General features: G+C 72.0%; 51 protein-coding genes (1 of these 51 only partly in view). 15 read left to right on the forward strand and 36 right to left on the reverse strand.

Going from position 1 to position 57671, the window contains the following annotated elements:
- Window positions 1–2366: the 3' portion of a hypothetical protein gene (locus ACIA47_RS01390; RefSeq protein WP_396704471.1), read on the forward strand. 880 nt of this gene lie to the left of the window's left edge; only the last 2366 of its 3246 coding nucleotides appear in the window; its start codon lies beyond the left edge, outside the window; the stop codon is at window positions 2364–2366.
- Window positions 2367–2522: 156 nt separating this feature from the next.
- Here ACIA47_RS01390 and ACIA47_RS01395 read toward each other — a convergent pair whose 3' ends face one another.
- Together ACIA47_RS01395 and ACIA47_RS01400 are read right to left on the reverse strand one after the other, a co-directional pair.
- A complete protein-coding gene (locus ACIA47_RS01395) occupies window positions 2523–5588 on the reverse strand; it encodes a S8 family serine peptidase (protein ID WP_396704473.1) in 3066 nt (1021 codons plus the stop codon).
- A gap of 394 nt (window positions 5589–5982) precedes the next feature.
- Entirely contained in the window at window positions 5983–6258 is a 276-nt protein-coding gene (locus tag ACIA47_RS01400; protein WP_396704475.1) for a hypothetical protein, read from the reverse strand.
- Between the two features lie 172 nt (window positions 6259–6430).
- Here ACIA47_RS01400 and ACIA47_RS01405 point away from each other — a divergent pair, with 172 nt between their 5' ends.
- The gene (locus ACIA47_RS01405; RefSeq protein ID WP_396705323.1) at window positions 6431–7231 is read left to right on the forward strand and encodes a GntR family transcriptional regulator; all 801 of its coding nucleotides are present in this window, start codon (window positions 6431–6433) and stop codon (window positions 7229–7231) included.
- Entirely contained in the window at window positions 7228–7953 is a 726-nt protein-coding gene (locus ACIA47_RS01410) for a protein phosphatase 2C domain-containing protein (RefSeq protein WP_203122053.1), read from the forward strand. Before ACIA47_RS01405 ends, ACIA47_RS01410 begins: the two co-directional genes overlap by 4 nt.
- Window positions 7954–7996: 43 nt before the next feature.
- Here the strand turns inward: ACIA47_RS01410 and ACIA47_RS01415 are convergent, their stop codons facing one another.
- The 9 genes from ACIA47_RS01415 to ACIA47_RS01455 form a co-directional block, all read right to left on the reverse strand.
- Window positions 7997–9160, reverse strand: a complete 1164-nt coding sequence (locus tag ACIA47_RS01415; protein ID WP_396704477.1) for a hypothetical protein — start codon at window positions 9158–9160, stop codon at window positions 7997–7999.
- Window positions 9153–9956: a sugar phosphate isomerase/epimerase family protein gene (locus tag ACIA47_RS01420; protein ID WP_396704479.1), complete on the reverse strand. Its 804-nt coding sequence runs from the start codon at window positions 9954–9956 to the stop codon at window positions 9153–9155. Before ACIA47_RS01420 ends, ACIA47_RS01415 begins: the two co-directional genes overlap by 8 nt.
- The gene (locus ACIA47_RS01425) at window positions 9953–11104 is read right to left on the reverse strand and encodes a dihydrodipicolinate synthase family protein (RefSeq protein ID WP_396704481.1); all 1152 of its coding nucleotides are present in this window, start codon (window positions 11102–11104) and stop codon (window positions 9953–9955) included. The genes ACIA47_RS01420 and ACIA47_RS01425 overlap by 4 nt, the downstream gene beginning before the upstream one ends.
- The gene (locus tag ACIA47_RS01430) at window positions 11101–12252 is read right to left on the reverse strand and encodes a Gfo/Idh/MocA family protein (RefSeq protein WP_396704483.1); all 1152 of its coding nucleotides are present in this window, start codon (window positions 12250–12252) and stop codon (window positions 11101–11103) included. The genes ACIA47_RS01425 and ACIA47_RS01430 overlap by 4 nt, the downstream gene beginning before the upstream one ends.
- A 38-nt stretch (window positions 12253–12290) precedes the next feature.
- Window positions 12291–13046, reverse strand: a complete 756-nt coding sequence (locus ACIA47_RS01435; protein ID WP_231394252.1) for an ABC transporter ATP-binding protein — start codon at window positions 13044–13046, stop codon at window positions 12291–12293.
- Between the two features lie 43 nt (window positions 13047–13089).
- A complete protein-coding gene (locus ACIA47_RS01440) occupies window positions 13090–14094 on the reverse strand; it encodes an ABC transporter substrate-binding protein (protein ID WP_396704485.1) in 1005 nt (334 codons plus the stop codon).
- A gap of 23 nt (window positions 14095–14117) precedes the next feature.
- Window positions 14118–15089 (reverse strand): ABC transporter permease, encoded by a 972-nt coding sequence (locus tag ACIA47_RS01445; protein ID WP_396704487.1) that lies wholly within the window; start codon window positions 15087–15089, stop codon window positions 14118–14120.
- 165 nt (window positions 15090–15254) lie between these two features.
- The gene (locus ACIA47_RS01450) at window positions 15255–15971 is read right to left on the reverse strand and encodes a cupin domain-containing protein (RefSeq protein WP_396704489.1); all 717 of its coding nucleotides are present in this window, start codon (window positions 15969–15971) and stop codon (window positions 15255–15257) included.
- The gene (locus tag ACIA47_RS01455; RefSeq protein ID WP_091398731.1) at window positions 15964–16308 is read right to left on the reverse strand and encodes a cupin domain-containing protein; all 345 of its coding nucleotides are present in this window, start codon (window positions 16306–16308) and stop codon (window positions 15964–15966) included. Before ACIA47_RS01455 ends, ACIA47_RS01450 begins: the two co-directional genes overlap by 8 nt.
- Window positions 16309–16401: 93 nt before the next feature.
- On the opposite strand from ACIA47_RS01455, the gene ACIA47_RS01460 reads away from it, so the two are divergent.
- From ACIA47_RS01460 to ACIA47_RS01470, 3 genes are all read left to right on the forward strand, one after another.
- Window positions 16402–17475, forward strand: a complete 1074-nt coding sequence (locus ACIA47_RS01460; protein WP_396704491.1) for a LacI family DNA-binding transcriptional regulator — start codon at window positions 16402–16404, stop codon at window positions 17473–17475.
- Window positions 17472–18491 (forward strand): phosphotransferase family protein, encoded by a 1020-nt coding sequence (locus tag ACIA47_RS01465; RefSeq protein ID WP_396704493.1) that lies wholly within the window; start codon window positions 17472–17474, stop codon window positions 18489–18491. Before ACIA47_RS01460 ends, ACIA47_RS01465 begins: the two co-directional genes overlap by 4 nt.
- 105 nt (window positions 18492–18596) lie before the next feature.
- On the forward strand, window positions 18597–19082 hold the full coding sequence (locus tag ACIA47_RS01470; RefSeq protein ID WP_396704495.1) for a GNAT family N-acetyltransferase: 486 nt from the start codon (window positions 18597–18599) through the stop codon (window positions 19080–19082).
- Between the two features lie 111 nt (window positions 19083–19193).
- On the opposite strand, the gene ACIA47_RS01475 is transcribed toward ACIA47_RS01470, so the two are convergent.
- Window positions 19194–20465, reverse strand: coding sequence for an MFS transporter (locus ACIA47_RS01475; protein ID WP_396704497.1), 1272 nt, complete (start codon window positions 20463–20465; stop codon window positions 19194–19196).
- Window positions 20466–20541: 76 nt separating this feature from the next.
- Window positions 20542–21441: a LysR family transcriptional regulator gene (locus ACIA47_RS01480; protein ID WP_396705325.1), complete on the reverse strand. Its 900-nt coding sequence runs from the start codon at window positions 21439–21441 to the stop codon at window positions 20542–20544.
- Between the two features lie 158 nt (window positions 21442–21599).
- Between ACIA47_RS01480 and ACIA47_RS01485 the strand changes: the two genes are divergently transcribed.
- The gene (locus ACIA47_RS01485; protein ID WP_396704499.1) at window positions 21600–22538 is read left to right on the forward strand and encodes an SDR family NAD(P)-dependent oxidoreductase; all 939 of its coding nucleotides are present in this window, start codon (window positions 21600–21602) and stop codon (window positions 22536–22538) included.
- 56 nt (window positions 22539–22594) lie between these two features.
- Here ACIA47_RS01485 and ACIA47_RS01490 read toward each other — a convergent pair whose 3' ends face one another.
- On the reverse strand, window positions 22595–23155 hold the full coding sequence (locus ACIA47_RS01490) for an NADPH-dependent FMN reductase (protein ID WP_396704501.1): 561 nt from the start codon (window positions 23153–23155) through the stop codon (window positions 22595–22597).
- Between the two features lie 137 nt (window positions 23156–23292).
- On the opposite strand from ACIA47_RS01490, the gene ACIA47_RS01495 reads away from it, so the two are divergent.
- Window positions 23293–23766 carry a MarR family winged helix-turn-helix transcriptional regulator gene (locus tag ACIA47_RS01495; RefSeq protein WP_396704503.1) on the forward strand — a complete coding sequence of 158 codons (474 nt, stop codon included), beginning with the start codon at window positions 23293–23295 and terminating at the stop codon, window positions 23764–23766.
- Window positions 23767–23804: 38 nt separating this feature from the next.
- On the opposite strand, the gene ACIA47_RS01500 is transcribed toward ACIA47_RS01495, so the two are convergent.
- From ACIA47_RS01500 to ACIA47_RS01525, 6 genes are all read right to left on the reverse strand, one after another.
- Window positions 23805–24305, reverse strand: a complete 501-nt coding sequence (locus tag ACIA47_RS01500; protein WP_396704505.1) for a DUF1772 domain-containing protein — start codon at window positions 24303–24305, stop codon at window positions 23805–23807.
- Window positions 24306–24353: 48 nt separating this feature from the next.
- Window positions 24354–26201, reverse strand: coding sequence for an IucA/IucC family protein (locus tag ACIA47_RS01505; protein WP_396704507.1), 1848 nt, complete (start codon window positions 26199–26201; stop codon window positions 24354–24356).
- Window positions 26198–26791 (reverse strand): GNAT family N-acetyltransferase, encoded by a 594-nt coding sequence (locus tag ACIA47_RS01510; RefSeq protein ID WP_396704509.1) that lies wholly within the window; start codon window positions 26789–26791, stop codon window positions 26198–26200. The genes ACIA47_RS01505 and ACIA47_RS01510 overlap by 4 nt, the downstream gene beginning before the upstream one ends.
- The gene (locus tag ACIA47_RS01515; protein ID WP_396705327.1) at window positions 26788–28065 is read right to left on the reverse strand and encodes a lysine N(6)-hydroxylase/L-ornithine N(5)-oxygenase family protein; all 1278 of its coding nucleotides are present in this window, start codon (window positions 28063–28065) and stop codon (window positions 26788–26790) included. Before ACIA47_RS01515 ends, ACIA47_RS01510 begins: the two co-directional genes overlap by 4 nt.
- A 35-nt stretch (window positions 28066–28100) precedes the next feature.
- On the reverse strand, window positions 28101–29639 hold the full coding sequence (locus ACIA47_RS01520; RefSeq protein ID WP_396704511.1) for a pyridoxal phosphate-dependent decarboxylase family protein: 1539 nt from the start codon (window positions 29637–29639) through the stop codon (window positions 28101–28103).
- Window positions 29640–29721: 82 nt separating this feature from the next.
- Window positions 29722–30753: an ABC transporter substrate-binding protein gene (locus tag ACIA47_RS01525; RefSeq protein ID WP_396704513.1), complete on the reverse strand. Its 1032-nt coding sequence runs from the start codon at window positions 30751–30753 to the stop codon at window positions 29722–29724.
- A 73-nt stretch (window positions 30754–30826) separates the two neighbouring features.
- Here ACIA47_RS01525 and ACIA47_RS01530 point away from each other — a divergent pair, with 73 nt between their 5' ends.
- From ACIA47_RS01530 to ACIA47_RS01545, 4 genes are read left to right on the forward strand one after another with little or no spacing between them, the layout of a single operon-like run.
- Window positions 30827–31939: a FecCD family ABC transporter permease gene (locus tag ACIA47_RS01530; protein WP_396704515.1), complete on the forward strand. Its 1113-nt coding sequence runs from the start codon at window positions 30827–30829 to the stop codon at window positions 31937–31939.
- On the forward strand, window positions 31936–32964 hold the full coding sequence (locus ACIA47_RS01535; protein ID WP_396704517.1) for a FecCD family ABC transporter permease: 1029 nt from the start codon (window positions 31936–31938) through the stop codon (window positions 32962–32964). The genes ACIA47_RS01530 and ACIA47_RS01535 overlap by 4 nt, the downstream gene beginning before the upstream one ends.
- A gap of 29 nt (window positions 32965–32993) precedes the next feature.
- On the forward strand, window positions 32994–33818 hold the full coding sequence (locus tag ACIA47_RS01540) for an ABC transporter ATP-binding protein (protein ID WP_396704519.1): 825 nt from the start codon (window positions 32994–32996) through the stop codon (window positions 33816–33818).
- On the forward strand, window positions 33815–35896 hold the full coding sequence (locus ACIA47_RS01545; protein WP_396704521.1) for a penicillin acylase family protein: 2082 nt from the start codon (window positions 33815–33817) through the stop codon (window positions 35894–35896). Before ACIA47_RS01540 ends, ACIA47_RS01545 begins: the two co-directional genes overlap by 4 nt.
- A gap of 61 nt (window positions 35897–35957) precedes the next feature.
- On the opposite strand, the gene ACIA47_RS01550 is transcribed toward ACIA47_RS01545, so the two are convergent.
- From ACIA47_RS01550 to ACIA47_RS01565, 4 genes are all read right to left on the reverse strand, one after another.
- Window positions 35958–39668, reverse strand: coding sequence for a S8 family serine peptidase (locus ACIA47_RS01550; RefSeq protein WP_396704523.1), 3711 nt, complete (start codon window positions 39666–39668; stop codon window positions 35958–35960).
- Window positions 39669–40080: 412 nt separating this feature from the next.
- Window positions 40081–40689 (reverse strand): bifunctional 4-hydroxy-2-oxoglutarate aldolase/2-dehydro-3-deoxy-phosphogluconate aldolase, encoded by a 609-nt coding sequence (locus ACIA47_RS01555; RefSeq protein ID WP_396704525.1) that lies wholly within the window; start codon window positions 40687–40689, stop codon window positions 40081–40083.
- Between the two features lie 67 nt (window positions 40690–40756).
- Entirely contained in the window at window positions 40757–41782 is a 1026-nt protein-coding gene (locus tag ACIA47_RS01560; RefSeq protein ID WP_396704527.1) for a sugar kinase, read from the reverse strand.
- A gap of 84 nt (window positions 41783–41866) precedes the next feature.
- Window positions 41867–42730, reverse strand: a complete 864-nt coding sequence (locus tag ACIA47_RS01565) for a S1 family peptidase (protein WP_396704529.1) — start codon at window positions 42728–42730, stop codon at window positions 41867–41869.
- Window positions 42731–42902: 172 nt separating this feature from the next.
- Here ACIA47_RS01565 and ACIA47_RS01570 point away from each other — a divergent pair, with 172 nt between their 5' ends.
- Both ACIA47_RS01570 and ACIA47_RS01575 read left to right on the forward strand, forming a co-directional pair.
- On the forward strand, window positions 42903–44084 hold the full coding sequence (locus tag ACIA47_RS01570; protein WP_396704531.1) for a low temperature requirement protein A: 1182 nt from the start codon (window positions 42903–42905) through the stop codon (window positions 44082–44084).
- 186 nt (window positions 44085–44270) lie between these two features.
- Complete coding sequence (locus ACIA47_RS01575) at window positions 44271–45458, forward strand: low temperature requirement protein A (RefSeq protein WP_396704533.1); 1188 nt, start codon at window positions 44271–44273, stop codon at window positions 45456–45458.
- Between the two features lie 10 nt (window positions 45459–45468).
- Here ACIA47_RS01575 and ACIA47_RS01580 read toward each other — a convergent pair whose 3' ends face one another.
- Window positions 45469–46041 (reverse strand): nucleosidase, encoded by a 573-nt coding sequence (locus ACIA47_RS01580; RefSeq protein WP_396704535.1) that lies wholly within the window; start codon window positions 46039–46041, stop codon window positions 45469–45471.
- An 82-nt stretch (window positions 46042–46123) separates the two neighbouring features.
- Between ACIA47_RS01580 and ACIA47_RS01585 the strand changes: the two genes are divergently transcribed.
- The gene (locus tag ACIA47_RS01585) at window positions 46124–46624 is read left to right on the forward strand and encodes a Rieske (2Fe-2S) protein (RefSeq protein WP_396704537.1); all 501 of its coding nucleotides are present in this window, start codon (window positions 46124–46126) and stop codon (window positions 46622–46624) included.
- A 33-nt stretch (window positions 46625–46657) separates the two neighbouring features.
- Here ACIA47_RS01585 and ACIA47_RS01590 read toward each other — a convergent pair whose 3' ends face one another.
- The 11 genes from ACIA47_RS01590 to ACIA47_RS01640 all read right to left on the reverse strand — a co-directional run bounded on the left by ACIA47_RS01590 (window position 46658) and on the right by ACIA47_RS01640 (window position 57221).
- A complete protein-coding gene (locus ACIA47_RS01590) occupies window positions 46658–49348 on the reverse strand; it encodes an Hsp70 family protein (protein WP_396704539.1) in 2691 nt (896 codons plus the stop codon).
- A 102-nt stretch (window positions 49349–49450) separates the two neighbouring features.
- Window positions 49451–49858, reverse strand: coding sequence for a GNAT family N-acetyltransferase (locus tag ACIA47_RS01595; protein ID WP_396704541.1), 408 nt, complete (start codon window positions 49856–49858; stop codon window positions 49451–49453).
- 61 nt (window positions 49859–49919) lie between these two features.
- Window positions 49920–50732 (reverse strand): TetR/AcrR family transcriptional regulator, encoded by an 813-nt coding sequence (locus ACIA47_RS01600; protein ID WP_396704544.1) that lies wholly within the window; start codon window positions 50730–50732, stop codon window positions 49920–49922.
- A gap of 42 nt (window positions 50733–50774) precedes the next feature.
- A complete protein-coding gene (locus ACIA47_RS01605; RefSeq protein ID WP_396704546.1) occupies window positions 50775–51326 on the reverse strand; it encodes a DinB family protein in 552 nt (183 codons plus the stop codon).
- Window positions 51327–51443: 117 nt separating this feature from the next.
- Window positions 51444–52169, reverse strand: coding sequence for a RibD family protein (locus tag ACIA47_RS01610; protein ID WP_396704548.1), 726 nt, complete (start codon window positions 52167–52169; stop codon window positions 51444–51446).
- Window positions 52166–52918 carry a GTP cyclohydrolase II gene (gene ribA, locus ACIA47_RS01615; RefSeq protein WP_396704550.1) on the reverse strand — a complete coding sequence of 251 codons (753 nt, stop codon included), beginning with the start codon at window positions 52916–52918 and terminating at the stop codon, window positions 52166–52168. The genes ACIA47_RS01610 and ribA overlap by 4 nt, the downstream gene beginning before the upstream one ends.
- Window positions 52919–52976: 58 nt before the next feature.
- On the reverse strand, window positions 52977–53915 hold the full coding sequence (locus ACIA47_RS01620; RefSeq protein ID WP_396704552.1) for a YbhN family protein: 939 nt from the start codon (window positions 53913–53915) through the stop codon (window positions 52977–52979).
- 66 nt (window positions 53916–53981) lie between these two features.
- Complete coding sequence (locus ACIA47_RS01625) at window positions 53982–54797, reverse strand: class I SAM-dependent methyltransferase (protein WP_396704554.1); 816 nt, start codon at window positions 54795–54797, stop codon at window positions 53982–53984.
- Entirely contained in the window at window positions 54794–55840 is a 1047-nt protein-coding gene (locus ACIA47_RS01630) for a glycosyltransferase family 4 protein (RefSeq protein WP_396704556.1), read from the reverse strand. The genes ACIA47_RS01625 and ACIA47_RS01630 overlap by 4 nt, the downstream gene beginning before the upstream one ends.
- Window positions 55837–56235 carry a 6-carboxytetrahydropterin synthase gene (locus ACIA47_RS01635; RefSeq protein ID WP_203125380.1) on the reverse strand — a complete coding sequence of 133 codons (399 nt, stop codon included), beginning with the start codon at window positions 56233–56235 and terminating at the stop codon, window positions 55837–55839. Before ACIA47_RS01635 ends, ACIA47_RS01630 begins: the two co-directional genes overlap by 4 nt.
- 2 nt (window positions 56236–56237) lie before the next feature.
- Window positions 56238–57221, reverse strand: a complete 984-nt coding sequence (locus ACIA47_RS01640; RefSeq protein ID WP_396704558.1) for a dehydrogenase — start codon at window positions 57219–57221, stop codon at window positions 56238–56240.
- Window positions 57222–57671 lie beyond the last annotated feature (450 nt).

Here is a 57671-nt window from a genome sequence, read left to right on the forward strand (position 1 = left end):
CCCTCGACGACTGGGCCTCTGCGGCGCAGCCACACCCTGTCCTGCTGTTCGAGGCGATCGGCGGCACCGGCAAGAGCATGCTGACCTGGCAGTGGGTCACCAAGTACGCCCCGATCGTGCGCCCGGACTTGGCGGGCCGAGTCTGGTACTCGTTCTACGACAGTGGCGCCACGATGGCCGACTTCTGCCGCCACGCAGTGGCTTATATGACCGGCCGCTCTCTTGCCGACCTCCGTGACATGAAGGTGACGAAGCTGGCCGAGTTGCTGCTGGAGCAGCTGCGATCGCGGCCGTGGCTTCTGGTGCTGGACGGTCTGGAACGGCTCTTGGTGGCCTATCACCGCCATGACGCCGGCCAACTTCCGGACGAGCTGGCCGGGACCTCCGAGGAGTTCGCTGACCGCGACCCGTGCAGCGCGATCCGGCCGGTCGACGACGAACTGCTCCAGCAATTGACCGACGCCACACCGTCGAAGGTACTGGTCACCTCCCGGCTGACGCCGCAGGTGCTGCTCAACGCCGCGAACCAGCCGATCCCTGGCGTGCTCGTCGAGCGCCTGCCCGGCCTGCGTCCGGCCGATGCGGAAGCCATGCTGCGCGGCTGTGGCGTTACCGGCGACAGCCACCGGATCCAGGACTACCTGCAACGGCACTGCGACTGCCATCCATTGGTTGCCGGCATCGTCGCCGGCCTCGTGAACAACTACCTCCCGGCGCGCGGAGACTTCGACCGGTGGGCGACGGATCCGGAGTTCGGTGGCCGGCTCGATCTCGGCGACCCCGACCTGCCGTGGAAGCGCAACCACATCCTCACAGTGGCGCTCGACGCGTTGCCGGAGGCGAGCCGCCGCCTGCTGTCCGCACTGAGCATCCTCACCGATGCGGTGGACTACACCACCATGGCGGCGCTGAATTCGGACCACCGACCGACACCAACTGGCGGCGAGCGGCCCGACTACCCCGTACCAATGTCGTCGAAACGGCAGTCGTCGACGGCGCTGGCCGCGAGCGTCAGCGATCTGGAACGTCGAGGGCTGCTGCAGTATGAGCGCAACGCGCGGCGGTGGGACCTGCATCCCGTCGTGCGCGCCACCGCCCGGGCCCGCCTGCTGCCAGGCGAACGGGACCGCATCGGTCAACAGATCATCGACCACTTCTCGCAACAGTCACCCAACACCTACGAGCATGCGGCCAGCCTCGACGACCTCCGCGACGCACTCACCGTTGCGCGGACAATGGTCCAGATTGAACAATTCAACAACGCTGCCGAGCTGATTTGCGACCTGGCCGAGACCTTGGCGTTCCGCTTGGAGGCCTATCCCGAACTGGTCGCCCTGACCCGCCCCATACTCACAGTGGACCGATCGGCGCAGGTGGTGCGTCCTCCCCTCCTTTCGAGACTGGCGACAGCGGCCGGAGTAGCACTGGGCGCACTCGACCTGGAGCACGAGGCAGCAGAATGCGCCAAGCTGTCCCTGACACTCAGGACGGAAATAGGCGACCCCTTCAATATTTGTACGGACTTGAGGAGCATCGCCATTTGTTTCACGCGTTTGCGCCGCTTCACCATCGCTGGACGCTGCATCAATCTGACGCTTGAGCTCACCGGAGCGATCGAACGCCGAGAGGAGCAACTGCTGACTTCTCGAGTGTGGGCCATGTCGTATTTCGGCCAGCTGGGACGTTGGGCCGAGGCCGAGCGGTACTGGCGCCTGCTCGAACCGATGAACCGGGAGGTGGACCTCAACCTCATGCGCCCCGGCACCCCCAATATCTGCTACCTCGCATACGTTGCGTTCCCGCAGGGCAGACTCACTAGCGAGGCACTATCCCAGGCCGAGCGCATAGCCGCCGGGGGGTGGAACCGAAGAGGCGTTCGCCAACTGCACCTCCTGCGCGGACGGTGGCTCCTGCAACGCGGTGAGACTGCCGAAGCAGCCGAAGCGTTGCAAGAAGCGCTTTGCATGGCCCGGGAGTCCGGTTTTCCAGACGTCGATGCCGAAGCGCTCCTCGCCCTGGCTCAGGTACGCACCCGGTCCGGCCACCAAAACGATGCCCGTGCGGTCGCCCGCCGGCTCTCATCGCTCAACAAACCTCCGCACCAGACGCTAGCCGAGCTCTGGCACACGCTCGGCGACACCGCTCAAGCGATCACCCACGCCCAGGCCGCCTACGCCCACGCATGGGCAGAAGGTGAACCATACGTTGATCGATACCAACTCACCCAGGCTGAAACGCTCCTGCGGGTCCTCGGCGTCCAACCGCCGAACCTGCCGCCCTACGCCGCGGCAAACCACCCGATAGAGGACTGGGAACGCCAAGCGGCCGAGGCCGTCGCCGGTTATCTCGCTGAAACCAGGTCGTAACCGCCCACCTACCGGAAACCGTCGCAACGCCAGCCGACGATCCCGTGGCGGTTGATGCCCAACACATTCCGGCCGGCAGACCCACGTCACCACCTGACCGGCGGTTCCGGGTGTGGGGCGATGCACGTCGGCACCGCCCCACACCCGGCTGAACGGTTACTGCCAGGAACTCTGTTGGGTGTAGACGAGGTTGCCGGGGACCACCGTGCCGTTGGTGCTGTACTCGGTGTACGCCCAGAAATCACCCTCGGCCAGCGGCTTGTTCGGCTTCAGCGTGAAGTTGAAGCCCTGACCGCGCTCCGAGGTGGAGGGCAGCATGAGGGCGGCACCCGAGTACTTGGCGTTGCGGCCGATGATGACGTGACTCAGATCGAAGTCGACGACTGGACCACCGGGGTACTGTGCGAACACGTATGCGGTGTAGCGCCCCGGCTCGGGCAGGAACTTGTACGCCTGCTCGGCGCTGGTCCAGTACCTGTCACTGCTGTAGATGAGCTTGTCGCCCTTGTACAGGTAGAGGTCGAGGTTCGTGATCGGATCAGCGGTGTTGGCCTCGACGACGATGCCGGCGGTGTTCGCCGGCACCGTGAATTCGACCTTCTTCACTCCGGTGGCGCTCGGGTCGAACACGCCGCCGTAGACGCCGGCTGGCATCGAGTACGACGTGCGCCGCATCGGGGTGTAACCGGTGCTGCGACCGACGAGCGGGCCGCTGAAGCCCGGCTGGACCATGCCGAAGGCACCGTTGGTCATCCGAGCGAACTCCTCCCCGTCATCCGCGTACGGCCGGGCCGAGATGCCCCACGGACGGGCGGCGACCGGGATCCGGGCGCTGTGGGCCTTACCCTGCCAGGTGATCGACCCGGTCACGTACCGGTCCCAGGGCGCGCTGCCCCGACGCAGCGTGATGGTGACCGTCGCGGACTTGCCGGGCGTCAGGGTCACCGATGCCGGCGACACGGTGACCTTCATGCCGGGCAGACCGGACACCGTCGAACGGTAGGTCTCCCGCGCCTTGCCCACATTGGTCAGGGTGCGGGTGAGGGTCACCGGGCGGGTCCCGTCGTACTCGCGCAACGAGATGGCCGGCAGGTTGAGTGCCTTGCCGTCGGGTTCGGTCGTCTCGCCGAACTCGGTCAGCTCCGCCGCCGTGGGCTCGATGACCAGTCCCGGGTCGGTGGCCCGGGGCAGATTGATGAAGCCGCTGCCCTGGTCCAGGGGGCTGCTGGTGCCGACGGTGTCGGTGGCGGTGGTGCGCAGCGCGGAGGCGACAGCACCGGGTGACCAGTCCGGGTGCGCGGCGCGCAGGATCGCCGCCGCCCCGGCCACGTACGGCGAGGCCATCGAGGTGCCGGAGTACGCGTCGTACTGTCGCCCGAAGTTGCCCGCCGGTGAGACCGCGGCGATGATGTTCGACCCGGGCGCGACCAGGTCCGGCTTGAAGACGCCGAGGGTCACCTTGTCCGGGCCGGTGGAGGAGAAGTCCGCCACGCTCGGTATGCCCGGGACGCTGGAGCCGTCACCGCCGGTACGCAACGAAACGGTGGCATCGGTGGGGTGGCGCATCAGGTAGTTGAACAGCGTGCCGGCCTGCTTCTCGGTCGGCAGGTAGACCACCGGGAAGTTGAAGATGGAGTTGATCCGGTAGTTGCCGACCGGGTTGAACACCACCATCGCCGCCCCGCCCTTGGCCTTGATCTCGGCGGCGGAGCCGAACATGTCGGACAGTGCGCAGGCGACCACCTTGCCCTTGATCTTGGCGGGGTCCAGGCTGCCGGGCTCGCAGTAGACCGCGCCCAGATCCGGCGAGCCGGCCTGTTCACCGAAGACCAGCGGCCGTGCGCCACCGCCGGGAAGGGCGTCCAGCGAGCCGCCGACCAGCTTCGTGCCGTCGCCCAGCTTGGCGGTGGCCTCGTCGAGCTTGGTCACCGCAGCGCCGACCGTGGTCACCCAGGGCGCCGCGTTGCTGATGGCTCCACTCACGATGCCGGTGTTGCCGGCCGACGCCGCCACGAACACCCCGGACAGAGTGGCGTTGAGGAAGGCGATGCCGATGGGGGTGTTGGCCTCCCAGTCGCCGAGCTGCGAACCGATCGAGAAGTTGATCACCTGCACGCCGTCGGCGACGGCCGCGTCGATGCCGGCGATGATGTCGGCGTCGTAGCCCATGCCACCCCAGAGCACCTTGTAGACGGCGATCTGAGCATCCGGTGCCACCCCGGAGACGGGACCGAAGCGGCGGCCGTCGATCGTGACGTTCGAGATCGGCAGGCCGGCCGCCGTGGAGGCGGTGTGGGTGCCGTGCCCGGCCGCGTCGCGGGGGGACAGGAACTCACCCTCGGGCACCGAGCCACCGCCGGCGAGCCACGAGTCGGCGAAGTACCGGGCACCGACGATCTTGCCGTTGCAGTGCTCGGCCACGAAGGCCACACCGGTCTGGCAGGTGCCGTGCCAGTTCGCGGGAGCGGGCATCTTCTTGGCGAACGACGCGCTCTCCGGCCAGATGCCGGTGTCCAGGACGCCGATCACCATGCCCGCGCCCGTGCCGGGGCCGGGTTTGGCCGGCCGGCCGGCGCGGTCCGTCGGCGCCGACTGCTCCGCGCCACCGGGGGTGGCGGGCGTCGGGTTGGCGGCGGTCGCCGTGGTGGCGGTGGGCGGCGCCGAGGGGGTGCCGAGGGCCCGCGAGGCGGTGACGGCGCGGACGCGCTTGTCCGCCCGCAACGTACCCACCTGCTGGGCGGTCAGCTTCGCCGAGAACCCGTTGAAGGCGGTGGTGTAGACGGCGTTGACGGTGACCCCGGCCGCGGCGGCGACGGCGCCCCGCTGCGTGTCGAGGTGCCGGCGGTACGCCCGCGACGGCGTCGACGTCACGTCCAGCCGGTTACCCGCCGCCGGGCGGGTCCGGGCCAGACCGGACACCCCACCGGTGTACGTGGTCAACGGGTCTTCGGCCAGTTCGACGACGTACATGCCGGCGCCGGTCTCGTCGACGGCTGCCTTCGGCGTGGCCGCACGGTTGCCGCCGGGTCGGCGCTCGGCCCCGTCGGTCAGGGTGACCTTCCGGTCGGACCCCGCGGTGAAGTAACCGGCGCCGCTGCCGGGTGAACCTGCGGGTGCGGCCGACGCCGTTCCCGCGACACCGGTGGTACCGGTGATCAGGGCGACGACAAGCGTAGGTAACGCCAGTCTTCGCAGCCTGTTTCCGCTCGTGCCTGTAGCCACGAGGCTCCTTTCGGTTGCTCCCTTGTGGAGCGGTCTTTCATTGATCGCGACCCGCCAGTGGGAGCGCTCCCCCACCTAAGCCGCCGATGGTTAATCGATGGTTTGCACGGTGTTACGGATCGCCGGTGCGTATAAGATCACGTTCTGCCGGCCGCGCCTAGATCACTTTTTCCGAACGGCGCCAGAGCAGGGCGTACACCCCGACCAAGGCCAGCCCGAGCAGCGGCGCAACGCCGGACCCGCGATGAACCGTGTGTTCCCCGCTCGACGACCCGGCACAAGCTGCGGGCCTGACTGACCCAGTCGCCACCCAAGACGGCGGGAAGCCGGTCCAGCGAGACCCGAGAGTACGCAACGGACGGTTCTTCCCCGCGCAACTGCCGGAGGCGCGCGTTCAGGGGTTTTGCCGGACCCTCGCCATGTTCAGTTCCAGCTTGGAGCCGAAGAACCTGGTGAAGTCCTCCAGCGAGTCCGATCGAAGAATCTCCCGCGCGCCATCGAGGATTGCCACTGCGCCGGATGGAAGGTCGAAGAGGTAGCCAACGACCTCCTCGTCCCTGATGAGAACGAAGACCTGTGGCACTTTCGCCACGACAACCGTTGGGACGTCAGGCATCGGCGGTTCGCTGACCGGGAGCAACTCTGCCGGCTCGCCACGAGTTCCCATCATGTACGCCCCTTTCAGAGGCACCACGAAGCGCCCGTCCCGACGGAAGACCTCGACGGGACGTCCTCATCTTCATCGAATTGTCTTGGGACAATCTATCTACGATAGTGTGGGGACAATCTGACTCAGAGTCAAGGACTGTCATGGGACAATCCGGAAGGGCGTAGACGTGCCGGTGCACTCCCGCTACCTGGACATCGCGTCCATGATCCGAGAGCGGATCGAAGCCGGGGAGTGGGTGCCGGGCGCACGGCTTCCGACCCTCAACAACCTCGCCGCCGAGTACGACGCCAACCGCGACACCATCGGTCGGGCCATCGCCCTCCTTGAGACAGAGGGCTATGTGTGGGCCGTCCAAGGACGGGGCATCGCCGTTCGATACGGAACCATGCGCCCACGTCGACCACGCGGTGACCTGGTCAAGCGCAACGAGCAAGCAACCGGATACTCGTTTCCCTCAGCAAGCAGCCAGGAGGTATGGGTTCGCCACGGCGAGGCCGTTAGCGCACCGGCCCCGCTGGACAATCCGCGCGTCGCCAAGCTTCTCGGCGTAGACCCTGGCACCGAGGTGCTTCGCCGGTTTCGGGTCACCGGGCCGGCGTCCGAAGCCCCATTCCAGATCAATGTCTCGTGGATTCACCCACGTGTCGCCGACATCGTTGCCGACTTGGACGCGAACCCCGCGGCGGGCGAGTGGCTGCACCGCGTTGAGAACGCCGGCCACTGGCCCATCAGTTGGATGGAGATTCACCGCGCCCGGATGCCCAGCAAGGGCGAAGCCGCCCTCTTGGAGATCCCCACCAGCCTGCCCGTACTGGAGATCGTGCGGGTCGGCACCTCGGGGGCCGACAACAAGCCGGTGGAGGTGACCGAGTACGTCGTGGCGAGCGACCGTGTCGAGACGGTCCACATCTTGCACCGCGCCGAAAACGCACAGCAGCCCTGGCCCGACCCCGGACCGAGAGGCGAGTCATGACCGTCACCCTCAACGTCGAAGCCGCCAGCCGAACACACCAGGGCCTCGTCCGCAAACGAAACGAAGACTCCCACACCCATGGGCAATGGCTCTATGTCGTCGCGGACGGTCTCGGCGGCCACGTCGCCGGTGATATCGCCAGCAGCACGGTGACAAACTCCTTGGCGGCGTACGACCGTCCTGTGCAAGCGAAGGATCTTGCCAGTCTCCTCGGGCGGGCGATAAACGAGGCGAACGAGGCGTTACGCCGGAAGATCCGCGCGGACCCGAAGCTGGCTGGAATGGGAACCACGTTGGTCGCTCTGCTGTGGTCCGGCGGCGAGGCGGTCGTGGCGAACGTCGGGGACTCCCGCGCCTACCTGATCCGGCACCACGGCTCCCGCGACAACACGATGCTCCAGATCAGCGAGGATCACACCTACGAACATCTCGTCGCCAACGCTGGCAATGTGCCAAATCTGGGCGAGAAGCTAACCCGCTTTCTCGATGGCCGCAACGACGGCCGATCGCCCGACCTGACGCCTCTCCAACTCCGTCCCGGCGACCGAGTTCTGTTGTGCTCGGACGGTCTGAGTTCCTATGTGCCCCACAAGCAGATACAGACCACGCTCGCATCCGACAAGAGTCCCGGAGAAGTTGCCGACCAGCTCATTGACCTGGCGGTGGACCAGGGTGGGCACGACAACGTCACCGTCATCGTGCTTGACGCGACCCAGCGCTAGACGCCGCTTCTCACGACCGGGTTGCCTCGAACCGAAGCGCTGCCTACGTCGCGACTCCTCGACGCCGCCAGAGCACGGTGAGTGCCCCGGCCAGGGCCAGCCCGAGCAGCGGGGCGACACCCACCCCGACGAGCGTGCAGGCCACCGCGAGCAGCGCCGGCGGCATCCAGCACCAGGCGGGCACGGTACGCGGCACACGACCGCGCCGACGGGCCGCCGCTTCCACTGCCATCGGCACCACCAGCACCGGCAACGCGGCGGCCAGCAGGGTCAGCCAGGGCAGCACCAGACGGTCGAACCGCGCCACCGCCAGCATCCCGCCGAGCACCGCGACGAGAAGCATCGCCGCCCGCGCCGGCAGGCGGGGAGCCAGGCCCCGCAACGCCAACGAACCGGAGTACGTGGTGGTCAGCGCCGCCGCGAAGACAGCCACCGCGACGAACAGATTCGCGTACGCGGCCAGCCCCGAGCCGGCGGCGAGCAGCGCGACCACGTCGGCCGAACCGGTCCGCAGCCACAGGCCGGCCCCGGCGAGCACCCCGAGCAGCGCCGGCCCGATCAGCAGCGCCACGCACCAGGCCAGGTCCCGCCTCCGGGAAAGGCCCACGCTGAAGTCCGGTGCGCGCAGCGCGAACACGGCCGCGTAACCGATCAGCGCGGCGGCGTCGGCGAGCCCACCGAAGGCGAGTCGGACCGGCGCACCGGGTGGGGGCAGCACCGTCAGGCACCAGCCGACCAGCACCACAGCGCTGAGCGTGGTGACCACAGCGACCCGGTTGCCGAGCCGGGCCGGCGCCCACGAGACGGCCAGCACCGCCACCTCCAGCAACGCCGGCCCGGCCCAGCCCGGCAGGTGCGTCAGCGCGGCCAGCGAGGCCCCGCCGAGCCCGACGTTGAACCCGTTCCAGCCGACCATCGACACGGCCAGCACCGCCGCCAGCAGCAACCGCGAGGTGTCCCCCAGGTACGCGGGCAGCACCGCTGTCAACGTTCCGCCGTCGCCGAGCGGCCGGCGCAGCCCGATCCGGCCCTGCCCCCAGAGCAGGGCCGCCATCAGCACCCCGCCGACCAGCAGCCCGGCCACCGGCACCGCGCCGCCGTGTCGGGCGGCCATCGCCGCGCCGAGCACCAGCGTGGCAGGTGCGGTACCGATGCCCAGCCAGGCGCCGACCGCCGCCGGCCAGCGCCGTTCGGGGACGTCAGGCAACGTGGCGCAGGTAGCCGGCGATCGCCGCGTCCAGCACCTCCGCGCCCGGACGCGCCCACACCTCGGCGGAGAAGACCTCCACCTCTATCGGGCCGACGTAACCGGCCGCGTCCACCGCCTCACGCAGCCGACGCAGCTCGATGCAGCCTTCACCGGGCAGCGCGCGGCCGAGCAGCACCCCCTCCGGCAGCGGGGTCACCCAGTCGCAGACCTGGAACGCGGCGATCCGGGCGGCGGCCCGCGCGATCTGCGCGTACACCGTGTCGTCCCACCAGACGTGGTACGCGTCGACGACCACGCCGACCACCGCCGGGTCGAACCGCTCGGCGATGTCGAGCGCCTGGCCGAGGGTGGCGATCACGCACCGGTCGGCGGCGAACATCGGGTGCAGCGGCTCGATGGCCAGCCGTACCCCGGCGGCCTCGGCGTGCGGGGCCAGCTCGCCGATGGCGTCGGCGACCCGGCGCCGCGCGCCGTCGACGTCCCGGCTGCCGGCCGGCAGCCCACCGGAGACCAGCACCAGCTCCGGGGCTCCGAGGGCAGCGGCCTCCTCGATGGCCCGCAGGTTCTCCGCGCGCCAGTCGTCGGCGGAGAAGAACCCGCCCCGGCACAGCGATGTGACGGCGAGGCCGGCGTCGCGGACCAGTTTCGCCGAGCGGGCCAACCCGTACTCGGCCACCGGCTCCCGCCACAGGCCGAGGCCCGGTACGCCGGCCGCCACGCACCCGGCCACCACCTCGGGCAGCGGCCAGCGCTGGGCGGTGGCCTGGTTGAACGAGAACCGCGCGAGGCTCACTGGGCCACCCCCGCCACAGTGAAGAAGGCTCGGGCGCGGGCGGCGGCCAGGTCGGCGTCGGGCAGCAGCCCGGCCGCGTCGGCCAGGGTGAGCAGGGTGGCCAGGTGCGCCGGAGACCGGCCGGACTGCGCGCCACCGACCATCGTGAAATGGTCCTGGTGCCCGGCCAACCAGGCCAGGAACACGATCCCCGTCTTGTAGTGCCAGGTCGGCGCCGCGAACAGGTGCCGGGCCAGCGGCACGGTGGGCCCGAAGATCTCGTCGTACGCCGTCAGGTCCCCCCGGTGCAGGGCGGCCAGCGCGGCGGCGGCGGCCGGCGCGATGGCCGCGAACACCCCGAGCAGCGCGTCGGAGTGACCCACCTCGTCACCGCGGATCAGCTCCGGGTAGTGGAAGTCGTCACCGGTGTAGAGGCGTACCCCGGCCGGCAGGCGGCGGCGCAACGCGACCTCCCGGTCGGCGTCCAACAGTGACACCTTGATGCCGTCCACGGTGGACTGGTGGGCCTTGATCAGCTCGACCACCGTGTCGGCGGCCAGGTCCAGGTCGACCGCACCCCAGTAGCCGGTCAACGCCGGGTCGAACATCGGACCCAACCAGTGCAGCACCACCGGTTCGTCGGCGGCGCTCAGCAGCTCGTCGTACACCCGCAGGTAGTCCTCCGGGCCACGTGCCGCGGCGGCCAGGTGCCGGCTGCACATCAGCACCGGCCGGGCGCCGGCGGCGCGGACGTCGTCGAGCTGCTCGGCGTACGCGGCGGTGACCGCCGCCACTGTGGCCGGGCCGGCCGGCAGCTGGTCGGTGCCGGCCCCGGCGACGATCCGCCCGCCCACCGCGCGGGCCTCGGCGGCGCTACGTCGGATCAGCTCCCGGGTGGCCGGATAGTCGAGCCCCATCCCCCGCTGGGCGGTGTCCATCGCCTCGGCGACCCCCAGCCCGTACGACCAGAGGTGCCGCCGGAAGGCGAGGGTGGTGTCCCAGTCCACCGCCGCCGGGGCACCCGGCACGTTCTCCGCGCCCGGGTCGGCGACCACGTGCGCGGCGGCGTACGCGATCCGGCTGGTCGCCGGCGCGTCCGGGCGGGCGAAGCCGCCACCCCCGGCCAGCCGGTGCCGTCGCCCGCCGGGCAGCACCACCTCGGCGGTCATGAGTGCAGCTCCGGCACCTCGACACGGCCGCCCTCGCGGGCCGAGCGCAGCCCCAGCTCGGCAAGCTGCACCCCGCGCGCGCCGGCCAGGAAGTCCCACCGGAACGGCTCGCCGGCCACCACGTGCCGCAGGTACGCCTCCCACTGCACCTTGAAGCCGTTGTCGAACTCCTCGTTGTCGGGCACCTCGGCCCACTGGGCGCGGAAGTCCTCGGTGGCCGGCAGGTCCGGGTTCCACACCGGCTTCGGTGTGACCGCCCGGTGCTGCACCCGGCAGTTGCGCAGGCCGGCGATCGCGCTGCCCTCCGTGCCGTCGACCTGGAACTCCACCAGCTCGTCGCGGTACACCCGCACGGCCCAGGACGAGTTGATCTGCGCGATCACCCCGCCGTCGAGTTCGAAGGTGGCGTACGCGGCGTCGTCGGCGGTGGCCGCGTACGGGTGACCGGCCTCGTCGACCCGTTCGGGCACGTGGGTGGCGGTCACGCAGGAGACGGCCGTGACCCGACCGAACAGCTCCTCCAGCACGTAGTGCCAGTGCGGGAACATGTCGACAACGATGCCGCCGCCGTCCTCGGTCCGGTAGTTCCACGACGGCCGCTGAGCGGACTGCCAGTCGCCCTCGAAGACCCAGTACCCGAACTCGCCGCGCACCGAGAGGATCCGGCCGAAGAAGCCGCCGTCGATGAGGCGCTTGAGCTTGCGCAGACCGGGCAGGAAGAGCTTGTCCTGCACGACACCGGTGCGGACGCCGGCCGCGTCCGCCGCCCGGGCCAGGTCGAGCGCCGCCGCGGTGTCCTCGGCCAACGGCTTCTCCGTGTAGATGTGCTTGCCGGCCTCGATGGCCTGCCGGATCGCCTTCTCCCGTTGCTGGGTGACCTGCGCGTCGAAGTAGATCTCGACGTCGTCGCGGGCCAGCGCCGAGGTCAGGTCGGTGGTCCAGTCGGTCAGCCCGTGCCGCTCGGCGAGCTCCCGGAGCTTCGTCTCGTTGCGCCCGACCAGGACCGGTTCCGGCCAGATGGTGGTGCCGTCGGCCAACGCCACACCACCGGATTCGCGGATGGCCAGCAGCGACCGGACGAGGTGCTGCCGGTAGCCCATCCGTCCGGTCACGCCGTTGACGATGATGCCGATCGACCTGCGGGTCATGGTGTTCCTTCCGTCATGCTGGTCGTGCCGATCCGCGCTCAGTGGTTGGCGGCCGCGCTGCCGAGCAACCCACGCAGGTCGGTGGCGAGCCGGTCGAAGCGGGGATCCGACATCACCTGCGCGTAGTCGCGGTGCGCCGGCAGCTCGACCGGGAAGGTGCGGATGATCCGGCCGGGCCGGGGACTCATCACCACGACCCGGGTGCCGAGGAAGACCGCCTCAGCGATGGAGTGGGTGACCAGCACCACAGTGGTGCCGGTCTCCCGCCAGATCCGGTGCAGTTCGGCGTTCATCTGCTCCCGGGTCAGCGCGTCCAGGGCGCCGAACGGTTCGTCCATCAGCAGCACCGGCGGGGAGTGCAGCAGCGCGCGGCAGAGCGCCACCCGCTGCTGCATGCCGCCGGACAGCTCGTGCGGCAACGCCTTCTCGAAGCCGGTCAGGCCGGTCATCTCGATCAGCTCGTCGGCGCGGCGGGCCGCCTGAGCCCGGTCCATACCGCGCATCTCGGCCTGCAGCAGGATGTTGGCTCGGGCACCGCGCCACTCCAGCAACGCGGCCTTCTGGAAGACGAAGCCGATCTCCTTCTGCGGGCCGCGCACCGGGCGCTCCAGGAGCGACACCTCGCCGCTGGTCGGTTTGACCAACCCCGCGACGATCTTCAGGAGGGTGGACTTGCCGCAGCCGGACGGGCCGACGATCGTGACGAACTCGCCCGGCTCGATGTCCAGCGACACGTCGTCCAACGCTGTGGTCTGCGACCGTCGGGTGGTGAACCGGACGGTCAGCCCGGACATCCCGATGGCGGTGCCGGTGGCTGCCGGCGCGGCGGTCACCGGGTCACCCCTGCGCCGCGTACGAGGAGTCCCAGTACGCGCTGGGCGCTCCCGGGTCCTTCAGCTCGGCGTAGCGGGACATCAGGTCGATGGTCTCGGTCCACTGGGCCTCGGTGTTCACCCCGGGCGGGCCGTCCGCGCCGATCAGCGGCATGTTGAGGGTGAGCTGCTTGGTGAGCACCTCGGGCGCCGGCTCGTTCTCGGCGAGAGCCGTCATCGCGCTCACCGCGCCGGCCGGGTCCCGGGCGGCGTCGGCCCAGGACTTCTGGGTGGCCCGGACGAACTTGCGGACCAGCTCCGGGTCCTTCTGCAGGGTCTGGGTGTTGGCGATCAGGCCGGTGCCGAGCAGGTTCATCCCGTAGTCGGCGAAGAGCAGCACGTCGACCTTCTTGCCGGTCTTGCTCTCGATGGTGGGCGCCTGATCGTGGAAGAAGCCCATGATGGCGTCGACCTTGCCCTCGGCCAGGGCGGCGATCTTGCCGGCGGCGTCGACGTTGACCACCTTGACGTCGTCCTTCTTGAGGCCGTTCTTCTCCAGCCAGGCCGGGAAGGTCGCGTAGAGGGCGTCGCCGGGGGTGCCGCCGACGGTCTTGCCCTTGAGGTCGGCCGGTGTCTTGATGTTCTCCTCGGTGAAGAATTCCACCGAGGAGGGTCCCTTCTCCAGGTACGCGCCGAGGCTGCGCACCGGCATGCCGCTGGCCACCGACTTCAGCAGCACCGGGCTGTCCGCCCACCCGAAGTCGGTCTGCTTCTGGGCGACCTGCTTGACGGTGTTGCCCGAGCCGTTGCCGGGCAGGATCTTCAGGTCGATGCCCTCGGCGGAGTAGTAACCCTTCTGCAGGCCGTAGTAAAAGGGCGCATGCTCGCCATAGGGCACCCAGTTGAGGGTGAGGGTGACCTGCTTGCTGCCGTCGGCGTTGGTGCTGCCGGCGGGATCGTCACCACCGCAGCCGGCGGCGGCGAGGAGCAGGGCGGCGGTGGCCAGGATGGTGGTGGCGGTGCGTTTCATCGGTGCCTCCGTGATGGGGTCGGTCAGGAGGTGGTGAGGGACACGCCGGCCCGGCGGCTGGCGTGCCACGGAATGAGCAGTGCCTCGGCGATCTCGACCAGGACGAACAGGACGATGCCGATGGCCGACATCAGGATCAGGTCGGCGAACAGCAGTGGGGCGTCGAGGTTGCCGTTGGCCAGCAACAGGACGTAGCCGAGCCCCTCGCTGGCGCCGACGAACTCACCGACCACGGCACCGACCACGGCGAGGGTGACGGCCACCTTCAGGCCGGCCATCAGGTGCGGCAACGCGTTCGGGAAGCGGATCTTGCGGAAGGTGCGCCATGGCCCGGCGCCCATCGTGGCGGCGAGGTCGAGCAGCTCCGGGTCGGTGGAGCGCAGCCCGGCCACGCCGGAGATGACCACCGGGAAGAACGCGATGAGCACCGCCAGGATGATCTTCGGGGTGAGGCCGAGGCCGAACCAGACCACCAGCAGCGGCGCGATGGCGATCTTCGGGATGACCTGTGCGAACAGGACGATCGGGTAGAGCGCCTTGTCCAGGGTGCGGGAGTAGGCGATGGCGACCGCGGTGACCAGACCCAACGCGGCGGCCAGCACGAAGCCGAGCACCGTCTCGTAGAGGGTGACCACTGTGTGCCGGGCCAGCTCGGACCACTGCGTGGTCATCGTCTCCCACACCTGGCCGGGGGTGGGCACCAGGTAGTTCGGGACGTACTCGCGGGCCGCCACGAACCACCAGGCGGCGAAGAAGACCGCGAGCACCAGCGCCGGGCGCCAGAGCGAGTCGGCGAAGGTCACCGCGCGGCGACCGAACGTGGGACGTGGTGGACGGCCGCCACCGGGTGGCCGTTTCACCACCGTGGACGAAGCCGTGCCGTCGAGGCCGTCCGCCGCATCGACACTGCCAGGCCCGGCAGCGGCTGCTCGCGCACCGCCGGCCCGGTCGGCGGCGGCCTGCCGGCCCGCCGTGTCCAAAGAGTTCTCGGTCACGCGGAACCTCCTCGGGGCCCGGTACGGCACCCATGGACCGGGCCGCCGGCGGATCAGGCAAACGCTTTCCTGGAGCGTAGGCGGCCCCCTCACGCCGGGCAAGCCCTTTCCTCCATCTGTTTCCGCCGATGCCTGGCAGTGGCCCCAGCTGTCCCGAAGGGACGGTCAGCCGGCCGCCGGGTAGGTGTCGAGGAGGCCGCACATACCCAACCGGCCCCGCTCGACCGGCTCGTTCACCGCGTACACCCCGGCGTCGCCCAGGTGGCCGGGATCCCCCCGCTCCAGGGCGTCGAGCTGCGCGGCGGTGTCGGCGGCGGCGCGGCCCGCGCCGGCCTCCCACCGCTGCCGCCACCGCGCCAGCAACGGTTGGCGCAGGGCGGTCGCGGCGGCGTGGAACGCGGCCAGCGCCGCCGGCCCACCGGAACGCAGCGCCTGGAAGCCGGTCACCGCCAGATCCCGCCGACGGTACGCGGCGTGCACGTCCGCGCCCGGCGCTCCCCCGCCGGGCAACGCCACCGCCGCGGCGTACGCTGCCGGGTCGGCCAGCACCTCGGGTGGGAAGGTCAGCACCGCGTCGCCGGCCTCGGGCAGCCCGCTGTTCTGCATCAGCACCACGATGCTCAGCCCGCCGGTGTTGACCAGGCGGTGGACGGTGCCCGGCTGGAACCAGACCACCACCCCCGGCCGCAGCGGCGTCTCCCGGAAACCGGCGGTGGTCAGGGTCTGCACCGCGCCCTCGCCGTCGGTCACCACGTACCCCTCGGTGCAGCACAGGTGCACGTGTGGGGTGCCGCCGACCAGGCCGTCCGAGGCCACCGTGTCGTAGACGCGCAGTCGGGACACCCCGATGCCGCCGGGGAGCGGCGCCGGCCGATCAGGCATCGAAGTACTCGTCGGTGTCGTCCGCTGCCGGCAGGGACACCAGCAACACCGTGAGGTCGCCGATGGCCCGGTGCCGGCAGCCCGGCTTGATCAGGAACGCGGACATCGGCCGGGCGGGATGACGTACCCCGTCCAGCTCGATCTCGCCCTCACCGGCGAGCACGACGTAGTACTCGGTGGCGATCCGGTGGTGGTGGGTCACCGCGTCCTGCACCTGGAGCAGATGCACGCTGGCCTGGCCCTCGCTCTCGGCGATGAAGCCCCGGCGGGTGGTTCCACACGAGCAGCGCCGGGCGGGAAGGTCGTCAAGTTGAAGTACCGCGAAGCGATCGGACATGGCCGGGCCTCCCTGCGGGAAAGGGCTTTCTCTGCGGTACGGTGACGCTAGCCGGCACGACGAAACGCCGTCAACAGATCGAGGGGGCGGGCCATGGCGACCCTGTCCGATGTGGCCCGCCGAGCGGGCGTATCGCCCGCCACCGCCTCCCGCGTCATCAACGGCAGCAGCAAGCCGGTCACCGACGAGCTGCGCGAACGGGTGCTCGCTGCCGTCGCCGAGTTGCAGTACGTGCCGAACGCGCACGCCCAGCTGCTGGCCCGCTCGCACCGCAGCGCGGTCGGCGTGATCGTGCACGACGTCTCCGACCCGTACTTCGCCGAGATCACCCGGGGGCTACAACGGGTCGCCACCGACCAGGGCCGGCTGCTGATGATCTGCAACAGCTACCGGGACCCGGACCGCGAGTTGGAGTACGTGGAGCTGCTGCGCGGCCACCAGGTGGCGGCGCTGATCCTGGCCGGCTCGGGCTACCACGACGAGGCGTTCACCCGGCAGCTCAACGAGAAGCTCGCCGCGTACGAGGCCACCGGCGGGCGGGTGGCGGTGATCGGCCGGCACGAGCACTCCGGCGACGCGGTGATGCCGGACAACCGGACCGGCGGCTACCTCGCCGGGCGGGAGCTGTGCGGGCTGGGGCACCGGGCGATCGGCGTGGTCGCCGGTCCGCGCATCCTTACCACCACCACCGACCGGCTCGCCGGGCTCCGGCAGGCCCTCACCGAGCAGGGCCGCGAGCTGCCCGAACGGCGCATCCGGTACGCGGAGTTCGACCGCGACGGTGGCGCCGAGGCCACCGCCCGACTGCTCGACGCCGACCCGGAGCTGACCGCGATCGTGGCGCTCAACGACTCGATGGCCATCGGCGCGCTCGCCACCCTGCGCGCGCGTGGGTTGGCCGTGCCGCACCAGATCTCGGTGCTGGGTTTCGACGACATGCCGATCGCCCGGGACGTGACCCCGGCGTTGACCACCGTGCGGCTGCCCCTGGTCGACATGGGTGTGCGGGCGATGTCCCTGGTGCTCGGCGTCGGGGCCCCGACGCCCCGGGTCGAGGTGCTCCCCGCCGAGCTGGTCCGCCGCGACACCGCCGGACCCGTCCCACCGTCCACCCGCGCCACAGCGGGTTCCGCCCCACGGGCACGCCGAGGTGACACCGCGTCGTGACCGGCGTCAGTCCGACCCAGCGGACCCTCACACCCGCCGACGTGGCGCACCTGATCGGTGCGTCGGTCGGGCCACAAGCCCGGGTCCGGGACGCCGGTCCGCTGGCCGGCGGCGGGTACGCGACGGTCTGGTGGGCGCTGCTGGACGACGACCGTCGGGTGGTACTGAAGCTGGCTCCGCCGGCCGGAACGCCGCTGCTGCGCTACGAGCACGGGCTCTGCGCCGCCGAGGAGCGCTACTTCCGGCTCGTCGCGCAGCGGGCGCCGCAGGTCCCCGTCCCCCCGGTGCTCTGGCGGGGCGCCGACCCGGCGTACGGCGAGTGGTTGGTCACCGCGCTGCTGCCCGGCCGGTCGCTGTCCGACCTGGCCGAGGCCGGTGTCATGGCCGACGACGGCCCGGCGCGCTACGACCTCGGGGTGGCCCTCGCCGCGTTGCACCGGGTCACCGGCGAGCGGTTCGGGTACGACGACGACCGGGCCGCCGGGCCGACCTGGCGGGCGGCGTTCACGGCGATGCTCGACGCGCTCCTGGCCGACGCGGTCGACTGGGACGTCCGACTGCCGGTGACCCCGGCGCAGCTGCGCGCGCTGGTGGGGCGGCACGCCGACGTGCTCGACGAGGTGCGCCGCCCGGCGCTGCTGCACTTCGACTGCTGGGACGGCAACGTGCTGGCGGCGCCCGACGGCGACGGCCGGTTGCGGCTGCGCGGCCTGGTGGACGGCGAGCGGTTCCTCTACGGCGACCCACTGCTGGACCTGGTTTCGCCGCTGCTCTTCCGACGCGCCGAGGACGAGCCGGAGCACCCTCTGCTGCGCGGCTACCAGGCCAGCGCAGCCGAACCGTTGGTGCTGAACGCTTCGGCACGCCGCCGGCTCGGTCTCTACCGGCTGCATCTGTACCTGCTGATGACTGTGGAGATGCCGAGCCGCGGGATGACCGCGCGCAGCCATCCCGAGCGGTCCGCCCGGCTGGCGGCCCTGCTCGACGAGGAGCTGGCCGCGCTCGCCTCGGGCTGACGCCCGGCGCGGGTGGCGTCCGGCGCGTGGTCGGACGCAGGCCGCACAGATGCACCAGCGGATAACTGATTGTCCGGGGCCCCTGCCCGGGCCTAACCTCCCCGGGTGCTGATTCGGGAGTTCGTCGACCGGGACTGGTCGCAGGTGTGGCCGATCATCGAGGAGGTGATCCGGGCGCAGGAGACCTTCGTCTACGACCCGGCGATGACCGTCGAGCAGTCGTACGGCATGTGGGTCGAGGCAGCGCCGGGGCGGACCGTCGTGGCGGTCGACGGCGAGCGGGTGCTCGGCACCGCGAAGATGGGCACCAACCGGCCCGGGCCGGGCGCGCACGTGTCCACCGCGAGCTTCATGGTCGCCGCCGACGCGCGGGGCCGGGGCGTGGGCACCGCGCTGTGCCGCGACGCCCTCACCTGGGCCCGCCGGCAGGGGTACGCCGGCATGCAGTTCAACGCCGTGGCGGAGAGCAACAGTTCCGCGGTGCGGCTGTATCGGCGGGAGGGCTTCGAGGTGGTCGGCACCGTGCCGGGCGCGTTCCGTCACCCCACCCTCGGCCGGGTCGGCCTGCACGTCATGTACCAGGAGTTCTAAGGCCAAGCCCCGCCCGCGCCCGCTCGTGTCGATCATGGACTTGTGGTGGTGTGCGAAAGGGGCGTGCTTTCACAACGTGCCCACCGTAAGTCCATGATCGACCAGGAGGGCTCAGCCGCCGGCCGGGGCCGGGCGCAGTCCGGGCTGCCCGGCGGCCGGGTCCGCGCCGGCACGGCGGATCGGGGTGAAGAGGCCGCCGACGGCGACCAGCAGGCACCCCGCGCCCGCCGCGAGCGTGACCGCCGGAGCACCGTAGCGGCCGGCGGCCCAGGTCAGCATGACAGCGCCGGCCGGACCGAGGGCGTAGTGCGTGCTCCAGAACGCCGACGTGACCCGACCCAGCAGGTGATCGGGGGTGATCTCCTGGCGCAGGGACATCGAACAGATCCCGCCGACGCTGAGACAGCACAGGTACACCGCGGTCAGCGTGGTGACCGCGGGCACGGTGGTGGCGAGGCCGACCCCCGCGACGGCGAAACCGCAGGTCGCGTGCGCGCCGATCCAGGTGGGGCCGAAGCCGCGACGGCGGCGCAGCGGCGCCACCAGCAGCGCGCCGGCGACCGTGCCCAGCGCCGCCAGGCCGAGCACCGTGCCGACGGTGCCCTCCGAGCCGCCGAGGTCGTACGTGACGTGGTAGATCAGCACGTCGACGAAGCCGTAGGTGAGGAAGATGAAGACCGACAACAGGACGGTCAGCGCACGCAGCACAGGCTGTCGCCACAGGAACCGCGCCCCGGCCACGAACTCAACCAGCGGGCGTTGCCGGGCCACCCCCTCGTCCACCTGGACGGGGCGCAGTCGGATCAGCCACAGGCCGGCCGTCGAGAGCGCGAAGCTCGCCGCGTTGACGGCGATGGCGGTCGCCGGGCCGAAGCGGGCGGCCACCACACCGGCGAGCAACGGCCCGAGCACGGCCGCCGCCGCGTACGTCGCCTGCAACCGGCCGTTGGCCTCGGTGATCCGGTCGGAGTCCACGAGATTGCGCACCGCGGTCACCGCGGCGACCTGGAACAGCATGCCGGCCGCCTCGCAGATGGGCAGGACGACGAAGAGCAGCCAGACCTGCGAACCGGCGAGCCACGCCAGTGGCACCAGGGCGTACAGCACCACCCGGGTCAGGTCCGCCACGATCATCAGGGTGCGGCGGTCGTACCGGTCGACCAGCACCCCACCGAAGATCCCGGCGACGACCGACGCCGCGCCCGCGACGGCGGTGAGCAGGCCCATCTGCGCCACCGACCCGGTCGCCTGGAGCACCAGCAGCGGCACCGCCAGGTAGGCGAACGAGTCGCCGGCCGCCGAGAGCGACTGGGCGACCCAGTACGTGCCGAAGGTCCGGTCCCGCCAGAGCGGAGCCCGACCAGCGGCGGCGGATCGGCTCATCGCGCCAAGGGTAGTGAACGCACCCCTCCGACGCTGGCCGTGGGCGTTGCGGCGCGGTGAGCCGGCCGGCTCACCGTCAGCCGGTGCTGGTGAGGTCGGTGGTCGCCGCGAGTTCCGTCACCACGTCCAGGAACCGGTGCAGCGCGGGCGCGGTGTTGCCCGCCAACCACACCATCTCGGTGTGCGCGTAGGCGCCGGCCAGCGGGACGAACACCACGCCGGTGCGGCGAAGACTCGCCGCCGAGCAGGCGAGCCGGGTGACGCCGAGCCCGGCGGCGACCAGGCCGAGGAGGCTCTGCACGCCGGCCTCTTCCTGAACGACTGTCGGTATGAAGCCCGCTTCCCGGAACTGGTCCTCGTAGGCGCGGTGCCAGGGTTCCCAGGAGCTGCGCGGGGTCATGACCCACGGTTCGTTCGCCAGGTCGGCGAGGGTCAACTCGTCGCGCCCGGCGAGCGGGTGGCCCTCGGGCAGCACCGCGCAGACCGGTTCGGTCGTCAGCCTCCTGGACTCCAGGCCGGGAACGAGCGGGGTCCGGGTGAAGGCGACGTCGAACCGCCCGTCGAGGACGCCCTGCACCAGTGTCGCGATGCTGGTGGATTCGGTGGTCAGGTGCAGGTCGGGGAGGTGGTGGCGGACTGCCCGGACCACCGGGGGCAGCAGATGGTTGGCGACGGTGGTCAGAAAGGCGAGCCGGAGGGTGCCCACCTCACCCCGCAGGGCCCGTTCCACGACGGCGACGGCCTGCTCGGCGCGGTCGATGACGGCGCGCGCCTCGGACACGAACAGGGTGCCGATGTCGGTGAGGGTGGTGCCGCGGCTGTCACGGTCGAACAGCTTCGCGCCGAGGGCGCGTTCCAGGGCGGTGATCTGCTGCGACAGCGACTGCTGGGCGATCATCAGGCGGGCGGCGGCCCGGGTGAAGCTCAGCTCCTCCGCGAGGACCAGGAAGTACCGCAGTTGTCGCAGCTCGGGCATGGCCACAGGAACAGACTGTAGCCACGCCAGGAAGCGCGTGTTGGCCGTCCGGACGGACCTCCGCGCACGATCGGTGCGAAGGGCGGCGCCGACACACCGTACGCCGGTACGGCGAGCCGGCACGGCCACGTGAGGACACCCACCGAAGGAAGACGATCATGTCGGAAACACGCGTCAGCACGCCGTTCGACGCTCAATCCACCGCCGCCGACGTCGTGGCCGGTGTCGACCTGACCGGGCGACGCGCCATCGTCACCGGCGCCTCGTCAGGCATCGGGGTGGAGACCGCCCGGGCGCTGGCCATGGCGGGCGCCGAGGTGACCCTGGCGGTGCGGGACGTGCGGGCCGGCGAGCGGACCGCGCAGGAGATCGGCGCCGGGGCTGGGAACAGGCTGCTCCGGGTCGCGCCGTTGGACCTGTCCGACCAGCGGTCGGTCGCCGCGTTCGTGGCCGCCTGGGACGGGGCCCTGCACATCCTGGTCAACAACGCCGGGGTGTCGGCGACACCGGAGATGCGCACGGCGGAGGGTTGGGAGTTGCAGTTGGCCACCAACCACCTCGGCCACTTCGCGCTCGCCAACGGGCTGCACCGGGCGCTCGCCAGGGCCGGTCGGGCCCGCGTGGTGTCGCTGAGTTCCATCGCCCACGTTTCGGCCCCGATGGTCTTCGAGGACGTCAACTTCCGGGAACGCCCCTATGACCGTCTGCTCGCCTACGGCGAGTCGAAGACCGCCACCGCGCTGTTCGCGGTCGAGGCGAACCGGCGCTGGGCCGGCGACGGCATCACCGTCAACGCGGCCAACCCGGGCGCCGTCGCCACCAACCTGGGACGGCACCTCACCGAGGAGGACTACGCGAACCTTCCGGCGTACGACTTCAAGACCCCGCAGCAGGGAGCCGCGACCTCCGTGCTGCTCGCCGCGGGGCCGCAGCTGGAGGGCATCGGCGGCCGGTACTTCGAGGACTGCCAGCAGGCGGTGCGCCACGACCCGGCGGACCCGCTGCGCGGCGTCGCCGACCACGCGATCGACCCCGCGGCGGCGGCGCGACTGTGGCAGCTCTCGCTGGACCTGTTCGCCGATGCAGAGCGTGCCTGAACGTCCGGAAACGGCCGTGGGATCCCCCACGGCCGTTTCCGGACGACGCGAAACGCTCAGCCCTTGCGCAGCGGAGCGAGCGCCGTGCTCCAGGCGACCACCTGGTCGAGCGTGGCGGTCAGCGAATCCTGGTGGAACTGGTTGGGCTTGAAGACGCTGAAGTTCTCGAAGTCGGTGAAGAGCGACAGCGCGACCTGCGAGCGCACATCGGCCATCTGGAGCTCACCGGAGATCAGACGCAGGTGCTCCACGGCGCGCGTCCCGCCGACCGAGCCGTAGCTGACGAAGCCGACGGCCTTGTTGTTCCACTCGGCGTAGAGGAAGTCGATCGCGTTCTTCAGGGCGCCCGAGGTCGAGTGGTTGTACTCGGGGGTGACGATGATGAACCCGTCGAACGACGCGATCGTCTCGGCCCACCGCTTGGTGTGCGGCTGGGCGTACTGGCCCATCGAGGGCGGGTACGCCTCGTCGAGGTGCGGCAGCTGGTAGTCGAGCAGGTCGATCAGCTCGTACTCCGCGTCGGAGCGCTGCTTGGCGATCTCGAGCACCCAGCGGGCGACGGCCTCGCCGTTACGCCCCGGGCGGGTGCTTCCGAGGATGATCCCGATCCTGGTCATGTGTGGCGCCTTTCAGAGGTCATTGCCTGACGACGGGAACGCTAACCGGTGCTTGATTGGTCAAGCAAATAATCGACCTATGGGCGTGGTCACACGGAGGGTGAGCATTTGCTCAGTCAAACAAGTATGGTAGGAGGATGTCCAACCCCTCCGCAGCGACTCCGCAACCCCTCACTCCAGACGAGGAATCCCTGGTCCGCGCCCTGGGCCAGGTGATGCACGTCCTGCCCCGTGCGATCGACGCGGACATGGTCGGTGACCGTCAGCTACCGCTCACCGAGTACACCGCGCTGATGAACCTCTCCGAGACACCGGACCGGCGGATGCGCATGAACGAGCTCGCGGCGCTCTGCTACCTCTCGCTCAGCGGCATGACCCGCACGATCATCCGGCTGGAGACGCAGGGCTTGGTCCGGCGGGAACGGTGCGAGGAGGACGCGCGCGGCTGGAACGCCGTCCTCACCGACGCGGGCTACGCCCGCCTGCAGGAATCCTGGCCCAGCCACCTGGCCGCCGTACGCCGCCGGTTCCTCCAGCACTTCGAGGGCTTCGACCTCGCCCAGCTGGCCCGCGCGTTCCAGCGGGCCGGCACGGCAGAGCCGACCGACTGAGCCGACGCCGGCCCGGTCGGTCGCCCTCCCATCCGGCCTCAGCCGAGCAGCCGACCCTCGGCCACCAGCGCCCACGCCAGCAACCCGAAGGCACCGGTCGACGCGACGGCGCGGACCACGTTGCCGCGTACCCAGGTGACCTCGAACCGGGCCCGCAGCGCCGCGAGGTCGGTGGCGTCGTCGACGTCGCCGGCGCGGGCCAGCACGTTGTTGAGCGGCACGTTGACCACGGCGGTGACGCCGAGCACCACCAGGTACAGCAGCAGCCCGGCGACGGTCCACGGCAGCACCGCCCGACGCTCGGCCCCCAGGTGCAGCACCGCCGCCAGCAGCGTGAACAGCAACGCGCCACCGAAGCACACAGCGAACCAGCCGTTGAGGATCGACTCGTTGATCCGCCGCATGGCGAGCACCAACGTCCGGTCGTCGGTGCGGGCCAGACCCGGCATGACCGCGTACGCGAAGGCGGCGAACAGCCCGGCGGTCAGGCCGGTGGCCAGCGTGGCGGCGAACAGGCTCGCGGTACTCAGAACTCCCATCCGCCTATTGCACCCGTTGGCGTGCCCGCTGACCAAACGCGACTGCGGTCACCGGGCCGGGGCGTGGGCGGCGAGCGGGTTGGTGAGGGTGCCGACGAACTGGAGCGCCGCCGACGGGTCGGCCAGGTCGATCATCTGCTGGTTGTCGCGCAGTTGCAGCCGGTTGAGGCAGGACAGCGTGAACTCCGGGGCGAACAGGTCGTAGTGGCGGACCCGCTCGGCCAGGTGCGGCACCCGGTTGAAGTAGTCGGCGGCGCAGGCCGCGACAGTGCGCCAGAAGTCGCCCTCGGCGAGCACACCGGCTTCGACCAGGACCGCGTTGAGGTGCCGCAGGAAGCAGTCCACCACGTCGGTGAAGATGGTCAGCAGCTTGGTGTCGTCGGGCACCTCGACGCGGATCCGCTCCACCGCCGGCGGCAGCTCGACCTTGTCGCTCATCACCGCGATCTCCTCGGCGATGTCCTTGAAGATCACCCGCTGGACGGTGTCCTGCTCGTCGAGGACCAGGATGACGTTCTCGCCGTGCGGCATGAAGGCTAGGTCGTGGGCGTAGAAGCTGTGCAGCAGCGGGGTCAGGTAGGCGTCCAGGTAGCGACGCAGCCACACCTCGGGCGCCAGGCCGGACCGGGCGATCAGCGCCGCCGCCAGTGAGCCGCCCTCGTCGTCGACGTGCAGCAGCGCGGCCATGGTGGACAGTCGCTCCCCCGGTGCCAGCTCGGGCACCGGGCTCTCCCGCCACAGGGCGGCCAACATCTTGCGGTACGGGGAGGTGCGCTCGGTCGCCGCCTCGTACTGCCGGTGCCGGTAACCCACTGCGGCCCGCTCCCGGATGACGGTCAGGCCGGTGCCGGTCAGCACCTCGTCGGCGGCGATCAGGTCGGCCAGCCAGTCGTTGATCGCCGGGGTGGCCTCCATGTACGCGGCCGACAACCCCCGCATGAAGCCCATGTTCAGCACCGACAGCGCGGTCTTCACGTAGTGCCGACCCGGCGCGCTGACGTTGAAGAAGGTGCGGATGGACTGCTGGGCGAGGTACACGTCCGGCCCGGGGCCGAGGTGCACCAGCCGCCGCTCGGCCAGCTCCCCGGCGAAGGTGACCGCCAGCTTGTTCCACCACTGCCACGGGTGCGCCGGGATCAGGTGGTAGTCGGCGAGGTCCAGCCCGAGATCGGCCATCGTGGCCGCGAACCGGGCCCGGGTCTCGGCGTCCAGCTCGCCCTCGATGAGCGTGTCGTAGTCGAGGTCGGCGGCGCTGCTGAACGTCGAGTGGTCCCGGTGCGCGGCCAGCCACTCCAGCCGCACCGGCGCGGCGGCCTCCGGGGCGTACCGGTGGTACTCGTCGACGCCGAAGCCGAGCCGGCCGTTGTTCGCCACGAAGCAGGGGTGGCCCTCGGTCATCGAGGTCTCGATGGTCTGGAAGTCCGCCTCGGCCAGCTCGGCCGCGCTCGGCGCGGCCTGGGCCAGCTTGTACGCCGTACCCGCCAGCGTCGAGGTGATCTCCTCCAGGTAGACCGGGAGCACCCGCGCGGAGAGCCCGAGGGTGTCGCGCAGTTCGACGATGAGGTCCACCGCGTCCGGGGCCAGGGAGGTGCCGTCGCGGTCTCGGGTGATGCTGTCCGCGTCGATCTGCCAGTGCGCCAGGGCGAGCACTCGCGCCGCGAACCGGTAGGTGACAGTGCCGTCGTCGTTGCGGACCTCGTACCACTGCCGGTCGTCGGGGCCGGCCACGGCCTCCGGGGTGAGCAGCCGCTCGTGGGTGAACTCGGCGAGCGCCTTGCGGACCAGCAGCCGGTTGGCCCGGGCCCAGCGCTGCGGGGTGAGGTGCCCGACCGGGTCGCCGAAGGCGTTGTGCGCGGTGGCGACGGGCGGGCGGGTGGGGACGGCGGTGGTGGTCACGCCGGGGCTCCTTCGGTTCGGGTGACAGCGGCGCGGTCGGCAGCGGCCTGGAACTGGGCTCGGGTGCAGACGCTGAGCAGCGCGCCCTTCTCGGGCTTGGCGATCGGGCCGACGACGGTGAAGCCGACGGCGGCGTTCAGCGCGTGCACGGCGGTGTTGCGCACGTCCGGTTCGACCACCACCCGCCGGGTCGTCGGGTCGCCGAAGAGCCACGCCATGACGGTGCCGATCACCGCCCGGGTGAAGCCGTGCACGGGCGCGTCGACCGGCGCGCAGAGGAAGTGCATGCCCACGTCACCGGGCTGGTGGTCGTACAGGCCGACCAGTTCGACGTGGGCCGGGTCGTAGCGCTCCGCCAGGAAGGCGGGACTCCCCTGCCACAGGCCGAGGTACGCGTCGTGGTGCGGGTGCTCGGCGATGCGCCGGTACTCCTCGGTGACCTGGGCCAGGTCGGCGTCCTGCATCATCCAGAACGCCGCCTTCGGGTGGGTCACCCAGGTGTGCAGCAACGCCGCGTCGCCGTCCGGATCGAGCGGCCGCAGCGCGAACTCACCGAGCCCCTCGTCAACGCGGGTGAAGACGGTGGTCACGACGACACCCCGAAATCCTGGAAGGTGATGCTCTTCTCGATCGGGTAGTGCTCGCGGCCGAGCAGCTCGCGGATGATCCACGAGTTGCGGTAGGCGCCCATGCCCAGGTCCGGTGAGGTGATGCTGTGCGTGTGGGTGCCTGCGTTCTGCAGGAAGATGCCCCGCCCGCTGTGGTCGATGCTGTAGTTGCGGGCCACGTCGAAGCGGCCGTGCGCGTCCCAGCGGATCCGGTCCCGTACCGGCGTGAGGAACTCCGGCACCCGGTAGTGGTAACCGGTGGCCAGGACCAGCCCCTCGGTACGCAGCACGAAGTCGCGCTCCTGCTCCACCTGACGCAATCCCAGCGTGTACTGCCCGTCCTGGTGCTCGGCGGCGACCAGTTCGGTGTTGGTGAGCAGGCGGGTGTTCACCGGCCCGTCCACGCTGTGCGCGTAGAGCAGGTCGAAGATGTCGTTGATCAGGTCGGCGTTGATCCCCTTGAAGAGGCCCTTCTGCTCGGACTCCAGCCGGTAGCGGGTCGCCTCGGGCAGCGCGTGGAAGTAGTCCACGTAGTCCGGTGAGGTCATCTCCAGCGTCAGCTTGGTGTATTCGAGCGGGAAGAACCGCGGCGACCGGGTCACCCAGTTGAGCTGGTAGCCGTAGCGGTCGATGTCGCCGAGCAGGTCGTGGTAGATCTCGGCGGCGCTCTGCCCGCTGCCCACCACTGTGATGCTGCGCTTGGTGCGCAGCGCCGTGCGGTGCTCCAGGTAGTGGGAGTTGTGCACGGCGTCGCCGGGCAACTCGGCCACGGCCGGGGGCAGGTGCGGCGGGGTGCCGGTGCCGAGCACCAGATGCCGGGCCCGGTACTGCACGGTCTCTCCCGTGCCGGTGCTGGCCCGCACCACGTACCGCCCGTCCGCGGGGTCGTACTCCACAGTGGTCACACTCTGACCGAAGCGCAGGTTCGGCAGTTTCGCCGCCGCCCACCGGCAGTACGCGTCGTACTCACTGCGCAGCGGGTAGAAGCTCTCCCGGATGTAGAACGGGTAGAGCCGGCCGATCTCCTTGAGGTAGTTGAGGAAGGAGTACGGCGACGTCGGGTCGGCGAGGCTGACGAGGTCGGCGATGAACGGGGTCTGCAACCGGGCCGACTCCAGCAGCATGCCGGGGTGCCAGGCGAGGCTCGGCCGGGCCTCCAGGAACACCCCGTCGAGTTCCTCGATCGGCGCGGTGAGGCAGGCCAGGCCCAGGTTGTACGGGCCCAACCCGATGGCGATGAAGTCATGGGTGGACATCGGGGTCTCCAGGCGCGGGTTCGTGATCACCGGCGTCAGCCGACGGGACAGGTCAGGTCGGCGTCGACGTGGTCGTGCACGTACTGGCCGGCGTGGGTGGCGATCAGGTCGAGCACGTACCCGACGTCGTCGACTGTGGTTTCCGGGTTGAGCAGAGTGAACTTCAGGAAGTGCCGGCCGTCCACCCGGGTCCCGGCGACCACGGCGAGACCGGACGCCGCGAGAGCCTCCCGGGCGTGCAGGTTGGCGGCGTCGGCCAACTCCCGGCCGGGGCCGGTGGGCAGGTAGCGGAACACCACGGTGCTGAGCTCCGAGCGCGTCACCACTTCGAAGCGCGGGTCCTCGCTGACCAGTTGCCAGGCGTCGGCGGCGCGGTCGACGACCTCGTCGAAGAGCCCGCCGAGCGCGTCCGGTCCCATCACCCGCAGGGTGAGCCAGAGCTTCAGCGCGTCGAAACGGCGGGTGGTCTGCAAGCTCTTGTCGACCTGGTTGGGAATGCGCTGCTCCACCATCCGGGCCGGGTTGAGGTAGTCGGCGTGGTAGGTGACGTGCCGCAGCGTCCGCCGGTCGCGGACCAGCAGCGCGCTGGAGCTGACCGGCTGGAAGAACGACTTGTGGAAGTCCACAGTCACCGAGTCGGCCCGCTCGATGCCGTCGAGCAGGTGCCGGCGCGTCGGCGAGACGAGCAGACCGCAGCCGTACGCGGCGTCCACGTGCAGCCAGACGCCAGCCGCCGCGCAGATCCCGGCCAGGTCGGTGAGCGGGTCGATCGAGCCGAAGTCGGTGGTTCCGGCGGTGCCGACGACGGCCATCACCACCAGCCCGGCCTGCCGGCACCGGGCGATCTCCTCGCGGACGGCGGCCGGCCGGATCCGTCGCCGGGCGTCGGTGGGTACCGCGATCACCGCGTCCGGGGCGAGGCCGAGCAGTTTGGCCGACTTCTGCACGCTGAAGTGGCCGGCGGCGGAGGTGAGCACGCGCAGTCGGGGCAGCAGTTCGGCGCGCGCCGCCGGGCCGATGGCGTCGGCGCACGCCTCCTCCCGGGCCAGCAGCAGCGCCTGGAGGTTGGACTGGCTGCCGCCGCTGGTGAAGATGCCGTCGGCGCGGGGGCCGAGGCCGATCCGCTCGGCCGTCCAGTTGATCAGCCGGCGCTCGATGAGGGTGGCGCCGGCGCTCTGGTCCCAGGTGTCCAGTGAGGAGTTCACGGCGGTGAGCACCGCCTCACCGAGCAGGGCCGGAATGGCCACCGGGCAGTTGAGGTGGGCCAGGTAGCGGGGGTGGTGGAACCAGACGGCGTCGCGCAGGTAGACGTTCTCCAGCTCGTCGAGGGCGGCGCCGGCGTCACCGAGCGGACGGTCCAGGTCCACCCGGTCGACCAGTGGGGCCAGCTCGGCCGGCGTGATCCCGGTGCCTGGACGGTCCACGGTGGCCACTCGGCGGGCGACCCGGTCGACGCCGTCGGCGATCGTCCGGCGGTACTGCTCGACCGAGCCGCCATGCAGCAGCTGGGCCCGCGCGGCGGTTGACGCCGGTGGCGGCGTGGTGGTCTCGACGGGGTACGTCGGCACGGTCACGGAATGTCCTTCCACGTTCTCGACGAGGGGCAGCCGGAATCGACCCCAGGCGCAGCGGCGCGCCTCGGGGAAGCGGTGTGCGTCAGCTGACCTTCTTCGCGTTCCGGATGGCGGTGGCGAGGTTCTCCAGCAACGGCGCGGAGCCGGCGTACGAGAAGCGGGGTACCGCGTCCCACGGGCTCACCTGGTTGGCCTTGACCGCCGGCAGTTGCTGCCAGGTCGGCTTGGCGGTGAGGTCCTTGGCCTGCAAGGCGGTGCTGCGGTTGTCCAGCAGGATCAGGTCGGCCGGGAACTTGCCGGCGCTCTCCCAGCTCAGCGCCTCGAAGTAGTCGCCGGCTTCGAGCTTGGTGGGCACCACGATGTCGACGCCCAACTCGGCGAAGTACATCAGGTCGGTGCTGACCTTCGGGTTGGAGACGTAGAAGAGGTCGGGGCTGCCGGAGCAGGCCATCACCTTGATCCCGGGATTGGCCTTGACCGCCTGACGGACCGCCTCGGCGGCGGCGTCGAAGCGGGCCTTTCCGTCGGTGACCTTCTTCGCGGACAGGTCGGCGCCGAGCGACTCGGCCAACGCCGCGTACCGCTCGATGGGCTTGGTCATCGGCACCCGGGCGGTGGTGATCGCCACACTCGGTGCCAGCGGGAGGATCTTGGCCTTGCTCTCGTCCGGCACGTACCAGAGCGCGTCCGGGTCGTACATGTGGGTGACCAGCAGTTCGGGACGCAGCGCCGCGTACTTTTCCAGGCTGAACTCGCCCCACACGTTGCCGAGGATCTCGACGCCCTCGACGTTCAGGTCGCCGGCCTGTGGCTCGGCCGTTCCGTCGGCGCGCCTGGTCTCACCGAACACGCCCACGAGCTGCTTGTCGAGACCGAAATCGATCAGGGCCGCCGCCACACCGGTGAAGGCCACCACGCGGGTCGGACGGGCCGGGGCCTCGACCTTCGTGCCACGGTCGTCGGTGAACGACCAGGGCCCACTTCCGTTGCCGGCGGCGGGTTTCGCGGCGTCGTCAGTGCCACAGGCGGCGAGCAGGGTGGCCAGCGTGGCAGCGCCACCGGCGGCCAGCAGACCACGGCGGGAGAGGCGGCGGGCGGACAGGGCATCGGGCATGGTGTTGTCTTTCGATCAAGGGTTGGCCGGGGTCGACCGGGGCAGCGGGGTTAGGTTAGCCTAACCTCGGTCATTGTCAACAGCGGTACGCCGTGTCGCCACCACCCCGGAGCCCACACTGGACGCCACACCCACCGTCACCCGACCGGCACCGCCCGTGCCGGCCAGGGAAACGGCCGCACCCCCGAGCCGGCGTGGCCGTCGGGCGGCCCGCGCCGCCGGCCTGGTCACCGCCGTGGCACTGCTCGCGGTGATCGTGGTGCTCAGCATCGCGGTCGGCGCGAAGGCCATGCCGCTCGCCGACGTCTGGTCCGGGTTGCTGCACCGCGACGCCACCGAGTACGCCGTGGTGCACCGGATGCGCCTGCCCCGCACCCTGCTCGGGCTGATCGCCGGCGCCGCCCTCGGTGTGGCGGGCGCGGTCATGCAGGCCCTCACCCGCAACCCGCTCGCCGACCCCGGACTGCTCGGCATCAACGCCGGCGCGTCCGCGGCCGTCGCCACCGCCGCCGCGTTCCTGGGCGTCACCGCCGTCGGCGGGTACGTCTGGTTCGCGCTGCTCGGCGCGGCGGCGGTGACCGCGCTCGTCTACGCCGTCGGCGGCGGACGCGGCGCCACCCCGGCCCGACTCGCGCTGGCCGGGGCGGCGCTCAACGCCACCCTCTACTCCTACGTGAGCGCGGTGATGCTGCTGGACACCGCGTCGCTGGAGCGGCTGCGTTTCTGGACGGTCGGCTCACTGGCCAGCGCGGACTCCGCGACCGTGACCCGGGTGCTGCCGTTCATCCTCATCGGGCTGCTGGTCGCGCTCGGTGCCGCCCGCCCGCTGAACGCGCTGGCGCTCGGCGACGACGCGGCGCGAGCCCTCGGCGCTCGACCCGCACTCGTCCGCGTCGCCGTGATCGTCGCGGTCACCCTGCTCTGCGGCGCGGCGACCGCCGCGTGCGGACCAATCGTCTTCGTCGGGCTGCTGGTGCCGCACCTGGTCCGCGCCCTGACCGGCCCGGACCTGCGCTGGCTGCTGCCGTACTGCGCGGTGCTCGCACCGGCGTTGCTGCTCGGCGCCGACGTGCTCGGCCGGGTGCTGGGCCGCCCCGGAGAACTCCAGGTCGGCATGGTGACCGCCGTGCTGGGCGGCCCGCTCTTCCTGTGGCTGGTCACCCGCCGACCGGTGGCGCAACCGTGACAGTTCTACGTACTTCATGGGGGTTGTCGCTGCGGTTCCGGCCCCGCGCGTTGGGCGTCGGGGCCGGCGCGACGGTGCTTGCCGCCGGGTTCGGTCTGGTGGCCCTGGGCAGTGGTGACTACCCGATGGGGCCGGCGGACGTGCTACGCACGCTGACCGGCGGTGGCACTGTGGCGGAGCAGTTCATCGTGCTCGAGCTGCGCCTGCCCCGGCTGGTCACCGCCCTGTTGGTCGGTGCGGCGTTGGCTCTCGCCGGCACGGTGTTCCAGTCGCTGGTCCGCAACCCGTTGGGCAGCCCGGACATCCTCGGCTTCACCCAGGGCGCGTCGACCGGGGCGCTGGTGGTGGTCGTCCTCGGTGGCAGCAGCCTGGCGTTGGCCGGCGCGGCGGTCGTCGGTGGCCTCGGCACCGGCCTGGTGATCTACGCGCTCGCCTGGCGGCGCGGAGTGCACGGCTACCGACTCATCCTGGTCGGCATCGGGGTGGCCGCGATCCTGACCGGCGTCAACGGCTACCTGCTGACCCGGGCGCCCCTGATGGAAGCCGCCCGCGCGGTGCTCTGGCTCACCGGCAGCCTGGACGGGCGAGGCTGGGCCAACGCCGGGCCGCTGCTCGCCGTCCTGGTCGTGTTGGCGCCGCTGGTGCTCGTCGGCTGCGCCCCGGCGCTGCGGATGATGGAGTTGGGCGACGACGCGGCCAGCGCCCTGGGCGTGCCGGTACGCCGGCTGCGCCTGGTGCTGCTCGCTGCCGCCGTGCTGCTGGTCTCGTTCGCGGCGGCCGCCGCCGGGCCGGTGTCCTTCGTGGCGCTCGTCGCCCCGCATGTGGCGAAACGACTGACCCGGGCCCCGGGTCCGAACCTGCTGCCGTCGATGGCCGTCGGCGCGGCGCTGCTGGTCGGGGCCGACCTGGTGGCGCAGCGCGCGTTCGCCGGGCACCAACTCCCGGTCGGCGTGGTGACCGGCGTGATCGGCGGCGGCTACCTGGTCTGGCTGCTGGCGATGGAACGTCGGGCGGGCCGGCTGTGAACACCCGTGACGCCCTCGAAGGAGCACCCATGCGACCCGGCGATTCCCGACTCGGCGGCACCGCGCTGACCCTCGCCTACGACCAGCGCACCATCGCCGAGAACCTGACCGTGGCGGTGCCCGACAGGTCCTTTACGGTGATCATCGGCCCGAACGCGTGCGGCAAGTCGACGCTGTTGCGCGCCCTGTCCCGGATGCTGCGCCCCAGCGCCGGTGCGGTGCTGCTAGACGGACGGGACATTCACGATCTGCCGGCCCGCACTGTGGCCCGTACGCTCGGCCTGCTGCCGCAGTCGTCGATCGCACCGGACGGCATCAGCGTCGCCGAGCTGGTCGCCCGGGGTCGCTACCCCCATCAGGGGCTGCTGCGGCAGTGGTCCCGCGAGGACGAGCGGGTGGTCGAGGAGTCGATGACCGCGACCGGGGTCGACGATCTCGCCGACCGGGCGGTGGACGAGTTGTCCGGCGGGCAGCGGCAGCGGGTCTGGATCGCCATGGCGCTCGCCCAGCAGACGCCCCTGCTGCTGCTCGACGAGCCGACCACGTACCTCGACATCGCCCACCAGATCGAGATCCTGGACCTCTGCGCCCGGTTGCACGAGGAGCAGGGCCGCACCCTTGTCGCGGTGCTGCACGACCTGAACCACGCGGCCCGCTACGCCACCCACCTGATCGCCATGCACGACGGGCGCGTGGTGGCCGCCGGGGAGCCGGCGTCGGTGGTCACCGCCGAGCTGGTGGCGGAGGTGTTCGGGCTGCCCTGCCGGGTGATCGACGACCCGGAGACGGGCACCCCGCTGGTCGTCCCCGCGGCCCGACGCCGCGCTACCACCCTGGCCCCGGAGCCGGCGTGAGCGAGCAGAGCGGGCGAACCAGCAAACACAGCAACGAGCGCCGTTTCCGCGACCCGTGGGGGGTGCCGCACCTGCGGGCCGACGACCCGCTCGCGCTGGCGGCGGCGCAGGGCCGGGTGACCGCGTACGACCGGGCCTGGCAGATCGAGGTGGAACGGCACCGCGCCCAAGGCACCAGCGCGGCGTTCCTCGGCCCCGACGCGCTCGGCTGGGACCGGTTCGTCCGGCAGGTCCGGCTCGACGACACCGCACGCCGGTGCCACGCGGCGCTGGACCCGGCGACCGCCGAGTGGGTGGGCGCCTACGTGGACGGCGTCAACACCGGTCTCGCCGCCGGGGCGGCCCGGTCACCGGAGTTCGCCGCCACCGGGCTGCGCCCGGGTCGGTGGGAGCCGTGGACACCGCTCGCGGTCTGGCTGGGTCACCACATCCTGTTCGCCGGGTTCCCCGGCAAGCTCTGGCGCGAGCACGTGGCGCAGCGCCTCGGGCCGGACGCGATCGACCTGTTCGCCACCGACGGACCGGCCGTGGCCGGCAGCAACGGGTGGCTGCTCGCCGCGGAGCGCACCGGCACCGGGGCCGCGCTGCTCGCCGGTGATCCGCACCGGTTCATCGAGGATCCCGGCGTCTACCAGCAGATCCGGCTGGCCTGCCCGGAGTACGACGTGGTCGGGTTGGCGGTGCCCGGTGTGCCGGGCATCGCGCACTTCGGGCACACCGGTCCGGTGGCCTGGGCGATCACCAACGCGATGGCCGACTACCAGGACGTGTACGCGGAGCGGCTACGCCGCGACGGCCCCCAGGTGCAGGCGCTCGGCCCGGCCGGCTGGCGACCGGCGCACAGCCACGTCGAGACGATCGAGGTGGCCGGGGCCGAGCCGGTCGAGGTCGAGGTGGTAGAAACCGATCGTGGTCCGGTGATCGCCGGTGGGCCGGACGACGAGACGGCCGTCAGCCTGCGCTACCCGCCCCGGGTCCGGGGCGACCTCGGTTTCGCGACGCTGCCGGAGCTGCTGCGCGCCCGCACGGTGGCCGATGTCGACCACGCGCTGCGGCACTGGGTGGAGCCGGTCAACGTGGTGCAGGCGGCGGACACCGCCGGAGGGCTGTTGCACCGGGTCGCCGGGGCGGTGCCGGTACGGCACCCGGAGAACGGCCGGCGGGTGGTCCCCGGATGGGACGCCGCGTACGCCTGGCAGGGCTGGCACGCGCCGATGCCCCGCGCCGAGGTGGTCGGTCGGGCGGTGATGGCCAACGAGCGCGGGCTGGCGGCGCCGCTCGGGGTGGAGTTCGCCCCACCGCACCGGGCGCATCGCATCGCCGAGCTGCTCGACGCGCGTTCGGCCTGGACGGCCGACGAGATGGCCACTGTGCACACCGACACGTACCTGGGCGCGGCCGGGCCGCTGCTGACCGTGCTGGAAGGCTTGACCGGGCTCGGCCCGGCCGCCGCCGCGCTGCGCGAACGGCTGCTGCGCTGGGATCGCCGGATGGCCGCCGACAGCACTGACGCGGCGGCCTACGCCCTCCTGCGGGCGGCTGTCGTACGCCGGATCGCCGCCCACCCGGCGCTGGCCGCGCTGGCCGAGCTGCCCGCGTACCCCGAGGTGTTCGCGCCCTGGCTGGCGCTGACGTCACGCGTCGGTCACGCGCTGGAGCACCTGCTCGGCACGACCCCGCTGCCCGGTGTGGACGTCACCGCGCTGGTACGCGCGGCGGCCGAGGAGGTCGCCGACGCGACGGCCGGGCAGATGCCCTGGGGGGACCTGCACCGGCTGGCGCCGTGGCGGGCCCTGCCCGGCCCGGACGCCGGGCCCGGCCCCCGGCTCGGCGGTGACCACGACTGCGTGTTGGCCACCTCCAGCGTCCCCGGGGTCACCCACTGGTGCTTCCGGGGGCCGGCCGCGCGCTTCGTCTGGGACCTGGCCCGCCGCTCGGACAGCCGCTGGGTGGTCCCCCTGGGCGCCTGTGGGGTGCCCGGCGACCCGCACCACGACGACCAGAGCGCCGCATGGCTGGCCGGGGACCTGCTGCCGGTCGTCACGGACTGGGACCAGCTCGCCGAGGAACTCCACTGACGGCACCGGCCGCCGCTCGGGGTGTTTCGCGCACCCTGAGCGGCGGCCGGCCGCAGTGCTGTCAGCGCAGGCCGAACGCCCGGCTGATGCTCTGGCTCACGGTGTTGCCGGCGGTGTCGCGCGCCGTGGTGCGCAGGCTCACGAAGCCGGCCTTCGCCGGCGCGGCCAGCGAGGTACGCCAGCCGTCGCCGTGCCGGGTCAGCCGCTGTTTCTGCCAGGTCGCCCCGTCGTCGTAGGACACCTCGACGGTCACCGCGCCGATCGTGCCGGTGACGTCGGGCAGGTGGGAGGCGACAACGGTCAGCGGTGCCCGCCGCGACGCCCTGCCGGCGGAGTCGATGGCCACCTGGTAGTCGAGCTGGATCATCGGCAGCACCTCGGCCGATTCCTCCCCGGTGACCGCCGAGTGGAAGCCCCACTCGGTGCGGGTCTGCCGGGAGTACGGGTTGGTCCACGCGGCCCGGTCGTTCTCCACCACCAGCCGGTACGGCAGTCGCTGAGACGCCAGCCCGGAGACCTGGAGGTACTCGGCGTTACCCCAGTTCAGCTCCCTGTCGCCCTGGTAGAGGGTGGTCCGGTTGACCATGTCGTAGTTCGCGTACGCCTCACCGATGTGCCCGCCCCCGTCGCCCCAGCCGGGCGCGGGCAGATAGACGGTGTCCAGGTACCGGACCGGCACGTAACTGCCGCCCATCCGGGGACGCTGGATCGGCCCGAACCAGGTGACGGCGTTCGGCTTGCCGGCCGGGTACGTGGTCACCGCCATCAGGTGCTGACCGGTCTCGCCGGCGATGAACGCGTCGTCGATCCACCGCTGGTCGGCGCTCACCCAGTCGGTGCGTCGGCCCTGCGCCGGGGCCGGCTCCTGGTTGCTCGACGCCCAACCGCGCCAGATGTCGGTGCGGAACTCCAGCGCCTTGCCCTGCCGGTAGTTGCGGAACTCCACGTCGACCCGGGCCAACTGCCGCTTCGTGGGCCGGTAGGTGGGGTCGGCCGGCACCGTGCCGGTCCAGTGGTGCGCCACGTCGTACAGGTAGCTGGTCTCCGGGTGCGACTCGACGGTGAGCCGCACCGCGCCGCGCTCCAGCGCGGCGATGAGCTGCCCACCCTCGTCGGCGCCGAGGGTTGCCACTGTCACCGGGGCCGGGCTCTCCGGGCTCCACGCGAACTCGTCCCACGGCTGGAGCCGCCCGACACCGTCGTTGACCACCAGCAGCAGCTTCGCCCCGGCCGCCGCGGCGGCCTGCGCCTGGGTGGCGATGTCCACGCTGTCACTGCGACGCACCACCACGGCCCGGTCCCGGACCGGCCGCTTGGCCAGCCCCGCCGCCGACGCGTCGGCGACGTAGACCGCGTCAAGCTGGCGACGACCGGCCGGCAGCGCCGGGGTCGCCCGCTTCACCAACAGATCGTCGTACGAGCGACCGCCCGCCGAAACGGTCAGGGCCGGCTGCTCCAACCGCCACCGGGCACCGAACTCGAACTCGCCGTCGGTCACCGGACGGCTCGTCGGCAACGCCCACATGCTGTCGTACGAGTCGTCGGGCAGCACCTGACTCTCGGTGAGACCGTTCTTGGTGGACCGGTGGATGTCCATCCGCAGCGCGCTGGCGGTGGCCTCCTGCGGCACCCGGGCCTGCACCTGTCGGGCGGCGCGCGCGTCCAGGGTGACGGTGCGGTCGCGGTCCAGGTGCACGTCGGTGAAGCTGAGCATCGCCATGCCCTTGGAGTGCGGCCCGTGCGCACCGCGCACGTCCGCGGAGATCCAACCGTTCCAGCTCGCCACCGGCAGCCGCAGCGTGGCGGTGCCGCTCTCGGGCAGGTCCACGGCCGTGAACAGGGTGTCGGCGGTGAGGATGACCTTGCCGACGAGCGGCTTGCCGTCGCGGTCCTTGGCGACCAGCGTCAGGTTCTGCCGCTGACCCTCCTTGCCGGCCCCGATCAGGGTGCGGCCGCGCACGGTACCGGCGTCGTCGGTGGCGACGATCATGCCGCTGACCTGCTTTTCCACCGGCAACTTGTCGTACGCGGCGGTCACCGTCACGGTGGCGGTGCCGCCCGCCGGCACGGTGACCCGGTCGGCGGAGAGCGCGAACAGTCCGGCCGGCGCGGTGGCCGCGTCGAGGGCCAGCTTCAGTGCCACCGGCGTGCTGCCGAGGTTGGTGTAGGTGACCGTACGGTCGACGGTCGAGCCCGGCTGCTGCGGCCAGGCCTGGAAGCCGGAGTAGGCGCTCGGGGTGGCGAAGACTGTGGCGTGCGCGGCGGCGACCGCGTCGACCCGGCCGGCACCCGCCTGGTACGGGGTGTACTCGGGGGTGGCCTTGACCGTGCTGACCAGCGCCTCCTTGATCCGCTGACCGGTCCAGTCCGGGTGCGCGGCGGCGACCAGCGCAGCCGTGCCGGCCACGTGCGGGGTGGCCATCGACGTGCCGCTCATCAGCGTGTAGTCGCCGGAGCCCCGCACGAGGTGCGAGCGGGCCGCCAGGATGTCCACGCCGGGGGCGGTGATCTCGGGCTTGAGCCCGCCGTCGCCGGCGCGTGGCCCCTGGCTGGAGAAGTCGGCGAGGTGGTCGGTGGCGTCGACGGCACCCACCGTGAGCGCGGAGTTCGCGGCACCCGGGCTGCCGATGGAGGCCGGGCCGCTGTTGCCGGCGGCGATCACGAAGAGGGCGCCGGTCTCGGCGCTGAGTCGCTCGACCGCCTGGCTCATCGGGTCGCTGCCGTCGGTGGCCTCACCGCCCAGGCTCATGCTGACCACCCGGGCCTTCTGCTCGCGGGCCGCCCACTCCATGCCGGCGATGATCCACGAGTTCTGACCGCTGCCCTCGCTGTTGAGCACCTTGCCGATGTGCAGCCGCGCGCCGGGGGCGACGCCCCGCTCGACGCCACCGGACGCGGCGCCGGTGCCGGCGATCGTCGAGGCGACGTGCGTGCCGTGGCCCTTGTAGTCGAGGATGTCGGGCTCCTCGGGCACGAAGCTGCTGGACTCGGCGATCTGGCCGACGAGGTCCGGGTGTTCGGCGTCCGCACCCGAGTCGAGCACCGCGACGTCGACACCGGTGGCGGTGTTGCCCTCGGCCCACAGCTTCGGCGCGCCGATCTGCGCGGTGGACTCGGCCAGGTCCGCGTGCACCCGACCGTCCAACCAGACCTTGGCGATGCCGTTGGCAAGGGTCGGGGCGTCACCCGTACGCCGGGTCGAACCGGCGGTCAGCGCGGTCCAGAACCGGTCGGCGGTGGCGCGCTGACGGGTCAGCGCCGCGCCCTGCACGCTGTCCAACTGTCGGACCAGTTCCCCGCCGTCGACGGTGGGGCGGGTGCGGTTGCGGGCCGCCGCGTCGGTCATCGTGACGATCAGCGGAAGCGCGTCGGTGTGCGCGTCGTCGTAGCCGTCGGCGATGAGGTCGGTGACGTTGAACAGTTGCCGGTCCAGCACCCCGCTGGTCACATAGGACAGGGCCGCGTCCGGGTAGACGTAGGTGTCGCCGTCGCGCACGGTGCGGTGGAAGCTCGGGGTGCTGCCGTCCGGCCGGCGCACTGTCGACACCGTGCTGCCGTCCGCCGCGGTGGTGACAGTGACCGTGTCACCGGTGATCAGGGTGACGGTGGACGCGCGTCCGGCTGCGGCCGGGGGTTGACCCGCCGGGCGGTCGGGGTTGTTCGGCGGGGCGGCGGCCGCTCCCGCGCCGGGTGGGGTGAACCCGGCCGCCAGGGTGAGGGCGGCGCCGAGGGCGATCAGCCCGGATCGGCGGCGCCGGTGAGACAGAGTCACGATGACCTCTTTGCGTCGAGAAGTGGTACGCACCACAGCATCGACGCAGAGCCCACCCCAATCGCCCACCGCACCCCGACGCACTTACGCCATGGCGCAACCCCGCCACCCGCCCCTCCCTCCCCCGCCCCCTCCCTCCCTCCCCCCGCCCTCCCTCGCCCCCTCCCGCCCTCCCTCGCCCCCTCCCGCCCCGATCCGCCCCGATCCGCCCCGATCCGCGCCGATCTTGCACTTTCTGTCGCGACCAAAGCCGCGAAACAGGACGCATCGACAACCGCAAGTGCAAGATCGGCGGGGTGGGGCGGGGTGGGGTGGGGCGGGGTGGGGTGGGGCGGGGTGGGGCGGGGTGGGGCGGGGCGGAGGGAGGGAGGGAGGGAGGGAGGGAGGGGGCGGGGGTGGGAGGGGGTGGGGGCTAGGGGGTGGGGCGGGTCAGGGTGGCGAGGGCGTCTAGTTGGCTGGGGTCGGAGAGGGCGGAGCCGACGGCCACCACGCGTACGCCTGCTTGCAGGAACGCGCCGGCGTTGCTGGCGTCGAGGCCGCCGGTGGCGACGAAGCGCAACTGCGGCAGCGGGCCGGCGACGGCCTTGAACCAGGCCGGGCCGAGGGAGATCGCGGGGAACGCCTTGAGCCAGGTGAGGCCGTGCCGCAGTGCCTGCTGGGCCTCGGTGGGGGTGGCAACACCGGGCAGGTGCGGCAGACCACGTGCGGCGGCGGCGTCGGCGACCGCGAGGTCCAGGCCGGGCGCGACGGTGAACCGGGCGCCCGCGTCGGCCGCCGCGGCGACCTGGTCGACGTCGAGCACGGTGCCGGCGCCGACGATCCGGTCGCGCTCGGCCCCCGCCTCGACGGCGGCCCGCAGCGCCGGCACCGCGTCGGCGGTGGCCACCGGAACCTCCACCACGTCGATGCCGAGATCCCAGGCACGCTCGGCGAGCCGAACGGTCTCGGCGACCGGCAGGCCGCGCAGGATCGCCATCACCCGGGCGCCGCCGAAGATGTGGTCGAAGTCCGGTGTGGTCATGGTGCACTCCATCCGAGGTCGCGGTGAAACTGTTGCTGCTGGTCGGGTCGCAACCCGCCGGCCCGACTCAGGTCGTCGCCCCCGGGTCGGTCAGGTCGAGCGGCGACCAGGCGTCGTCGGGGGCGTCGATGAGTTTCTCGAACCAGGCCCACGGCGGGACCGGGGCGTTGTCGCCGCTGCTGGTCAACGCCTGCGCCGCGACGAGGTGACCGAGGCGCAACCGCCGCACCGGGTCGAGACCGCGTAGCAGCCCGGCCAGGTAGCCGGCGGCGAAGGCGTCTCCGGCACCGACCGGCTCCACCACCGTCACCCGGGGCGCGGGCACGAAGAACGGTCCGGCGTCGCGGACCAGTGCTGTGGCGCCCACCGCGCCGTCCTTGACCACCACCGTCTGCGGATCGGGCAACAGCTCGCGCACGGCCGTCGGGTCGGTGGTGCCCCAGAGGGTCTCCGCCTCGTCCTGCCCGACGAAGACGAGGTCGCAGCGGTTGGCGAGGTCGCGCAGCACCGGCGCGGCCTGCTCGGCGGGCCACAGCCGGGCCCGGTGGTTGACGTCGAAACTGACCAACGCCTGCGCCAGCGGCCGATCGGTCACCGCGTGCTCGACCAGCGCCCGGCAGGAGGCGGAGAGCGCCGGGGTGATCCCGGACAGGTGCAGCACCCGGGCACCGGCCAGCGCCGGGTCGGCCAGCGTGGCGGGGTCCATCCGGGCGGCCGCCGACCCGGCCCGGTAGTAGTGCACGGCGGTCCCCTCCGGGCCCGGGTCCTTGACGTACAGGCCGGTGGGGGCGGCCGGGTCCACGCACACCTGGTCGACGCGGACGCCGGCGGCGGCGACGTGCCGAACGACGGCCCGGCCGAAGGGGTCGTCGCCGACCCGGCTCACCCAGGTCGTCAGGTGTCCCAGGCGGGCCAGGTAACCGGCCACGTTGGACTCGGCCCCACCGACCGACACGGCGACCCGCTCGGCGCGCTCCAGCGGCTCACCCGGCGCGGGACAGAGCACCACCATCGTCTCCCCCACCGCGGCCACCTCGACCGACGGAAGGCCGGCCGGGACACTCGCCTGGTCAGGTCGGGGGGCGGTCGGCATCGGGCACACGTCCTCGCGGCGGGGGTGCTGGGCGTCGCCGAGCCTAGGTGTCCCGCGCGGGACGGGCAAGCGGTGTCCCGCCGCTCAGGGCAACGTCAACCCGTACGCGGCCAGCACCTCCGCGATCGGCTGGTAGTAGGTGGTGCCGCCGGCGGTGCAGTTGCCGGTGCCGCCGGAGAGGATGCCGAGGATGGTGCCGGTGGCGGCCACGTAGAGCGGTCCGCCGCTGTCCCCCGGCTCGGCGCAGATGTTGGTGCGGATCAGGCCGTAGATCACGCCGGTGGCGTAGTTGACGGTCTGGTTGAGACCGGTGACGGTGCCGCAGCGCACCCCGGTGGTGCTGCCGCTGCGGCACACGGCCTGACCGATGTACGCGTTGCCGGGGCCGTTGATGGTCAGCAGGCCGGGGTAGGTGTAGACCGCGCTCGGGTGGGTGATCCGCCCGGTGTAGCGGATCAGCCCGTAGTCGTTGGTGGGGTAGCTGGTGGCGGTGCGGGTGCCGAGCACTGTGGTCTGGGCGCTGTCGGCGTACCAGGTGGCGGCGGCGGTGGTGCAGTGCCCGGCGGTGATCACGTAGTAGGTGCTGCCGCTGCGCGCGTTCGCGCCGAGCGAGCAGCGTGCGCCACCACCGCCGTAGATGCCCTGCCCGCCGGCGATCAGGGGGCGCAACGTTCCGGGTTCGCGGCGCAGCAGCACGCCGGCCCGGTCGGCCACCGCCCGCAGTGCGGCCAGCTCGCTGGGGGCCACTGTGTCGTCGACGGTGAGGGTCATCCGGCCGGTGGCAGGGTCGAGACCCCAGGCGGCGCCCACGGTGCGTACCCCGGTCAGCAGGGCCGCCGGGTCGGCGCCGGGCGCGGCGGCCCGGTCGGGGACGGCGGCCTGCGCCGCGCCGGGCGCGACGAGCAGCAGGATGGTCAGGACGAGGGCGGCCAGCGGGGAGCGGCGCATCCGAACCTCCAAAGAGATCGATATTGATGGATGCGGACAAGCATCGCCCGACGTCAGACGCCGTGGCAACCTCCGGCCGCCCTCTTCCCCGACCAGCGGGAATCGCCGATCCGGGGACGGCCCGTGTCGGGGCCGCCGATAATTCCCCGGGAGACGCGGCGGGAGGCCAGGCATGACCACCAGAGGGAATGCGGCGCTGGTACGCCGGCTGGAGGGGTCAACCCGGGCCACGCTGCTGGAGTTGCTCTTCGACGTGGTCTTCGTGGCCGCCCTCGCGCTGACGTCGACACTGTTGACCGAGGAGCACTCCTGGTCCGGCAATGCCAAGGTGCTGCTGATGCTGACAGCCATCTGGTGGACCTGGTCGCTCACCGCGACCACGACCGAGTTCTACGATCCCCAGCAGCGCCCGATCCAGGCCATCCTGATGATCGCCATGGTCGGTTCGGTGGGGATGGCGGTGGCGCTGCCGATGATCACCACCGGACATCTGCTGCTCTTCGTGGTCTCGTACGTCGGCACACACCTGATCCGCTGCATCATCCTGGTCTCCGCCCTGCACCGGCAGGGACACTGGACGGCCAGGGCGCGGGCCACCCGGTTCCTCTTCTGGTTCACGGTGTCCGGCGTCTTCTGGATCGCCGGCGCGCTGGTGTACGCCCCGAACTGGGCGCTCTGGACCATCGCCATCACGATCGACCTGGTCGCCTCGGCGGCCCGCTACCCCACGCCCCGGCTGGGCCAGGTGCCCATCGCCCAGTACAAGCGGATCACCGGGCACCTGGGCGAGAGGTACCAGCAGTTCGTCATCCTGGCCCTCGGCGACATCATCCTGTTGCCGACCCTGCAGGTCAGCCGGAGCGAACTCGACCCGTTTCGGATCGCCGCCCTGCTCGGCGCGTTCGCCACCATGCTGCTGCTCTGGCAGATCTACGCCTTCCGGGCCGGCGAGTTGCTGACGGCGACCGGGGACAACATGTGCCGGCCGGCGCGGCTGGCCCCATACACTCATCTGCTGTTGCTGGCCGGTGTGGTCGCCACGGCGGCCTCGTTCGAGATGGTCGTCGCCCATCCGACCGGAACGACACCGGTGCGGCTGCTCGTGCTGATCATCGGCGGCCCGGCGCTGTTCGTGCTCGGCCGCGTCGTGTTCACCATGCTGGTGTCCGCGCTCGTACCGTGGCGCCGAGTGGCCTGGCTGATCCTGCCGCTACTGATACTGCCGTGGGCCGGCGGCTGGCCGCCGCTGCTGGTCAGCGCGATCATGCTGCTCGGACTGGCCGGTCACATCGTCGTCCCCGGCGGAGATCGGGAGACCACGCGGGGGCTGGACATGCGGCGACCCGACGACTAGGGCCTGTTTCATAAGGGCCGCCCAGCGCCTGCGGCGCCGGCGACAGCCCGACCGACAGCCAGGCGGCGACGGCGCTCGCCGTGGCAACCTCCGGCAGTCCTTCCCGGACCTGCGGGAACCGTCGATCCGGGGACGGGCCGTGCCGCTGCCGCCGATAATCCTCAGAGACACAGCGGGAGGCCGGGCATGACCACCGGAGGCACCGCGGCGCTGGTACGCCGTCTGGACGGGTCGACTCGGGCGACGCTGCTGGAGTTGCTCTTCGACGTGGTCTTCGTGGCCGCCCTCGCGCAGACCTCGAAGTTGCTCGCCGACCAGGAATCCTGGGCGCGCAGCCTGGCGGTGTTGCTGATGCTGACGGCGATCTGGTGGACGTGGTCGGTCACCTCCACCACGACCGAGTTCTACGACCCGCAACAGCGCCCCATTCAGGCCATCCTGATGGTCGCCATGGTCGGATCGGTGGGGATGGCGGCATCGCTGCCGATGATCACCAGAGGGCAGTCCATGGCCTTCGCGCTCGCCTACGTCGGCACCCACGTGGTACGCGGCATCGTCCTGGTCAGCACGTTGTACCGGCAGCAGCACCCCTCGGCCATGGCGCGAGCAACCCGATTCCTGTTCTGGTTCCTGGTGTCCGGCGTCCTCTGGATCGTCGGGGCGCTGGCAGGCACCGCTCGGTGGTGGATCTGGACCACCGCGATCGCCATCGACCTGCTCTCCGCGGCGGCGCGCTACCCCACACCGTGGCTCGGCCGGGTGCCTCTCGACCAGTACGACCGGACCACTGCGCACCTGGGCGAGCGGTACCAGCAGTTCGTCATCCTGGCCCTCGGCGACATCATCCTGGTGCCCACCCTGGAACTCAGCCGCAGCGAGTTCGACCGCCTCAGAATCATCGCCCTGCTCTGCGCGTTCGCCATCATGCTGCTGCTCTGGCAGATCTACGTCTATCGGGCCGGCGAGTTGCGCGAAACCGCGTCCACGTCAGTGCCCGGCCGGTCCTCCCGGATCGCTCCGTACACCCACCTGGTACTACTGGTCGGCGTGCTCGTCACGGCGGCCTCCTTCGATCTTGTCGTCGACCGACCGACCGGAACGACACCGGTACGGTGGCTGCTGCTGATCATCGGCGGACCGCTGGTGTTCGTGCTCGGCCGGGCAGTGTTCGCCTACCTGCTCTCCGCCCGCGTGCCGTGGCGGCGAGTGGCGTCGCAACTGCTACCCCTGCTGGTGCTGCCCTGGGCCGGCGGCTGGCCACCGGTGCTGGTCACCGCGATCGTGGCCCTCGCGCTGGCCGGGCACGTCCTGGTCCCCAGGGGCGGCAGCCGGGAGACCACGCGGGGGCTCAGACTGCGACGGCCCGCCGGATGACCCTCGACGGTCAGGTGAGGTGTCGACCGGCCCAGTCGGCGAGGTCCCGGGCGCACGCGTCCACCGACTCCTGCCAGGTACGGGCGGCGCCGTCGCCCGCCTCGTCGCTGACCTGCTTGACCAGCCGGCACGGCACGCCGGCCTGCGCGGCGGCCCAGGCCACCGCGTACCCCTCCATGTCGACCAGGTCGGCACGCTGCGCCAACCGGTCCCGCTGCTCGTCGTCGGCCACGAAGGTGTCACCGGTGGCCAGCACCGCGCCCTCGGCGGCCAGCGACAGCGGCGCACCGTAGGTCTCCCCGGTGAGCGTGCGCAGCAGGTCGGTGTCCAGGTCGTGCTGGAGAACGGTGGCGACCTCGTGGATGCCGGCCAGCCCGGGGCGCAGCGCGCCCGCCGTACCCAGGTTGAGCAGCAGGGCGGGGCGCGGCCCGGCGGCCAGCACGGCGGCCACCGCGCTGGCGGCGTTCACCTTGCCCATGCCGGTGAGCAGGACCGGCAGCTCGGGCGGCAGGTAGCGGGCTTCCTCCCCGACGGCGAGAACCACCAGCGGGCGATCGGCGCGGACCGTGCCTCGAAGATTCACCGGAGCATCGTACGAGCCCGGCTCTCCCTCACCAACCGCACCCAGCCATCGTTCAGCGCGGTCGCATGTCGCGTTCAGGCACGTGGGGCAGGCTGGTCCGGCGAGCCACCGGACGTCGGCGGTCCGGGCCGCGACGAAAGAGGTGACGACGGTGTACGACGGGCAGGAGTTCCTCCGTGACAACCGCTGGTGCCTGAGCCGACGTGCCCTGCTGACCGGGGCCGGTGCGGCCGGTGCCGCCGGCCTGCTGAGCGCCTGCGGCGTCGGTGACAGCCCGGCCGGTCAGGCGGCAGCCCCGGCCGGCAGCGTGCTGACCAGCACCACCGACGTACCGGTGGGCGGGGGCACGGTGACCGGCGGTGTGCTGGTCGTCCAACCCGAGGCGGGCACGTTCAAGGCGTACGACGCGACCTGCCCACACCAGGGCGCACTTGTCGGCGCGCCCCGCGACGGCGTGGTCACCTGCCCGGCGCACAACTCCACCTTCGCGGTCAGCGACGGCTCCCGCCAGGGCGGCCCCGCCACGAGGGGCCTGACGGAGATCCCGATCAAGGTCGACGGCACCACGATCACCCGAGCCTGACCGACCGCCCCCTGCCCGCCCGATCGCGGATGGTCAGTCCTCGGTGAAGCGGTACAGCACGAAGTCCTTCTCCGCGCCACAGGCGATCACGTGGGTGTTCCACGAACAGGACGAGCTGCGCACGTCCTTCAGCTCACCCAACTCGTCGACCTCGCCGGACTCGGCCCACACACCGGCCAGCACCCGGTTGTCCGCGACCACGCTGGGCGCCTTGGCGAAGACCAGCAGGTTGCCCGCGTCCAGGCGGACCGCCACCCCGCCCCGGTCCCGCAACACCGGCTTGCCGGCGGCGTCGAAGACGGTGACGCTCGGCTCCGGGGACTCCCGCTGGGCGAGCACCTGCTCACCCAAGGCAACCAGACCGGTCACGCCCGGCGCCGACCACCTGATCATGCGCGCACCCTCGGTGGCCGCCACCACCTCGGTGCGCGCGACGTCATTGTCCGGCACCTGCAACAGGCAGGCCCGCCGCTCACCGCAGGCCACCAGGTCCTTCGGGCGGTACTCGTCGTTGCCGGAACGGTGCAGCACCACCGGCTCGGCATCGGAACCCAGGTCGTACGCGAGCAACTGGTAACCACCCTCGTTGGCGGCCACGTACAGGCGGTCCTCGTGGGCGACCACCAGGTCGTCGAGGTCGGCGACGCTCCCCCACTGGCGCAGCACCGCGCCGGATGCCATGTCGAGCAGCCGTACCGACCGGTCCGCACCCACCTGGACCAGTCGCCGCCCCTTGCTCGCCCAGGGGTTGCGGGGCGTGCCGTCGAGGAAGGCCGGCCCGCCCGCCGCCGCGTCGGTGCCGACCGGCCGGACCACGGTACGGCCACCGGTGTACTGGCTGCGGGGGTTGGGCTGCCTCCACTTCGCCGAGCCGTTGGTCAGGCGCAGGCCGACCAGTTCGTCCGCGGCCCGGTCCACCAGCACCGCCGTGTCGTCGGCGAAGTAGACGTCGTCGTCACCACGCAGAACGCGCTGCCAGCGCTGCTCGCCGGTACGACCGTCGAGGACGGCCAACGGTCGGGGGGTGCTGTCGCCCGGTGCGTCGGCGAGGACCGCGACCGCCCCGGGAACGGCGATGATCGCCTCCCAGTCGTCGGCCCGCACGTCGGTCTGCTCGCGCCACAACTCGCGGCCGTTGCCCGCGTCGACGGCCACCACCTCGAGCCGGTCGTCGGGCAGCGGAAACGCCAGGTAGGCCCGGTCGTCGAGCACCGCTGTCCACGTGTCGACCGGCCGTTCGGCGCCGGCCGACAGCCGGGACAGCTCGCGCAGCGAGGCGAACTCCAGATCCGGGTAGCGGTCCCGGGTCAGGTAGAGCGTCGCCGCGGTGGCCACCCCGGCCAGGGCCAGCACCGCGCCGAGCACCACCCAGCGCGCCCGTCGCCAGCGGGTAGCGCCGCCCGGCGGGGTCGGGGTGGTGCCGGCCAGGCCCGGCCCGGGGGGCGGGCCCGCCGGTGGGGTGGATCCCGGCCAGGGCTGCGACGGTACGACCGGCGCGGGCGCTCCGGCCGGGGCGGGCGGGCTCCCCGGAGCCGGCGCGGGTGGTGCGAGCGGCGGTCCCGCGTACGCCAGGGCGGGCACCGGCCTGCGCAGCGGCAGGTCGGTCAGGGCGCCCTCGGCCACCGGCAACTCGGGCTGGTCCAGCACCGTCGGCGCGATCCCCAGCTCGGCGTGCAGCATGCGGGCCACCAGCGGGATCCGTGACGACCCGCCCACGAGGAACAGCCCGTCGAGCTGGTCGGGGCGCAGGCCGGCGGCTGCGATGACCTCCCGGGCCCGCTGCACCGCCCGGCGCAGCAGCGGCGTGGCCACCCGCTCGACGTCCGCCCGGGTCAGCTGGATCGTCTCGGCCACTCCCGGCACCGCGACCGGGGCGACCGCAGACCGGGACAGGGTCTCCTTCGCACCTCGTACCTCGTCCCAGAGCCGGACCTGGTCGCGGCGCTGCGCCGGATCCGCCGGTCGGGTGAGCCGGGCCCACTGCGCGGCGTGCCGCTCACCGACCAACTCGCCGACCCGCCGCACCAGCGCGGCGTCGAGGTCCAGACCGCCCAGGTCGGGCAGGCCACCGTCGGCGACCACGCTGAAGCCGGAGTCACCCCAGGGGTCCGCGCCCTCGTTGCGCAGCACCGCGACGTCGAGTGTCCCGCCACCGAAGTCGAAGACCGCGATCGCCCCGCCGACCGGCACCGGACGGTGCAGCACCTGCGTGTAGTAGCGGGCGGCGGCCACCGGCTCCCGCAGCAGCCGGGTGCCTGGCGGCGTCGGCCCGGCGAGGGTGTGCTCGGCCGCCTGCGGCCAGCCCGCCCGCAGCAGCGCGTCGGCGAGGACCTGCCGCCGCGTCGCGTCCCAGGCGGCCGGGCAGGTGACCACGGCCGGCGGCAGGAAACCCACAGCGCCCACCGCCGCCCGGCCGACCGCCGCCAGCACCGCGGCGAGCAGATCGGCCGGCGGGTACGCGCGGTCGCCGAGCTGCACGGTCGGCTCGTCCACCCGACGCTTCGGGTTCGCCTCGAACCGGGCCGGGTCGGCCTGCGCCAACCGACGGGCGTCCCAGCCGGTGTGCAGGGTGCCGTCCGGGTCGGCGTAGACGGCGGACGGACTGAGCGGTTGACCGTCCATCAGCAGCGGACGGGTCCGCCCGTCCGGCCAGCGCAGCACCGCGACCGTGTTGGACGTGCCGAGGTCGATGCCGAGAGCGAAACCCTCGTGCTGGCCTGCCATTGCCCGATACCTCCGCCGCGACGAGGGGAACTCGACCCCGCATCGTACGCAGGCCCCGCCGCAGCGCTGATCACTCGGTCCGGGGTGGTCGGTGGCGTCCGGTCAGTGGGTGGAGCGGACGCCCACCACCTCGTCCTCGCTGGTCTCCCCGGTCAGCTGGAACCCGAGTTTCAGGTAGAACTGCTCCGGGCCGTCCGGCCCCGGCTTCCACGTCGTGTAGACGCGATCGTGCCCACGTCGGCGGGCCTCGTCGCGGACGGCCTGTACCGCGAAGCGGCCGTACCCCCGGCCCTGGTGCTCGGCGGCGATGTTCAGCCGCCACAACCCTGAGCGCCTGTCGTCCGGTTGGGCCGGATCCCACACGATGTCGAAGAAGCCCATCAGGAAGCCGACGATCTCGTCATCCTCGACGATCAGACGCGGCCACGCGATCTCGGGCTGCGCGTACGCCTCGGCGAGGGACCAGGCGACCGGAGACGAGAACTTCTCCTGGTCGGGCCGCACGCTCACCCGGCACGCGGCTTCCACATTGACATGAGTGACTTTCACCAGTCGCGGCACGCCGGCCACCCTACCGAGCGGGGCTGTGCAACAGGCCGTCGAGCAGGCCGCGCAGGCCGAACAGGAACCAGGTGTCCAGGTCGGTGTCGGGTCTGGTCTGCCCGGCCGCGGCCAGCCATGGTCGGTCGCGGGTACGGCCGGTCCGCTCCAGCCGGGTGAGGGTCGCCGACCACCAGGCGTGGTAGGTGGTGTCCCCGGGGTCACGCCGGATGAGCAGGGCCATCCCCTGGATGTAGCCGCTGAGCGCCAGGTAGGCGCGGAACGCCTCGGCGGGGTCGTACCCGGCGCCGGTGAATGCCGCCACCACCCGGTCGACCATGGCGAGTACCGCCGGCCCGGTCGGTGGCCGGTCGGTGGCGAGGATGGCCAGCAGCCACGGATGGCGGCGGTACATCGCCCACTCGTCTCCGGCCAACCGTTCGAGCCGTCGGCGCGGATCACGCGGTAGGGGTGCGGTGCCGGACGGGCGGGTGGCGGTGATCTGCTCGGCCATCGCGGCGAGGAGGTCGGCCCGGTTCCGGACGTGCCGGTACACGGCGTGGGCGGGCAGGCCCGCGCGTTGGGCGAGGACCCGCAGGGAGACGGCGTCCAGACCCCCGGCGTCCGCCAGCTCGACCGCGAGGGCGACCAACTGGTGACGCGGGTCGCCGCCGGTCGGCGCGGGAAGGTTCCGAATCCGACGCGGGGTGCTGGTGGGGCCGTGCTCACGACGCCTGCGGTACGCGCGGGCCTGGCAGCGTCGGGAGCAGTAGCGGCGCGGGCGCCCCCGGCCGGCGCCGACGGGCAGGTCCGCCTCGCACTCGACACACCGGGCACTGAGCACGCCGCCTCCGGTTTCGTCACGCCACTCCGTGTGACGAAAGTACTACGGTCGAGCAGCCGGGCCGTGCCGATCGGTCCCTGCGGCGCGGAGCAGCCGGAGCTGACCGATCTCCGCGACGTTCTTCATCAGCTCCGAGTTGACCCAACAGATCGTGTGGGTGACGGTGTGGTCGGTCCCGTCCGGCCAGGGAAACGTCGCGATGCGGTCGAGGTCGCTGTCGTCGAGCTGGTCGAGCAGACCGAGCCATTCGGTGCGCAGGTCACGCAGCCAGGCGACGCTGGGCTCGCCCGCACCCGGCCAGACAACGGCCGTGCGCTGCCGCGCTGATCCACCCCGGAGATGGTCCATCGCCACGGTCCACCACCAGCCGACGTGCCAGGTGAGCCAGCCGATCGTCGGCACCGGGACCGGGTCGGGTTCGGTGTCGGCCCAGTCCGGGGTCCAGGTTCCGTCGGTGCTCTGCCGCACCGACCAGCAGTGGTCGGCCGGCTCCCAGAGGAAGTCCGCGGGTTCGAGTCGCTCCAGGTGGTACTCGAACAGCGACCACGTCAGGTCGAACTGCCAGCGCAGCAAAGCCAGGCTCGGTACGGACATCCGGAAATCCTGTCCGAACCCACCCCCACCGTCCACACAATAACCCCACCCACCCAGTCTGGTTGATCATGAGGTTGGCGGGTTCTGCCGAGATCAAATCACCCGCCAACCCCATGATCAACCGTTAGGGCGTGCGGGGCCGGTGTGGCAGCGGGTGGAGAGGGCGTAGCGGAGCAGGACGACGTCGCCGATCTGGCGGGCCTCGGCCAGGCGGGCACGACGACCCGGGTGCCAGGGGAATCGACCCTCGCCGACGAACCGGGGCGCCCGGCCGTCACCGACGAAGAACGGGGCGACCACCAGGTGCAGTTCGTCGGCGAGGCCGGCGGCGAGGAACTGGGCGTGCACCGTCCCGCCGCCCTCCACCATCAGCCGCTGTACGCCCCGGGCGGCCAGGTCGGTCAGCAGCCACCCCGGGCCGACGGGCTCACCCGCGTCGATCACGGTGGCCAGTCGGCCGACCCGCTCCTCGGTCTTCTCCAGCGCGCCGGTGGCGCAGTAGACGAGCCGGGCCGAATCACCGGCGGTGAAGAAGCGGGCGGTCGGGTCGAGGTCGCCCTGGGCGGTCAGGGTGACCTTGGTGGGCGACGCGGGCCGACCGGCCGCCACCCGCTCGGCCCGGCGGCTCGGGGATCGCACCAGCAGCCGAGGGTCGTCTCGTCGGACGGTGCCAGCGCCGACCAGGATGGCATCGCAGCTGGCCCGGACCGCGTCGACGCGGTCCAGGTCCTCCTCGTTGGACAGCAGTAACCGCTGCTCGGAGGCGTCGTCGATGTACCCGTCGATGGAGGCGGCACAACTCAGCAGCACGTACGGCCGCGTCGGCCCCGGCCGCCCGCTCATCGGGAGACGGGTCGCTCAGGAGCACGGCCCGCGAGCGCATCCGCCGCCTCGGCCGCCTCGACCTCCGCAGCCTCGACCTCCGCCGCCTCGACCTCCGCCGCCTCGACGTCCGCCGCCTTGGCCTCTGCCGCCTTGGCCGCCTTCGCCGCCAGGTAGTCGGCGTTGGCCGGCGAGAGGAAGACGCTGGTGAGCACCCGTTCGGCCACGTCCACGCCCAGCCGGGTCAACTGCTCGGCCTTGTCCGGGTTGCTGCTCAGCAGTCGGACCCGCGGCACACCCAACGTGGCCAGCATCTGCGCGGCGGCGGTGTAGTCCCGCTCGTCCTCGCCGCGGCCCAACGCGACGTTGGCCTGGTAGGTGTCCAACCCGGCGTCCTGCAACGCGTACGCGTCGAGTTTGGCGTACAGGCCGATGCCACGGCCCTCCTGTCGTAGGTAGAGCAGGAAACCGCCGGTCTCGGCGATCCGCTGCACCGCCTCGCGCAGTTGCGGGCCGCAGTCGCAGCGTTGGCTGCCGAACACGTCGCCGGTCAGGCACTCGCTGTGCGGACGGACCAGCGGGGCTTCTCCCCCGACGGCGAGCCGGTCCAGGGCGCCCGCCCAGTCGCCAAGGCCGAGGGCCAGGTGCTCCCGACCGTCCACCAGGCCCTTGAAGGTGAACACCCGGGCGGTCGTGGTGTAGCCATCCGGAAACGCCAGCGGCACCGTGACCTGCGTGCGGATCGTGGCAACCGGCAATGCTTCGGGCATGGGACTCCTTTGTCCGGCGCCACCGCCGTCCGGCGACGCGTACCGTCTCACAACCGACTCAACATCCGCCGCCGGAGGCGGCTTCCCGAGCGGCGGCCGGAATTCGGCGCCGACGGGCCAGCAACACGGCGGCACCGGGCAGGCTGGCCACCAACACCAGTGCGCCGTAGACGGTGGCGGTGGCGACGCCCTCGGCCGCGCTGAGGCCGGCCGCGCCGAACACCCACGCCGCCACCCCCTCGCGCGGCCCGAAACCGGCCACGTTCAGCGGCAGACCCATGGCGAGCAGGGCGAGCAACGTCAACGGCAGCAGTCGGGACAGCGGCGCGTCCGACCCGGCGGTACGCGCCGCCACCAGGAAGGTGGCCAGGTGTCCGGCGATCATCACGGCCGAGGCGACCAGCACACCGAACCAGGTGCGCCGCGCCAGCAGCCCCGACCGTACGTCCGCCACGGCGGTCCGCAGTGCCGTCGCCCAGCGCGACCCGCCACCGTTGGGAAGGCCCCGGGCCAACAGCACGACGAGCAGCCCGCCGGCGACGAGCAGCGCGACGGCGACCGGCAGGTACGGCCGTACCGGGGACGGGAAGGCGGCGAGCACCACCAGCGCGACCCCGACCAGGACCACCTGCCCGGCGGCACGTTCCCAGACCACCGCGCGGATGCCCCGGCTCACGTCACCGGCGTCGCGGCCGTGGCGTACCGCCCGGTGCACGTCACCGAGCACCCCGCCGGGCAGGGTGGCGTTGAGGAACACGGCCCGGTAGCAGTGCGCCACCGCTGTCGCCAGCGGCAGGCGTACGCCGAGACCGCCGGCGACCAGGCTCCACCGCCACGCCGCGCAGACAGTGGTGAGCACTCCGATGACCAGCGCCGCAGCCAACGCTGACGCGTCGATCAGTCGTACTCCGGCGAGGAACGGGCCGCTGCCCACCTGCCACAGCAGGACGGCGAGCAGACCCACCCCGCCGACCACTCGTGCCCAGGCCCAGAACATCGGCGCCGGCCTCCCCTTTGAAGATCGTCCACTTGCCCTAGTGCACGTACCCAGGGTGTGAACGGTTCATCCACCGGCGAGGAGGTCAGTGTGTTCGACAAGCACTGTGAGTCGACCGGCCGCGTCGGCCAACCGGCGGCGGGCGTACGCCTGGGCGGGCCCGGCCAGGTCCGGGCGCTGCTCGCAGGCCGCCCCGAGCCACCCTTGGAACCATTCGGCGATCAGGTCGGCCTGCTCCGGGCCGAGACGCCACGGGCTGGGTCGTTCCCGCACGTCGACGCCGCGCCGGGCGAACGCGGCGGCGGTGGCGGCGGCGGCATCCGGGCCAAGCAGCCGCCGGCCCTCGGCGGTACGCCGCTGGTGGTCGTTGAACGCGGCCTCGACCGCCTCGTCGAGCGGGTCGGTCGGGGTGAACCGGACCCGCCCGGTCACCGAGATGGCGAACAGGGCTGGTCGGCCGACGCAGGCCGCCGCCACCCGTTCGACCTCCTCCGCGGTGAGCATGTCCAGCAGCGCGGACGCGGTGACCAGGGAACCGTCGGCGAGGTCGGCGGCGGTCAGCCGGGTGAGGTCGCCGCAGCGGGTGTGGACGGTGACCGGGGTGCCGTCGGCGGCGGTCACCCCCCTCATGCCCTCGGCGGCCCGGGCCAGCAGGTCGGCGTCCCGGTCGTGCAGCACCCAGTGCTGTGGCCCGGGCAGCCGGGCGGCCAGCCACCGACTCATCGACCCGGTGCCGCTGCCCAGGTCGTGGATCACCGTCGGGGTGTGCCCGGTCAGCCGGGCCCGGACGGCGTCCAGCAGGTCCTCGGCGCGCGCCGCCGCGTCGGCCGGCTCACGCAACCGCAGCCAGTCGGCGAACGGCAGGGTCTCCTCGGCGGTCATTCCGCCACCTCCTTCAGCACGCCGGCCAGCAGCGCGGTGGTCACCGGCCAGTCGGTCAGGGTGTCACGCCGGGCGAGAGCGGCACCCCGCAGCCGGGCGCGCAGCGCGTCATCGTCCAGCCAGCGGATCAGCGCGGCGGCCAGGGCCGCCGGGTCGCCGGGCGGGACCAGCAGTCCCGGTCGGTCACCGTCGGGTGCGTGACCGAGCGCCTCCGGCAGGCCGCCAACCTCGGTGGTCACCACCGGCAGGCCGCGGGCCAGCGCCTCGGTGACGACCATGCCGTACGTCTCGCCTCTCGATGGCAGCACCAGCAGGTCGGCGTCGGCGAACGCGTCGTCCAACGCCGCGCCGGTCAGCGGGCCGACCAGCCGCACCCGCTCGGTGAGGCCCGCTCCGGTCAACCGGTCGCGCAGCCGGTGCACGAGATCCGGTTCCCGGGCCAGGGTGCCCGCACAGACCATCGTCCAGGGCCGGCCGACCAGCGTCGCCAACGCGTCGACCAGCACGTCGTACCCCTTGTGGTGGGTGACCGCCGCGACGCAGAGCAACCGGTCGCCGGCCACCGCGCCGGCCGCGGCCGGCGCGGGCCGCACACCGGGCGGCGCGGCCCGGACCCGGCCGGCGAGGGCCGGGTGGCGGGCCAGCAGGGCACGGCGGGTCCATTCGCTGGTAGTGACGACGGCCCGGGCGGTGGCCAGGGCGCGGGCCTCCGGCTCGTCGTCCAGCGGCAGGTGCACCAGGAGCACCAGGCGCAGCCGACTGGCGTGCGGGGCGAGCAGGTCCGGCACGGTCGAGGCGATCAGGCCGTCGATCAGCACCACGGCGTCGTCGGGAGCGGCGGCGAGCACCCCGCCCAGCGTCGCCCGGTCGGCCAGGTCGGGGTGCGGCCACGCGCCGGGCACCTGATGCTCGTGCACCGACCAGCCCCGCTCGCCCAGCCCCGCGCAGATCCGCCGGTCGTAGGAGTTGCCGCCGCTGGGCGTGGCCGGGTCGTCGATGTCACCGGGCAGGACGACGTGCACCGCCCGGCCCGCGTCGGTCACAACGACCGCTCGTAGCTCGCCCAGGCGATGTGCGACTCGTGCAGGGTGACAGTGATGCCGGTCAGGTCGCGCGCCCCCGCGCCCAGCTCACCGGCGTGCACCCGCTCGACCAGCCGGTCCGCGACCGTACGGGCCAGCACCTCCGTTGTGGTGTTCACCCCGGCGAACGCCGCCTCGTCGTCGAGGTTGCGGTAGGTCAGCTCGCTCAGCACGGTCCGTAGCTGCTCGGTGGCCAGGCCGATGTCCACCACGATCCCGTCGGCGTCCAGGTCCGGCCGGCGGAACGTCGCGTCCACCACGAACGTCGCGCCGTGCAGCCGTTGGGCGGGCCCGAACACCTCGCCTCGGAAACTGTGGGCGATCATCATGTGGTCCCGAACTGTCACGCTGAACACTGTCACTCTCCGTCGTCGTAGGTGATGAGGTGGCAGAGCGCGGGCAGGTCGCCCGAGGTCAGTCTGGCGAGCACGTCCGGCAGCTCCGCGAAGCGCGACGCGCCGGTGATCAACGCGTCGAAGGCCGGGTCGTCGAGCAGGTCCAGGGCGAGCGCCAGTCGGTCGGCGTAACTGCGCCGTCCCCGTCGGGCGGGTGCCACCATGCCGACCTGGCTGCTGCGCACGCTGAGTCGACCGGAGTGGAACGCGCCGCCCAGTGACACCTGCACCGGGCGGTCGCCGTACCAGCTCAGCTCGATGACTGTGCCCTCCGGGGCGAGCAGGTCCAGCGACTGTTGCAGGCCGGCGGCGGTGGCGCTGGCGTGCACGACAAGGTCCCGGTCACCTTGGGCGTCGGCCGGGTTGGCGAAGTCGACGCCGAGGGCTCCGGCAACGCCGGCCCTGCGCGCGTCGGTGTCGACCAGCTCGACGTGCACGCCGGGGAACCGGGCCAGCAGCGTCGCGACGCAGCAACCCACCATGCCCGCGCCGATCACGGTGACCCGGTCGCCGACCAGCGGCGCCGCGTCCCACAGCGCGTTGACGGCGGTCTCCACAGTGCCGGCGAGCACCGCTCGGGCGGCCGGCACCCCCTCCGGCACCGGCACCACCGCACTCACCGGCACGACGTACGCGCTCTGGTGCGGGTGCAGGCAGAACACCGTCCGCCCGAGCAGCTCCGGCGGGCCCTGCTCGACCACGCCGACGCTGAGGTAGCCGTACTTCACCGGGCCGGGGAACTCGCCCTCCTGAAACGGCGCGCGCATCGAGGCGTACTGGTCGGCGGGCACCCGGCCGGCGAACACCAGCGTCTCGGTGCCCCGGCTGACCCCCGAGTAGCGGGCCCGGACCAGCACCTCGTCGGGGCGCGGGGCGGTCAGCGACACCGGCCGGATCTCGGCCACGCCGGGTTCGCGCACCCAGCAGGCGTACGCCTCGCGGATCACCGTCGCGCACCTCAACTCTGCTCGGGGCCAAACCGATCGGCCAGGTCGGATCCCCGGTCGGGGGTTGTCGATCATAAACACGGAAGGTCGGCGCGCACAGTTCGAAGCCCGCCCGGCAGGACTGTCATTCGGGTCCGGCCCTCGCGGCACGTCACCCGACGACCACGACGGTCGACGTCACTGATTCGGGAGTGGCGCAACCACCTCGGCAACCGCCACGCCCTGCTCGCGACGTCGTAGGCCAGGAGCCGGCCGAGGACCGCCGCGGGCACCGCGCGGTCCGTCGTTTCGACAGCCACGTAGCAGTCGTCGTGCCCGGAGAACAGCAGGCGTGAGCCTGCCAGCACGGGTAGGACCGGCTCGTCGGACGTGGCCGTTTCCGATGACGACGATCATCTCGTCGACCCGCGCGGCGGAAGGCGTATGCGTTCGAGTACGGCCAACGCCTTG

It is taken from the genome of Micromonospora sp. NPDC051227 (genome assembly GCF_044455385.1).
GTDB lineage: Bacteria > Actinomycetota > Actinomycetes > Mycobacteriales > Micromonosporaceae > Micromonospora.

Bases quoted from the DNA above. Each gene is read 5' to 3' on its own strand.
- ACIA47_RS01485 (WP_396704499.1), top strand. From the start codon at position 21,600: ATGTCGGAAACACGCGTCAGCACGCCGTTCGACGCTCAATCCACCGCC.
- ACIA47_RS01605 (WP_396704546.1), bottom strand. From the start codon at position 51,326: ATGTCCGTACCGAGCCTGGCTTTGCTGCGCTGGCAGTTCGACCTGACG.
- ACIA47_RS01400 (WP_396704475.1), bottom strand. From the start codon at position 6,258: ATGATGGGAACTCGTGGCGAGCCGGCAGAGTTGCTCCCGGTCAGCGAA.
- ribA (WP_396704550.1), bottom strand. From the start codon at position 52,918: ATGCCCGAAGCATTGCCGGTTGCCACGATCCGCACGCAGGTCACGGTG.
- ACIA47_RS01575 (WP_396704533.1), top strand. From the start codon at position 44,271: ATGACCACCGGAGGCACCGCGGCGCTGGTACGCCGTCTGGACGGGTCG.
- ACIA47_RS01480 (WP_396705325.1), bottom strand. From the start codon at position 21,441: ATGCCCGAGCTGCGACAACTGCGGTACTTCCTGGTCCTCGCGGAGGAG.
- ACIA47_RS01430 (WP_396704483.1), bottom strand. From the start codon at position 12,252: ATGACCCGCAGGTCGATCGGCATCATCGTCAACGGCGTGACCGGACGG.
- ACIA47_RS01525 (WP_396704513.1), bottom strand. From the start codon at position 30,753: ATGCCCGATGCCCTGTCCGCCCGCCGCCTCTCCCGCCGTGGTCTGCTG.
- ACIA47_RS01515 (WP_396705327.1), bottom strand. From the start codon at position 28,065: ATGTCCACCCATGACTTCATCGCCATCGGGTTGGGCCCGTACAACCTG.
- ACIA47_RS01425 (WP_396704481.1), bottom strand. From the start codon at position 11,104: ATGACCGCCGAGGTGGTGCTGCCCGGCGGGCGACGGCACCGGCTGGCC.
- ACIA47_RS01440 (WP_396704485.1), bottom strand. From the start codon at position 14,094: ATGAAACGCACCGCCACCACCATCCTGGCCACCGCCGCCCTGCTCCTC.
- ACIA47_RS01455 (WP_091398731.1), bottom strand. From the start codon at position 16,308: ATGTCCGATCGCTTCGCGGTACTTCAACTTGACGACCTTCCCGCCCGG.
- ACIA47_RS01565 (WP_396704529.1), bottom strand. From the start codon at position 42,730: ATGCGCCGCTCCCCGCTGGCCGCCCTCGTCCTGACCATCCTGCTGCTC.
- ACIA47_RS01570 (WP_396704531.1), top strand. From the start codon at position 42,903: ATGACCACCAGAGGGAATGCGGCGCTGGTACGCCGGCTGGAGGGGTCA.
- ACIA47_RS01490 (WP_396704501.1), bottom strand. From the start codon at position 23,155: ATGACCAGGATCGGGATCATCCTCGGAAGCACCCGCCCGGGGCGTAAC.
- ACIA47_RS01620 (WP_396704552.1), bottom strand. From the start codon at position 53,915: ATGTTCTGGGCCTGGGCACGAGTGGTCGGCGGGGTGGGTCTGCTCGCC.
- ACIA47_RS01555 (WP_396704525.1), bottom strand. From the start codon at position 40,689: ATGACCACACCGGACTTCGACCACATCTTCGGCGGCGCCCGGGTGATG.
- ACIA47_RS01435 (WP_231394252.1), bottom strand. From the start codon at position 13,046: ATGTCCGGGCTGACCGTCCGGTTCACCACCCGACGGTCGCAGACCACA.
- ACIA47_RS01410 (WP_203122053.1), top strand. From the start codon at position 7,228: ATGACCGTCACCCTCAACGTCGAAGCCGCCAGCCGAACACACCAGGGC.
- ACIA47_RS01560 (WP_396704527.1), bottom strand. From the start codon at position 41,782: ATGCCGACCGCCCCCCGACCTGACCAGGCGAGTGTCCCGGCCGGCCTT.
- ACIA47_RS01495 (WP_396704503.1), top strand. From the start codon at position 23,293: ATGTCCAACCCCTCCGCAGCGACTCCGCAACCCCTCACTCCAGACGAG.
- ACIA47_RS01610 (WP_396704548.1), bottom strand. From the start codon at position 52,169: ATGAGCGGGCGGCCGGGGCCGACGCGGCCGTACGTGCTGCTGAGTTGT.
- ACIA47_RS01540 (WP_396704519.1), top strand. From the start codon at position 32,994: ATGCGACCCGGCGATTCCCGACTCGGCGGCACCGCGCTGACCCTCGCC.
- ACIA47_RS01590 (WP_396704539.1), bottom strand. From the start codon at position 49,348: ATGGCAGGCCAGCACGAGGGTTTCGCTCTCGGCATCGACCTCGGCACG.
- ACIA47_RS01450 (WP_396704489.1), bottom strand. From the start codon at position 15,971: ATGCCTGATCGGCCGGCGCCGCTCCCCGGCGGCATCGGGGTGTCCCGA.
- ACIA47_RS01475 (WP_396704497.1), bottom strand. From the start codon at position 20,465: ATGAGCCGATCCGCCGCCGCTGGTCGGGCTCCGCTCTGGCGGGACCGG.
- ACIA47_RS01625 (WP_396704554.1), bottom strand. From the start codon at position 54,797: ATGACCGCCGAGGAGACCCTGCCGTTCGCCGACTGGCTGCGGTTGCGT.
- ACIA47_RS01460 (WP_396704491.1), top strand. From the start codon at position 16,402: ATGGCGACCCTGTCCGATGTGGCCCGCCGAGCGGGCGTATCGCCCGCC.
- ACIA47_RS01500 (WP_396704505.1), bottom strand. From the start codon at position 24,305: ATGGGAGTTCTGAGTACCGCGAGCCTGTTCGCCGCCACGCTGGCCACC.